Source organism: Niallia sp. M35 (assembly GCF_050971705.1).
Taxonomy (GTDB): Bacteria; Bacillota; Bacilli; order Bacillales; family Cytobacillaceae; genus Niallia; species Niallia circulans_A.
Map to the genome: position 1 here is coordinate 57,672 of NZ_JBPCEP010000018.1, position 50,462 is coordinate 108,133.

Genomic DNA, 50,462 nt, shown 5'->3' on the forward strand with positions numbered 1-50,462 from the left:
ATCAATAGCTAGATTGCGAGTTCTTGTATAGTAAAGTGATTTTAATCCAATTTCATTTGCATAAATATAATAACGAGCTAATTCTTTCGTAGAAACATCTGAGTTTACGTAAAGAATCGTTGATATCCCTTGGTCGACATGTTCTTGAGCTGCAGCGATTAAGTCCATTACCTTGAATTGGTTCATATCAAACGCTGATTTATAATACCAGAAGTTTGTTTCATCCATATATGGCATCGGATAATAAGTCGTAGAGTTAGCATAAGTGCGAGACTCAATTTGGTTAACAACCGGCATTACCGATGCTGTCGCATTTTGGATATACCCTATTGATTGGGTTGGTGCAACAGCCAAGCGATACGCATTATACATCCCATGTTTTTGCACTTGTGCAGCTAATTCTGCCCAATCTTCACAAGTAGGAATATAGATGCCTGCAAATAGTTCTTTTACTTTGTCTGTTTTCGGAGCAAAGCTTACTTGTTTATATTTTTCAAAATAAGTTCCTTTAGCATACTCCGATTTTTCGAACTCTTTAAATGTTTCTTCTCTTTCTTTAGCAATTAGCATGCTCTTCTCAATTGAATAGAAGTTCATCATCATAAAGAAAGTCGCCGTAAAGTCTTTTGCTTCTTCTGATTCATAGCTAATCTTGTTTTTTGCTAAATAGCCATGAAGATTCATCGCCCCTAAACCGACTGCATGAAGTTCTTCATTAGCTTTTTTGACAGATGGAGCATTTTGAATGTCTGAAATATTTGATACAGTAGTTAATGCTTCAATACCAACATGAACAGAATCTCTGAATACTTCGCCTGGCTTCATCACATTAGGGATGTTTAAAGAGCCTAAGTTACAGTTAATATCACGGCGAATAATATCTTCTTGTCCATAATCCGTAATTTCTGATGTCTCTTGAAGCTGGAAAATCTCTGTACATAAATTACTCATTTTAATTTGTCCAATATCCTTAAGAGCATGTCCATTATTGGCATTTGATTTATTCATAAAATATGGATAACCAGACTCCAATTGGATTTGCGCAATTTTTGTCAGCATTTCACGTGCAGACATAATGACACGCTTTTTCACGTTCGGATTAGCAACAAGCTCCTCATACATTTCATCCATTCTCATGTCATCCATATGAATGCCATATTCCTTGTACACACTGAATGGTGCGAATACGTATAGGTCTTTGTTTTCTTTCGCTAATTGGAAAAATTTATTTTCCACAATTAAGCCGATTGAAAGTGTTTGAATCCGTGACTTCTCGTCCGCATTGATTTTCTTTGTATCCAAGTATTCCACAATGTCCCAATGGAAGATATTTAAGTAGACGGCACCTGCGCCTTTTCTCTGTCCCAATTGGTTTGCATAAGAAAAAGTATCTTCTAGAAGCTTCATGACAGGCACTACACCTGATGCAGCATTATCAATTCCTTTTATTTGCTCATTGCGGGCACGAAGCTTCGAAAGGTTAAGCGCTACGCCCCCTCCTATTTTCGATAGCTGTCCAGATGTATTAATATTATGGAAAATCGAATTTAAAGAGTCGTCCATTTCTAATAAGAAGCACGAAACCATCTCACCACGGCGACTTCTACCTGCATTCAAGAAAGTAGGTGTAGCAGGCTGGTAACGCTGTTCAATCATCGCAATTGCATTTTTCTTTGCTTTTTCGAAATCACCTTGTCCTAAGAATAGAGCGACAATAATAATTCGATCCTCATACGTTTCAAGGTATTGCTTCTTGTCATTTGTTTTTAAGGCATAATCTTTATAAAATTTGGATATAGCCATATAAGATTGAAACTTAAATTCATATGCATATACAAGCTTTGTAATTTCCTCAATTTCCGAAATCTTGTATTGTTCTAAAACCTGTGGATAATAGAAGTCCTCTTCCACCATATATTTAAATCTTTGTTCAATAGAGTCAAAACGAATCAATTTTGGATTGATTTCAGATTCTAGAAATTCAGCAACAGCTTCTTTATCTTTTTCGAGGCGGAAAAACCCCTTTTCATTAAGCTGTGTCACTTCGTTGTTTAGTTCTATATGTCTCATAGCTAATACTTTGCACCCTTTCTCTAACTATCTCTACATCTTCAGGCATACCACTCATTTCAAATTTATGTAAGATTGGTACTCCGTACATGGTTGATATTTTATTAGCACTTAAAGCAAAATTCTGGCCCCAGTTTTTATTTCCACTGGCAACTACAGCATGAAGGTTTGGATGATTTATTTTAAGGAAGTCTAAAGTTGTTTGAGGAACTTGTCCCATCCCGGTTGTGTAAGTTAATAGTATATATGGTTCATGAACTTTTAACCCAGCGCTTATCTCGATTCCTTTATTTGCTGGAAGTCCTAATTTATTAAAAAATCTTCGTACATTTCCCGTCTTACTGTCATAAACAATAAGCACAAATTCTCCCTCCTTACAAAGACTTGAATAAAAAAAAGAAAAAAAGCTATATTTTAAGCAATACGCTCCATTTCTTACAAAGTCTACTAAATATAGATAGATGTCGATATTCCGTTTCAATATATTGTGTCTAAGACTATATAATCCTTTTTTGAGGTAAGAGTCAATAACGTACTTTTATATTTTTTTGTCAACAATTATCGCTTAAATTTGATAGATTTTTATATTTCCTTGTCGAATGATTTTGAATGAATTTAACTAACATTTGATACAGACTGTTTTCATTAGAATTTTCATTTAAAAAGAAGGCTCTTCATTTTTTATCATCCTAAAAAATATTCGCCTTTAGACAAACGCTAAAAAATTTTTATTACTCTTTTGCATAAGGTCATCTTATTAAAATTTTATTTTTCCATTTAAATTCAAAAGTTTATTATAAGGTTGCAGCCAATTTTTTTCCATACATTTTTTTGCTTTTTTCTTTCCCTTCTCTTAAAAAGATTACACCTTTTTCTCTAAAAATATCTGTTTGTACTTTTATCCATAAAGAAAGAAGGCAACAATGTGCTGCCTTCCTTTATCTCACTTAATATTTCATTTTTGTCAGTCCTACCATTTTTTATCAGGACAGCTTTTTTTGTCTAAGCTAGCACGGAAGCGGACAAAACATCCGCATTTTCCACAGGTATGTTGATTTAGGTGCTCACACTGGACACATATGCTCAATCGTAGATCTCTTATTTCCTCTCGCGCTAAATCTACTTCGAAGGAAAGCTGTTCTTGAACAAGTGCATCAACATCTAATTGACTAACTTGTTCCTTTAGCTCGCAGCCTACACAAGCCATCTCAGTTTTCCTTTGTTACGATGCTTGCAACACTCATAGGTGGTAAAGTAACCTTTAATGTTCCTTTCTCAACTATATAGCTAGTAAACTCTTTTTTTGCTACAGCCTCTGGTTCTTCAAATGTATTATGAGCATTCATTGCATCTGCCGTAATATATTCTGCTTCCACTATTTCAAACTCCCCTTCTTCTCTGGAAAGGGTAATTTCTCTCGTTTCCGTTAAATCATAGTTACATAGAGAAACCGTTAATTTTCCATCCTTTTTAGAAGCTGTATATGTTACATGATTACTTTCATCCCCATAGGAATCAACTAACTCTGCATCCTGATGATGTTTATACAAATCAAAAACATGATAAGTAGGGGTTTTGATCATTTTCTCCCCTTCTGTTAATAGCATTGCTTGCAAAACGTTCACCATCTGTGCAATATTCGCCATATGAACTCGGTCTGCATGCTTATGGAAAATATTTAATGTAATTGCCGCAAGCATAGCATCACGAATAGTGTTTTGCTGATATAAGAAGCCAGGATTTGTTCCAGGTTCTACGTTATACCAAGCTCCCCACTCGTCTACAATTAAACCAACACGTTTTTCTGGATCATATTTATCCATTATTGTACTGTGTTTGGTAATCAATTCGTCCATGTACTGAGCATGCTCTAATACAGAATACCACTGTTCTTCTGGGAAATTTATAGCATCGCCTTTATCCTCCCATACTCTTGTTGGAATGGAGTAATGGTGGAGGCTAATTCCATCCATAAACCTTGCTGCATTTTTCATTAATACTTCTGTCCAATTATAGTCATCTACACTTGCTCCACAGGCAATTTTGTAGATATTATGCTCTCCATATTTCCGAACATAGGTCTGATATCTCCGGTAAAGGTCCGCATAATATTCTGGACGCATATTTCCGCCACAGCCCCAAGATTCATTACCAACACCAAAAAATTCTACTTTCCATGCTTCCTCCTGGCCATTTTGCCGGCGGAGATTTGCCATTGGAGATTCGCCATTCATGGTCATATATTCTACCCATTCTTGCATTTCTTGGACTGTACCGCTTCCTACATTTCCATTAATATACGCTTCACAATCTAATTGGCGGATCAATTCAAAGAATTCATGGGTACCAAAGTGATTATTTTCGGTTACTCCGCCCCAATGTGTATTCACTATTGTACTTCTATTCTCTATTGGTCCAATCCCGTCTTTCCAATGATATTCATCAGCAAAACAACCACCTGGCCACCGAACTACAGGAATTTGAATCTCTTTTAATGCATTTACAACATCTTTACGAATTCCATTTTCATTTGGAATATCAGAGTCGGTACCAACCCAAACACCTTCATAAATGCACCGTCCTAGATGTTCTGCAAATTGTCCATAAATATATTTACTTATTGTTGGTCCTTGTTTATCTACTAATAATTTCACTTGCATGTTGTGATTCCTCCATTTTTAATTTTTGGAAAAACAATAACAAATTACTAAGTTGTTCACAATTCTATGTATGATATCCTCCTTTCTACTATTGCTAGTTACATAGTTAAAAAGATAAACTCATGACTAAAATATAATACAATAAGAAAGCGTTGTCAATAACTTACCGGTATACTATTATGATAATATCATTATTTTTAATTAACTAATTAGTTATATATGATATTTGATTTTGCTATTAACTTATTCTTGTAGTAATATAATAGTAATAAAGGGGGTACCAAAGATGCAATTAGATATATCGGAAAATTCTATCCCTGTGTACGAGGTTCTATCCAGCCCTACACGAATAAACATTATTAAATTATTATCCAAGAAAAAAATGAATATTGGCGAGCTCGCAAAAGAATTGAATATAAGCAGTGCCATAGTCAGTAGACATATTACAAAAATGAGTGATGCAGGTTTAGTAAAAACCGAAACAATCCCTGGCAAATCTGGTCTGCAAAAAATTGCTATCTTAAAAGTAGATCGAATCGAAATACAATTTCCTCAAAAGATTTACTCTGCTTTTGAAACCTATAAACAGGCAATTCCAGTTGGTCACTATTTTAATTTTGAAGTTTACCCAACCTGCGGCCTGGCGACTACCGCTAAAGCTATTGGCGAATACGATGATCCTAAATACTTTATGGATCCAGAAAAAAATCAGGCAGCTATCCTGTGGTTCACGAAAGGATTTATTGAATATCGCATTCCTTCTATTCTGAAAGAAAAAGATAGACTAGAGATGATTGATATTGTCTTGGAAGCTTCTTCTGAATTTCCTTATTCGAATAATGTCTGGCCTTCTGATATTACATTTTCTTTAAATGGTAAAGAACTGTGTACGTGGACTAGTCCAGGAGACTTCTCTGACACAAGAGGCCGTTTTACCCCCGATTGGTGGCCAAATGAAACCAACCAATACGGTATCTTGCTTACTATTCGCATCACCAAGCACGGGGTTTATGCTGATGGCAAAAAATTATCCGATACTACTATTGATCAGTTTCGCGAAGAACAAAGTGGAATGTGGGATTTAAAAGTAGCAGTAAAAGAAGATGCAGAAAATCTTGGCGGCGTTACTTTATTCGGAAAAGGGTTTGGAAATTACGATCAAGATATAAATTTCATTACGTATTATAGTAATCTCGTGTAGTCGATCTGATAAAAGTCGTACAAATTAATAGAAGAAAACTTTACGTCTAAAGAAAAGGTGTTTGAAGAAAAGCACCTTTTCTTTTTGTTTTAAATCTTCTTTTAATGAACACCATTTTTTAGTTTAGTCCTGAGATTGTTGGTGTTCATTTGCTTGATGAACGCCTCTTTTCCCTCAGCCTCCCTGGATTGTGGTTTTCATCCTCTCCATGAACACCATTTTTTCCTCAGCTCCCCGGATTATGGCTTTCATCCTCTTCATGAACACCTCTTTTCTCTCTTCCTTCCTAAATTTCGGCTTTCATCCTCTTCATGAACACCTCTTTTCCCTCTTCCTTCCTAAATTTCGGCTTTCATCCTCTCCATGAACACCTCTTTTCCCTCGATCTTTCTGGATTGTGGTTTTCATCCACTTGATGAACGCCATTTTTTCCTCAGCCTCCCTGGATTGTGGCTTTCATCCTCTTCATGAACACCATTTTTCCCTCAGCCTCCCCGGATTATGGCTTTCATCCTCTTCATGAACACCTCTTTTCTCTCTTCCTTCCTAAATTTCGGCTTTCATCCTCTCCATGAACGCCTCTTTTCCCTCGCTCTTCCTGGATTGTGGTTTTCATCCTCTTCATGAACACCATTTTTTCCTCAGCCTCCCTGGATTGTGGCTTTCATCCTCTTCATGAACACCTCTTTTCTCTCGGTCTTCCTGGATTGTGGTGTTCATTCCCTTGATGAACGCCTCTTTTACTCAGCCTCCCCGGATTATGGCTTTCATCCTCTTGATGAACACCATTTTTTCCTCAGCCTCCCCGGATTGTGGCTTTCACTCTCTTCATGAACACCTCTTTTCTCTCTTCCTTCCTAAATTTCGGCTTTCATCCTCTCCATGAACGCCTCTTTTCCCTTCTCTCTCACAAATTGTGATTTTCATCCCATCCATCAACATCATCTCGCCCGCCCCTTCATCTAGCAGCAAATCTCATCCGCCTTCCTCCATACTCCCAAATAAAAAAGCTACATCGACTTATTCGATGTAGCCAAACTCCACGTAATTTTTATTTCAATATAAGTACATCAAATTGCTTTAATTCCACAGCTTCCTTCACCACTTCTCCAGTTAGTAGATTAACCTTACCAACCAGCTCTTCCGGTAATTGCTGCTTGTTTACCTGTTGGTTAATGACAAAATAAAACGAAGCTTTGTCTGTATCTCTTTTCGTAATTTCTAAACCCTCTCCATTTGAACAAATTGGCTTTGCCTCTGTTCCCTCTATCACTTGGTTCAATAAATGAGTAAGACCAGTCTGTTCTACTTGTGTACCAACATACCAAACAGTCCCTTTTCCATAAGTGTTTTTTGTAATAGCCGGTGTATTTCCGTAAAAATCTTTTTTATAAGCAGCGACGGTCTCTGCTCCTTCTAGATGAATAATGTCACATAGCAGCTGACAGGTATAGATATTTCCATCCGCAAATTCAACCCCGTTTTTTTGTTCTGGGGCTAATGCGTCAATTTCCTCGACCCAGATTCCTGCTATTTCTCTTAATGGTCCTGGGTACCCGCCAAGGTAGACATTATCTGATTCATTAACAATTCCGCTCATAAAAGTAGTAACAAAATGTCCGCCATTTTCCACAAATGCAGTGATTCGCTCTGCCAGTCCTGCTTTCATCATATAAAGAACTGGGGCAACGACCATGTCATACTTAGAGAGGTCACTATCAACCGAGATCATATCAACTGGAATATTCTTTGTATAAAAATATTGATAGTATTGATGAATTTGATCAACATATTTTAAATCTTTATTTGGTCCACTCGTATACTCGAGCGCCCAATAGTTTTCCCAGTCAAAAATGATGCCAACCTTACTATCAATGGTAGAGCCTAAAAATTCATCCCCTAAATTCTGCAATTCATTCCCAAGTTCTCTTACCTCTCGAAACACTCTTGTATTTTCATGCCCGACATGCTCAATAACAGCACCATGAAATTTCTCGCATGCTCCGACGGAACGGCGCAGCTGGAAAAATTGAATCGTATCTGCTCCATGTGCTATCGTTTGGTAACTTTGTGCCCGCATTTTCCCAGGTCGCTTTAAGGAATTATAAGGCTGCCAGTTTTGCTGGCTAGGAGTTTGTTCCATTAACATAAACGGCTGCCCATCTTTAAGTCCGCGCATTAAATCATGACACATCGCTGTGTAGCTCAATGGTGTATTATAGCTTGGATAATTATCCCATGAAACGAGATCCATTTCTTTTGCCCATTTAAAGTAATCTAAATTTTTATAAGTGCCCATTAAATTTGTGGTGATAGGCGTATCGGCGTCATATCTTCGTATAGCATCCCGTTCCATCTTGTAATTTTCCAGCATACTATCGGAATTAAAGCGGCGGTAATCGATAGATATTCCTGCAAATGCGGTTTTATCACTGCCAATCCCTTCACTTAATGCATTCGGAAGAACGATTTCATCCCACTCATAGATGGTATGACCCCAAAATTCCAAATTCCATGCTTGGTTCAATGCTTCAATCGTTTGATATCGTTTTTTCAGCCACACTCGAAATGCCTTTTCACAGTTTTCACAGTAACACTCGCCGCCATATTCATTGTTAATATGCCAACAAGTAACATATGGATTATTTCCGTATCTTTCTGCTAATTTCCCCGCTAGTTTACTTGCATACTTTTGGTAAACGAGACTGTTTGGGCAGGCATTATGTCTCTGTCCAAATTTATGGTGTCTGCCCTCATAATCAGTTCGTGCTACTTCTGGATATTTTTTTACCATCCATGCTGGTAACGAAGCTGTTGACGTGGCCAGGATGATATCATACTTATCCCGGCTTAGCATTTCAACTATGTCATCTAGCTCCTCAAAGTAGTATTCATCTTCAGAAGGTTGAATTTTTGCCCATGAAAAAACATTAATCGTCGCTGAATTAATCCCCGCCTTTTTAAATATCCGCATATCCTCTTCCCAAATCTCTTTTGGCCATTGATTCGGATTATAATCTCCTCCATATAAAATACGATTAAAGAATTTTTTCGCCATCTTCATCCCTCCACTTTTTTTATACATTCATTATAGATAGGCAAATAAAGAAAAAGTATAATAAGAGTAACTAGTTTATATAAAAATATGAAACTAATGTAAGGGGATACATAAATGGAAGTACATTTTAATTTATTAGATGGTTCTAATCCCTTTTCCATCGAAAGCATCGGCTATCAGTGGGAGCAAGAAATGATTATGCGAGCGGATGGCTATCCGTATTACCATTGGTTACAAACGGAAGAGGGGTTAGGGGAGGTCACCATTGAAAATGAAAAGATCCGCTTAAGACCTTCGGAAGGAATTCTGATTACACCATTTGTTTCACATTACTATCAGGCCATTTCGGCCAAGGGCTGGCAAACAAATTTTTTAACGATTAACGGTACTTTTTCTCCAAATATAGCAGATATCCTTGGAACTGCTCCATACTATCTTGCCAACGATTGCCAAGATTTCTCTTACAGTAATTGGACGAGAAAAATGTTGTCCCATATAAAAAACGAAAACCAAAATAGACAGCAGCAGCTTTCCATTGATGTGTATACCTTTTTATTAAATATACGAGACCATGGCTTACATAGAACCGTCCATACTAATGATTTATATCAGCAATATATTTGGCCGAGTATCCAATGGATTGAAACAAACTATGTAGAGAAATGTGATATTGGCGATATCGCAAAGAGACTCTATATCTCCCCACAATACTTGAATAAGCTTTTTAGACGATTTGTCGGTGTTTCTATCTATCAATATATCCTTGCATACAGAATAAAAAAGGCAAAAGAAATCTTAGTTACCAATAGAGAAATAAAAATCAAGGACATTACGTTCTTAACTGGCTTCAATGACACCAGTCATTTTGTTGCCACCTTTAAAAAGGAAACAGGCTTCACACCAAAAGAGTTTCGAGCATTTTATTAAAGAAGCTCCTCCCTATCATAAGGAGGAGCTGTACATTATCAAAAGAATTTCTTTTTCCAAAAGACTAGAGCTGTTATTCCTGATAATAGGAAGGAAATCATAATCGCAATGGTGAAAGAATAGGACATATCCTGAAATGGAATATGCACATTCATGCCGTAAAAGCTCGCAACCATTGTTGGTAAGGATAAAATAATCGTGAAGGATGTGAGAAACTTCATGACCATATTAACATTATTGGAAATAACTGAAGCAAAGGCATCCATCATTCCACTTAAAATCGACATATGGGTTTCGGCCATCTCAATTGCTTGCTGATTCTCAATGATAACATCCTCTAACAATTCTTGATCATCTTCATACATTTTCAAATAATTACTTTTAAGCATTTTTTGCATAACAATATTATTCGATTTTAAAGAAGTCGTAAAGTACACTAAACTTTTTTCGATGTTAAGCAAAGAGAAAAGCTCTTTATTTTTCATGGACTGCTGCAGCTCTTTTTCAATGCTATCTGTCTTCTTGCTGATTTGCTTTAAATATTTTAAATAAGCTGTCGCCATACTATACAGTATTTGCAAGGAAAAACGAGTTTTTTTGTACGTAAAAAAGCTCTTCATTCTTCCTTCAGAAAATTGTTGAAAAATAGGATTATCCTTTAAGCAAACAGTAATAAAGCAATTCTTGGCAATAATCATTCCTAATGGAATGGTGTCATAAATTTGTGTCTTTTTTTCATCAAACGAAACGAGCGGAAGATTGACAATGATCAATATATTCTCCCCATCTTTTTCAATTCTTGAACGCTCTTCTTCATCCAATGGATCTTTCATAAACGCTAATGGAATATCTAAACCTGTTGCAATTTCTGTTATCTCCTGCTCTGTTGGTGCTATTAAATTGATCCAGCAGCCATTGACTACTTTATCTGTTTCCTGCAACATTCCATCTTCATTTGAAATATAAATTTTTCTCATGCTTTTACCTCCTCTTGTTGTAGAGGAAGTCAACATTCTCTGCCAAATAAAGTTGAATCTTTATCAGTATTCAAACTTCTAAAGGAAGGGCTATATATGACTTCCTCTTTCATGGCCGTGGGTTCTGGTTCAGGTTCCATACACTTTCGAGTACTCATAAAAATTCAACTCCTTGCTTGTAATCTTTAAACCTCTTACATACTACTTTATAATTTATTGATTGTAAACCGAAAAAGACTAAATTTCTCTCGTTCCCCTTATAGCTTACATAAATAGACACTATCTCTGCAATATTGCTGAGACTAGAGGAATTAGTGTTTCTTCTCCTATTACAGCAATATTGCATTTTTGTTTTCCTAAGCAAGAATCCATTATTTTGGCGTATTATTCTCCTTGCAGCAACTCTTCCACAGAAGGACTATTTAATTTATTTCTTAATACATATAATATAGCTGCGGCTACTATGAATGTAATACTATCTGCTATAAACAGGGACCAAACGACACCATGAAAACCAAAAGTGAAATTAGCAAAAAACAAAATAGGAATTAACACCAATCCTTGCACAAAGGCCATAACAAAGGCAGCAGTACCCTGACCAGTCGCCTGAAACATGCCAATAATTAAGAATGTAAAACCAGATAAAAACATAGATAAGAACGTTACTTTTAAGATATAGCTTCCTACTGTAATTAATTCGATATCATTAGTAAATAAACCGATAAGGTTGCTGGATGTAAAAAAGATAATTAATCCAAAAAGAACGGCCATTCCTAGTATAAGCTTACTCGTAAACGCCAAAACTTTTTTCATCCGCTTTCTATCTGCTGTAAAGGAATAAGCTATTAACGGCACTACCCCCTCACAAACTCCCATGATGAAAAACTCAGGAAACTGTTGTAATCTTGAGGAAATTCCATAACCAGCAACTGCTTTATCTCCATATATCATCATAAAGTGATTAAAGAATAGGGCTGTAACTCCCATAAACACATTCATCAAAAATACGGGAACCCCAATCGTTAAAATATGCTTAAAGATAGTTTTTTCGAATGAAAATTCTCGAAAAGATAAGGTAAGGAATTTGCTCTTTTTTCCCATATAATAACTAAAATAAATACAAGCCATAATATTTGAGAGAATGGTTGCTGCTGCGACCCCCATAATTCCTAGCTTTAAAACAAAAATAAACAATAAATCAAGCACAATATTTATGGCAACACTAAGTATCATTCCAATCATAGAAACATTTGCCGCACCTTCTGATCGAACTAATTGTTCCATAGTAAAAAATAAAATGATAAACGGTGAACCAATAATTAACATCAATACGTATTGTTTTGTATAATCGAAGGAATGGAGGCTACTACCCAATAATGAAACAATCGAATCTATCAATGGAACTGTAATTATAATGATTAATAAACCTAATAATATAGAACTGTAAATAGAAATCGAAGATACTTGTTTTACTCTATAATATTTTTTTTCACCAAGAAGCCTTGATATATAGGTACCCCCTCCCATTCCTATTAAATTTCCAAAAGCCATGATTAGAGCAAAGACGGGAAGTGCTAGTGTAATAGCTGTAAGCATCGCAGTGTCCTGTAAAAAGCCAATAAAATAAGCATTTAAAATCGAATAAACTACTGTCATTGACATACCAAGCATCATTGGGATAGCAAAATGGGCAACCGCTTTAGCAATTGGTGCTTTTTCAAAATAATAAAGATTTTCTTTTTCCATATTCCCACTACTTTCTTTTTTATTTAGTTAGAAATCTAACTATTTATTTGTAATAAACAGACCTCATTCGTTGAACCGTACTTAATCTAAATGTATTGAAAAGGAAAAACAATTTAGTTTTTTATTTACTTAGAACTCTAACTATATACGGTGATATCCCCTGTAAGATATCACTTTGCTAAAGTTGTTTGTCTACATTTACATTCATTCGTTCTAAAAAATGAAATAGCTGTTTTTTCTCTTCTTCACTAAAACCCTCTACCAGCATATTCTCAGCATTTGCAAAAAAAGCTTCAAAATCACCTACGATTTTTTTCCCTTTCTCTGAAAGAGACAATAACTTTCTACGCTCATCCTTTGGATCAATTGTACGTTTTATAAAATCTTTTTTTTCCAAATTATGAATGATACTACTGATGGAGGAACCCTTTCGATTAAACCTTGATTCTAAATCCTTATGCGTAATCCCCTGTTCCTCATGCGCATCAATGAAACCCATAGTACGAGCCTGTTCTAATGTAATCCCATGCGCTTCCAACCTTTTATCACCACTTAGCTTAATTTTATGATTAATGGTGCGAATAAGATATTGAAAATTTACTTCAAACTCCCTCTCCTTCATGTTCATTCCTTCCTTTTTAATTACTTAGAATACTAACTAATTTACCTCACCTTCTATATAATGTCAATAAAATGCTTTTTGTGTTTGTAAAATAACAACCTATAAACCCAAAAACAAAACGGTTTCCCTCTATGGAAAACCGTTTTGCGTCTCTTTTATACTAATTTATGGCCACAATTGGAGCAGAAATTGCCTTCCCCTGTTTTCGTTCCACAGTTCGGACAAAAATTGGGCCGTTTTTTCTCTTGATTCTGGGATGCTGCTTCTGGTGTTGGTTGTTGAGCCAGCGCTTGCTGCTGATTTTGCCCCTGGCTTTGATTTTGCTTATTCATTTTATCCATCATTTGATTAGCCATATTCATTCCCATCATCATGCCAGCCATATCAGACGCTGCACCCCCGCCTGACATTTTCCCATTAGCCATGCCATCAATCATCGAGATTTGCTGGTACTTATCTATATTGCCAACCATTCCGTGTGAGGCATTTTTATTAATCATTTCCTGTACTTCTTGCGGATAGCTGAAGCTCATAATCTGGAAGCCTGTTATCGCAAGCCCGCTTTCCATCATCTGGCTATTTAAATCTTCTTGAATGCCTTTGGCAATTTCAAAGGAGTTTGCTTGGAGATTGAACATATCCTTGCCTGCTGTGACTATCCACTTCATTAATAATTGATCCAGCACAGAGATAATGCGAATTTTTACATCTTCTACTAAATATTGATTTTTAATCCCAGCAATTTTATCGATCAGCGCGATATAGTCCTTTACTTTAAATTGAAAGGTTCCGTTTGCTCTTATTGGCATTCCACCAGGAAGCCCAGCAGCTGGTATATTTATTGCATTTTTCGTGCCCCATTTAACTGTAAATTCCTTAGTATTGACGAATAGTACTTCAACTCGCATTCCACTATTGAATCCGAACTTAAAGCCTTTTAAAGTGGACAGAAATGGAACAATTTGCGATTCAATATCATACTCACCCTCCTCTTGAAAAGCTCCTTCTATATTGCCATTATTTAAGAAGATAGCATCCTGTCCTGGGCGAATAATTAATTTACTTCCCTTTTTAATTTCACGATTTTTCCATTTATAAAAAATCATATCTTCACGAAATTCTTCCCATTCCACTACATTGGCAAATTGATTACGAAAAAATGACATCCTTTTTTAACCCCTTTCAATAAGTAAATATTTGTTTAGAATTTTCCTCTGCTTCCACTATGGGAGTGACCACCGCCAGTGATCCCGCCACCGCCACCTGAGTTGTTTTGTGGCTTTCTTTGTTTTGTTACTGTTTTTCGAATAAAGCGATCATGTCTATTTATAATCTTCGAGTTATCCATATACGTATTGCCATTCACGGTTACTTTTCCTCCAGATTGGAAAACCATTATACTCACGATGATCCCTGCAATCACGAGCGAGGCAATTAGCTGAAAGCCCCAATGGAAGAAAAATGCTGGCATTCCACTTGCATTATTTTCCTCGTTATATTCATTTCGAGCCTCATCTATGCCGCTATAATCATAATCATCTTCTAAATTAGCCGGATCATCCACTAAATAATAAGCCGATTCATGCATAAAAGTGGAGAAAGCTTCAAAATATTCACCATCTGATAAAGCTGGTGTTATCTCTTCACGGATATAATCGATTGTCGCATTATCCAATGCATCTTCCGCTTTTTTAAAACCTGCTAAATAAATATCTCTTTCTTCCATATCAATGGCTAAAATAGCTGTATTTCCATGAGGCTGGTCATAGCCAGGGGCTTCTTCGTCATAATAATCCTGAACATATCTTTTGATTTTTTTTCCATCTGTACCATCTAGCGTAAGAATCAATAAGGCAGTTTCGGTTTCTTCGCCTAATTCCTCTGCTAAGCTTTCCAGTTCTGTTTTTTCAGAATCTGTTAAAAGCTGGGCATCGTCAAAGATATATTCCGTTTGATTTTCTGAAGCTGCACTTACAGCACTGCCTGAAAACAGAGTAAATATTGCCAAGGCAATAAATAGTAAACTACTATAGTTCCTTAAAATTTTTCTCAAAAGAAACCACCACCCATTAAGACGGAGATACCTTTTAATGCAAGGAATGTGCCGCAAGCAATTCCGCTATACCATAGCGCTACCTTGCCTTTACTAATCGGCGGTTTCCCGACTACTTTTCCTGTCTGCCCATTCATCGCAAAAATATGCTCTTGGCTTTCGTAATCGTAACTGACCATCCATACAGGTAGCAAGACATAATCACTCCGGACCGCTTTTGTATCAATATTTCTATCCCGATAATTTATCGTATGATACCCAATAAAAGTAGAGTGTACAAAGGAATCAATGTAATCACTCACTTTATCTTTGGCTCGCGGCAATAATTCGGCATCCGTATAATTATATTTTTCAGAAATAAAGCCAGCTAGATAAGGTGTTTTAAAATCTTTTAACTGTTCATATGGAAAAGGTTCCAATTTATCCATTAATTCATCTTTCATTTTTTCAGAAGCATCAACTGGAATTTTCGTATAATCTAAATTTATCTTTCGATATGCTTCATAATACTTCGTTTCCGTATAGATATAATCACCGCTTGTATACGTCCGGACCTTTGTGCAAAGGGCAGTTACATCAACATCACTGTTTAAATCATAAAGCCAGAATGGTACATACATACCAGTAATACTTTTTATCCTGTCTGCATTCATAAATCCCTTTGGAGTTAATAGTCCCTTTCTACACCATTTTTGAAAAGCCGTCATAGCTTCTTCTTTACTGATTGTAAAAGGGATCACTTTCTTAGGAGCAAGCGCTCCTGCCAAGCGGTCAGCAATAACAACGCCTGCACCGCAAAAGCTACAATTTGTTGCCGTTGTGTCTGCTTCTGTTAGTAATACTGCCCCGCAGTTGTCACAATGGTATTCCTTCACCTCATTCTCTTCAAAAGAAGCGGTCATTAAATTTTCTGGATAGCTCTCAATATTCTCTTCATTTCCACAGCTAGGGCAAGATAAACTGCCTGTATCTGCATTAAAGCTCATATCTCCCCCACAATTTGGGCATTTATAATGAAGGATCAAGTAAATCACCTCAATTTTTATCTCTTCTTATACTAATCATACCTTATTTATCCACTCGCTGCTCTGCTGCCGTGAAAAATTTCCGTTATATACATATACTGATTGAACGTTTAAAAAGTTTCATTTTCACACTTTGTTTATAGATGACAGAGATGTAAACATTTACTCGAAAATAATAAAAAAAGTTCCTCGTTTCTAAAAAGAAACAAGGAACCTTCGATTGTTATCTATGCCCTATTAAAATCATCATGTTCCGCAATACGTTTTATAAGCAGGGTTAATCTTCACTGGAGCTATGCCGTACTCCATTTGTGCTTGTGTATATGCATACGGGTTAGATAGCATTTGTAATAATTCCTCCATTACACTTAAATCTCCGCCTTCTGCAGCATCAAGTGCTGCTTCGACACGATGATTGCGAGGGATTACGACCGGATTATGTTTTTTCATTCGTTCACGAGCAGCCACTTCTCCCCCTTCTTGTCCTGCAATTCTTTCCTTCCAAGCTTTATGCCATTCGCTAAATGCTTGATTTTTATTTAGTTCTATTCGTTCTACTTCCCCTATCGTTAAAGCACGGAAAGTATCTGTATAGTCCGCCCGATTATTTTGCATAATGCCAAGGAGCTTCTCTATTAGCTTAGCATCTTTTTCTTCTTCCGCTGCCACTAATCCTAATTTTCCTCTCATTCCATCAAGCCAATGCTGCTGATATAAAGGATTAAATTGATCTAATTGTGCTTGCGCAAGTTCCACTGCTTTTTCCGTATCATCATGGAATAATGGCAACAGGCTTTCTGCAAACCTAGCCAGATTCCACCCCGCTATTTTCGGCTGATTTCCATAGGCATACCGACCTTGAACATCAATCGAGCTAAAAACAGTATCTAAATGGAAGCTATCCATAAACGCACATGGTCCATAGTCAATCGTCTCGCCACTAATCGTCATATTATCTGTGTTCATAACACCATGGATAAAACCAACTAATTGCCATTTAGCAATTAATGCAGCCTGCCGCTTCATTACTTCTCTAAACATTTCAACATACGGATTCCCATCTTTCTTAATTGTTGGGAAATGCCGTTCCATAGCATAATCCGCAAGTGCTTTAAGTTCCTGCTTTGACTCAAGAGCAGCTGCATATTGAAATGTTCCTACGCGAAGATGGCTTGCTGCCACTCTTGTTAAAATCGCTCCTGGCAAACTCGTTTCCCGGACAATCTTCTCACCTGTATCAACAACCGCTAAGCTTCTAGTAGTCGGAATCCCTAGTCCATGCATCGCTTCACTAATGATATACTCCCTTAGCATCGGCTTAAGCGCTGCTCTTCCGTCGCCACCGCGCGAATAGGGAGTTCGGCCAGAGCCTTTTAATTGGATATCGAATCGTTCGCCTGATGGGGTAATCTGCTCTCCGATTAACATCGCCCTTCCATCGCCTAGCATGGTCGGGTGGCCAAATTGATGGCCTGCATATGCTTGCGCAAGAGGAAAGCCTCCTTCTGGAACCTCATTCCCGCTTAATACTTGTATTATCTCAGGGCGCTGCAATTGCTCCCCATTTAATCCAAGTGTCTTAGCCAAATCCTCATTAAGCTTCACTAAACTTGGGGAACTGACTGGATTTACTGTCATCTTAGAATAAAATGTTTCGGGAAGACGAGCATAACTATTATCAAAATTCCAGCCAACATCTGTTTTTGTCTCTTTATTACTCATATTAGCTCCCTTCCATTCCTTTTTGATATTTCTATTATACCCTTTTCACCGTGAAGAACATGCAATAACACTTTGCAAAAAACAATTCTATATAAAGAAAACAGCTTCCTTTAGTTGAAAGCTGTCTTCCCTGTGCTGCAAAACAAGTTATTCTGCCAATACTTTATTTTGATTTTTCTTTTTCTTCTGAACTTTATTTTGATACATATGATTATCTGCTTCTGTAAATAAGGCTGTCATTCTTCCAAGAGAGCTTTGACCAAATGCGTAGCCAATCGACATTCTCACCATGTTTTCTTCTACGCATTTTCCCTTATCGCTTAATCCCATCGTCATCCTCTTATATAACTCTTCTATTTCTTCTTGCTGCATTCCTTGAATTAACAAGACAAATTCATCCCCGCCGATTCTCGAGACCGTAATATAAGGAGAAGAAAAAGTATTTAATAATTTTCCAGCTGCTTTAATTAAATCATCGCCTTGTTTATGACCGTACTTATCATTAACTTGTTTTAGTTCATCTAAATCACATAGGATAATGGCAATTACTTCATCTATTTTCGTATCAAATTCTTCCATCTTTTGTTCAAAGTAAAAGCGATTATATACTTCTGTCAATGCATCATGGATCAGCTGATGCTCTAAATTCTCTCGTAGTCTTACTTTCTCGTCGATATTACGAATGATTCCATGAATCGCTACAAGCTCTCCATGCTCATAAATAGGCGTCGCATATTCCTCAAACCATTTATAAGAACCGTCTGAACATCTCATTCGTTGAACCAATGGCTGACTATAATCAATTGCACCATGAAGTTTTTTGTACATAATGTGATAATCATCGGGATAAATCATTTCTAAAGGGGCATACGGATTCCGATAAAATTCCTTGACCATGCCATCTCCTAATACAGCATCGGCGGAAGGACTAATATACGAATGTCTCATTTGCGGTTTCACTTCATATCGATAAACGATGTCCTTTGAGCTTTCCACTAGTCGAAACATAATGTCTTCTTTTTCTACTTTCGCTTTCCACTTATTATATTTACGCTTATCATTTTTTTTCCAAAAGAAAATACCTATCATTACTCCGCAGCAAAAATATAATATCCCCATTTTTCTCCTCACCTTACCATTAGTGAGACTATCATCGACATATTACAGCTATCCAAATAATAGAAAAAAGCTAATCTTCGACCGATTAGCCCTTCTTTATCAAGATAAATCGGTAACTGGCTGACTTAATCTCCACGATCTTAGTCCCTATAGCTTTGCGTCTTCACCTTTCGATGAATTTGCCTTTATCATTTTATTATATTTAAATAATGAAATACTCTATTTCCTTTTTCTAGTTTCTATTACAAATTTTATAGGAAAATAGACAGATACACAAGAGAAAGAAAGGACTTTTCTCACAATTTTTACCAAACTTCTGAAAAATGAAAAAGAAATCGATTAAATAAAAAAATTCACAAAATCTCCATTTTTCTTTCATGATTTTTTGCTCTTTTTTGTTATCTTTATACATAAGCAGTCAAACTTGAAAGGGAGAATGCGATTAATATGAAAAAAACTAAACTTATCATTCCGATATTTATTACCATACTATTTGCTGTAACGATTCTTTTAATTATTACCCAAAATAACCGCTATGAAAAAATGGACGATAGCGATATCAAACAACTTGTTCAAGATTTTAGTTCCGGGAAGAAGTCAGCAGCTGCCGCTTCCATTACCTCTGATACATTAACGGTGAATACTCTCGACAACGAAGAGCATCTCTATCGCTTGCCCAAGGAGGAATTTTTTGTTTCTGTTGCTCCTTACTTAGTAGATACTCACCCTTGTGCTATCCATAATTTAGCAGGGTGCCGCGGGGAATTGGCAAATAAGGAATTTGCGGTACTTATTGAAGATGACGTGGGGAATGTTTATGTAGATGAACTTATAACTTCTCAGCAAAACGGGTTTATCGATTTATGGCTTCCACGCAATAAAGATTTAAAATTAACCATCTCCTATAATGGCAAAACAGCCAAATCGGATCTCGCTACTTTTAAGGATGATAATACATGTATTACTGCTCTTCCTTTGATATAAGGATAGAAGGTATCTTAATGACTACATTTAGATACCTTCTGTCAAAAGAGTTATTTATATTCATAATACTCCTGAGAATGATAGCTTCGAAATCCACAAGACTCATAAAGTTTAAGCGCTCGAGCATTTTTTGCTTCTACTTCTAAAAAGATAGAAAGGCCTTTTTCCTTTTCCATTTTTACCACTTTGGATAATGCCCTTCTGCCAATTCCTTTTCCGCGAAGCTCTGGAACAACAACGAACCCGTAAATCCATGCTTCTCCATCGGTTTCAGAAACTCTGATTTTCCCCGCTGTTTTTCCATCTACCTCAATAATCATGCGTTTATCACCAGCCTGCTCCGTTATGGTGTTAACGTAATCTCGAGCATCCTCCTCAGCTATACCAAAGCCTAAAACATCAAGCTCTATTTCTATTTCTATTTCTTTATCCTGATCATAATCATATGGTCTTAAAGAAATCGCAGCATCCTCTATTAAATCTTCCTTATGCCATTTCATTTGATGTTCCGAAAAGGCATAGGAACATGGTAGCTTCTCTAGAAATACTTTTGCACTCTGCGATGCAGCAGGAGCATTCAATAATATACTCGTAGCTTCTCTCTGTCTTGCTGTTTCTAAGCCTTCTTCCAGCAAAGCTGTAAAAATCCCGTTCCGGCGAAAATGTGGATGAACCATACCACACAACTCAACTTTTTTGCCAAAATAGTAGCTCCCTAAAAAGCCAGCTAGTTTGCCGTCTACATAATGAAAAAAGTCCTCTTTCTTTTCTCCATTTCGATTTTCGAGCATATCAAAGTTAAGCTTTAACTCAAAACCTTCTTCTTTCTCACAAATATCCTTAAGCTCTCTAATTTCAGCAATTTGTTCTTTTGACAGCATATTGATTTCTCCTCTATTTTAGGATGTCACTGCATTTTTATCTGTATTTCCTGAAAAATTTCTTATTAATGAAAGGGAATGATTTTCCTGAGATTGTTTTCCAAATTACCACATTCTCTATTTCCCTGCCATTCGCCCTCTATGACAACATACTGACAATTGCCGCTGTTTAAATAGTTGTAAATAATATAAGCTTCGTCTATTTCTGCTTTATCTAAAGTGCCAATAAACAGATTCTTTCTTGAAAGATATGTGCAAATCTGCCTCTTCACCACTTGCATATCAAAATGATTTGCTTCATATATTTGCCGGTATAAAATTTGATTTCGTCTAATCAGAAATAGCTTTATCCGGCCATTATCTAAGTACTCGACTGCTAGAAAAAGACGAGTATCTACCATAAAATTTATTACTGTTTCTGTTTGCAGAATCGTCTTTATTTTGGCAATGGTATCTCTTATTTCCGCTGCTTTCTCAAACTCAAAATTACTAGAAGCTTCATTCATTTCAGCGGACATCTCTTCTAGTATTCTAGTATCCTGTTTTTTAAATAAAGAGATAAGACGATGGATAATTTGTTGATACGTTTCTTCAGCTATTGGATTGAAGCAAATCCCTATACACTTTCCGATTGTATAATTGAGACAGGGACTAGTACTGTTTGTCGTATTGGAACAATCTATTTTATAAAATGATTTGATTCCTTTTATCGCATTTTCTACTGTTCTTTTACTAGTGAAAGGACCAAAATAATAATGAATATCTTCCTTCTCCAATTCATTTACAATCTCCAAACGGTAGCTGCCCTTCTGGTATCGGAATATGATGTAGTTGTATGCCTTTGTCGCTTTCATCATCCGATTGTACATGGGCTGGATCTCTTTTATTAACTTACATTCCAGCATTAATGCCTCAAACTCCGTGTCTGTGACAATAAAGTCAAAATCCTTTATATGCTTCACTAATTTTTCTATTTTACCAATCCGATTTTTCGAATGCTGAAAATAAGAAGAAACTCTATTTTTTAATCTTTTGGATTTGCCAACGTAAATGATTTGTCCAGAGGAATCCTTCATCAAATATACCCCTGGAGATGCGGGCAGATTTTTTATCTTTTCTTTAAGCTCCAAGTCTATTCCTCCACTGAACCATTTAAAAAGTAGTCATTTTAATTCCATAGTTCTTTGTATCAATCTCTACTTCTCCCCCAATGGGAAAAGTAAAGAATGGTTGGATATGACCAAAATCCACATCATATAATACAGGGATTTGCTGCAAAAGAGGATGTTTATCTAAAATAAACAAAAGCTGCTCTTCTGTCATTTTCGAAGCTCGCTGAAATCTCCCAATTACTAATGCTTTAATTATTCCTGCTGTCTGCAACAAAGAGGTTAAATCTCTTGCGAATGTTTCTGGAATGGTTAATTCATCATCTTCTACAAATAGAATGCCATCTTTAAGATTAGGCATATATTCTGTTCCCTGCAGTAAATTTAAGGTACATAGATTACCACCAAACAATTGCCCTTTTGCACTTCCCTCTTGGTATACCCTCCAGCCTCCAGGTTCATATTGGCGATTTTCTTGATCCAAATACCACGGATCATCTGTCCACACATCAGAAGGCTCTATGATAAACGCACTAGTTTCCATCACGCATTTCCGGAAATATTCTGTTTGGTATTCCTGTAGCTTTTCCATTTGGAAGCTAGAAAAGTGTGGACCAGAATAGGTAATAAAATCAGCCTTGGTTGTAATCGCAGTTGCTAAAGCGGTTATATCACTATACCCACAAAGCATCTTAGGGTTAGCTTTTATTAAATCAAAATCTAAATAAGGCAACAGCTCATTGCTGTTAAATCCGCCAATGACCGTTAATATTCCTTTTACATTTTGATCCCGAAAAGCATCATGAATATCCTCCACCCGATGCTCAATCGTGGAGGAGAATTGTAAGTCAGATTCAAAAATATGCTTCCCAAACGTCACAACAAAGCCAAGATTCTCTAATCTTTTCTTTGCTTGCTCTATTCCCTCTTCTGATAAAATTGCTGCACTTCGACTAGGGGCAATCACTCTAATTTCATCGCCCCTTTGTAGCTTAGCAGGTATTCTCATGTCTGTTCCTCCTCTTTCTTCTTATTAAAGCATAAATAATCTTATATTTCTGTAACTTTCAAGTTGGATCAAACGTATATTTTAAACAAGAAAATTACTTCTTGTTTAAAAAGGAGGAATATCTATGTTTGTGTTTTTTTTCATCATCGGTATCATCTCGATCTTCATCGCGGTGACAATGATCGGAGCGTGGCCAGATGGCAGGCAGCACAGAAACCACCATATCACAGAAACAAAAGAAGATCGCGCATTAAACATAAAAATATCCATGATAGCCTTTCTAATTGGTGTAGTCTCATTAGCAATAGCTGGAATAATTAATTATTTTACAAATTAAAAGGGGAATAACCCCCTATAGCTCCTTCATTTGCTTCGTTAATTCCAGAAACTTTCTATCTAATTCCGCATATTCCTTATCCTTTGGTGTCATAAAGCTTAATTTTCCTAACACTTCTTGTCTTTCTGTCTCCAGTTTTAGCCGTAATTCTTCTTTATTATCTCTATCCCGTTTTGGAGACTCTGTCCATTGCCTTTGAACCGTTCCATTACCTATGATTAGCTTACTTGACGTTGTTTGCTCTAGGAAATAACGGTCATGGGAAACAATAATAAGTGTTCCATTATACTGGGATAGCGTTTTTTCTAATTGCTCTCGGGAAGGTAAATCAAGATGGTTGGTTGGTTCATCGAGTATGAGCACATCTTTTTCTTCTAAAATATAAGCCATTAATTTGCATTTTACCCGTTCTCCCATGCTCATACTTTTTATTGGTTCCTTCCATTGAGACGCTATAAACCCTAAATGTTTCATCAGTGTTTGTACTTTTCCTCTTTCTTTAAATGTTTCTTTAAAGAATAGCTGTTCTGGTGTTTCCTCTAAAGGAAGATCGAATACTTCCTGTGTTAGATAGCCGATAGTGGCTGTCGGTGAAATCCAGACTTCTCCATTGGCCTTTTCTTTTCCTAAAATAATGTTTAATAAAGTTGTTTTTCCACTTCCGTTAGGTCCCATAATCGCAACCTTTTCCCCATGCTGAATCGTTATATTTACCTTTTCAAACAACATTTTAGAGTCAAATGCTTTGGATAAATCTTTAATTTCCAAAAAGCGTTTCCCCTTCTTTTTATTCGCTTCAATCGAAAAAGCTACCGTATACTCTTCGTCTAAACGTTCCACTTTATTTTTTTCCAGCTCTTTTTCTAAACGTTTTTGCTTTGATTTGACTTGAGCATCCATTCGTTTGGCCTTTGTGCGATAATATTCTTTTGGGAATTCTTGTTTTGTTGATTGGGCATGTGCTTTCTGAGACCAAGAGGTGAGCTCCTTCATTTGTCCTTCCACTTGTTTAATCTTCTTCTGCTGTTTATCATACTCCCGCTGCTGGGTTAATCTCTTTTGCTCGCGTGCCTCCATATAGCTTGTATAATTCCCTTTATGTTCGATAAGCTGTTTATTTTCAAGCGACCAGATTTTCGTCGTAACTTTATCCAAGAAATAGCGGTCATGAGAAACGATAATAATGGTTCCTTTATATGCTGTTATTAGTTCATGAAGCAGTGCCATACTTTGTTCATCTAAGTGGTTGGTTGGTTCGTCTAATAGCAATAAATCAGCATCATGGGCAAAGCCTTTAACAAGACGTGCTTTTAATTTTTCCCCGCCACTCATTACTCGGAAGTCCTTTGTCGGCACCTGCCATTTCTCTAATAGCTTCGATTCCAAAAAAGTGTCTTTCTCTAAGTCATAATTTTCGGTCTCCTGTTCAACCATTTTAACCGATAAGTCTTCCTTTACCCACTTGATATGTCCATCTGTAGGGACAATTTCTTTATTTATTAACTGCAGTAAAGTCGATTTGCCTGCACCATTTTTGCCAATAATCCCAATAACTTCTCCTTGCTGTACACTTGCATTTATATTTGTAAAAATAGTTGTATCGAGCACTTCATATCCGATATTGATTAACTTTAAAAGTTCTTTCATATTATCAATCCCTTTCAGAAGGGAGAAAAAAAATCCTCCCAAATTTTCTCTGGAAGGATTAGCCGTACCTAATTATTTGCTCATTCACACCATACATAACCGATATACAAAAAGCGTGCATATCGACCAATCATTGTGCACATACCATTAGAGATATGCTTGAAAAAGCGATTTATGGAAATGGGCAGACTAATCCTATTTTTTGTTCCATTTGAAATGTATTTCATTCAAATTTTGGAAAAATAAGATTAGTTCTTCATCGTTCACCCATCATCCCTTTCGTTATAAGTAACTGTAGTATAACATACTTGCCCTTAAGGAATCCAGCGTCTTAAAAATAATTGGTAAATTTTCTCTTAATATTCCTATCTGTACAAGATCAAAATTGTTTAGTATTATTTTAATTATGTTTTGTTAGGTAATCTAACATGTTATACCAGAACTTTATAACCTTAAGAAAAACGAAAAGGAGTTGCACGAATGAAAGAAAAGAAAAGGATGTCTAAATTAGTTTTATTCTTCGTAGTTATCTTAACTATGCTGAATATTATTTCTCCTATATCAAAAGCAGAAGCAAAGGAGAAAGTATATCAGATTGCAACAGATATTACATTTGCACCATTTGAATTTCAGGATGTAAATGGCGACTTCGTCGGAATCGATATGGATTTAATGGCTGCTATTGCGAAAGATCAAGGTTTCAAATATGAAATGAAGCCACTTGGATTTAACGCAGCTGTTCAAGCACTTGAATCAAAACAAGTGGATGCTGTTATTGCCGGGATGAGCATAACAGAAGAACGACAAATGAAATTTGATTTCTCGGAACCCTATTTTGATTCTGGTATCATTATGGCCGTCGACAGCGATAATGATAAAGTCTCCTCCTATAAAGACTTGAAAGGTCAAAAGGTTGCTGTTAAAACAGGAACAGAGGGTGCAAGCTTTGCAGAAAGCATCAAAGACAAATATGGTTTTTCCATCGTAACATTCGATGATTCTGCTAATATGTACGAGGAAGTAAGAACTGGAAATTCCGTGGCTGTATTTGATGATTATCCAGTATTAGCATATGGAATCAAGCAAGGAAATGGCTTAAAAAGTGTAACAGATAAAGAAGCAGGAGCCTCTTATGGATTCGCTGTTTCCAAAGGACAAAATACAGAGCTTCTTGAAATGTTCAACACTGGATTAGCCAATCTAAAGGCATCTGGAGAATATCAAGAAATATTAGATAAATACTTAGAAACTGGATCAGATGAAGAAGCTAAGAGTGGCTTTTTTGGTTTATTAAAAGAGAGCTTCCCAAGCTTATTATCTGGTTTAAAAATGACACTTATCTTAACAGTCGTTTCTCTATTAATTGCAACTGTACTAGGAATTATCTTTGGACTATTACGTATTGCAAAAAGTAAAGTTTTACGAACAATTGCTGGTATATACATTGATATTTTCCGAGGAACACCATTAATTGTCCAAGCATTCTTTATTTACTTCGGAATTCCAGCAGCTCTTGACTTCCGAATTACAGCAGTTGCTGCCGGTCTTATTACATTAAGTTTAAACGCTGGTGCTTATATGGCTGAAATTGTTCGCGGAGGAATTCAATCCGTTGATAAAGGGCAGATGGAGGCTGCGCGCAGTTTAGGACTTCCTTATGGAAAAGCAATGAGAAAGGTAGTGCTTCCACAGGCTATCCAATTAATGATTCCAGCATTTATTAACCAATTTGTTATTACACTAAAAGATACGTCTATTCTTTCCATTATCGGTATTAACGAATTGACACAAAGCGGAAAAATTATTATTGCAAGAAACTTAGAATCATTCCAAATGTGGCTGATCGTCGGAATTATGTACTTTATCGTCATTATGATTCTAACAAAAGTATCAAATCGATTAGAAAGAAGGATTAAAAATGGCCAAGCTTAATGTGACGAATCTGAAAAAATCATATGGTAATCTTGAAGTTTTAAAATCGATTGATTTACAGGTAACAGAGGGCGAAGTTGTTTGTTTAATCGGTCCTTCTGGCTCCGGAAAAAGTACCCTTCTTCGCTGTTTAAATATGTTAGAAGAAGTTACAAGTGGCGAAGTTGTTGTAAATGACTTTAAATTAACGGATAAAAAAAATGATATTAACAAAATCAGAGAAAATATCGGAATGGTGTTTCAGCATTTCAATCTTTTCCCACATCTAACGGTTTTGGAAAATATCACCCTTGCTCCAGTTGATTTGAAAAAAGCAACGCCACAGCAAGCAAAGGAAAAAGCCTTACAACTATTAGACCGTGTCGGCTTAAAGGATAAAGCTAATGAAAATCCTTCTAAATTGTCTGGCGGTCAAAAGCAAAGGGTTGCCATTGCACGCGCCCTTGCGATGAACCCTGATATTATGCTGTTCGATGAGCCAACAAGTGCACTTGATCCTGAAATGGTCGGAGAAGTATTAAACGTTATTAAGCAATTAGCTCAAGAAGGAATGACGATGGTAATTGTTACACATGAGATGGGCTTCGCTAGAGAAGTAGCAGACCGCGTAATCTTCATGGATAATGGCTATATCGTGGAAGAGGGCACACCACAAGAGATTTTTGGAAACCCACAAAATGAGCGTACAAAAGATTTCTTGAATAAAGTATTGTAAAGCTAATGGGGACAATTATTTGTCCCCATTTTTATTCCTTAAAATGCTTTTTCCCCCACTCTCCCATTAAATCAAGAATAGGAATAAAGCTAACTCCCTTTTCTGTTAAGGAATATTCCACTTTGGGAGGCACTTCTTTATAAACTTCTCTGTGCACCATTTGATCTGCTTCTAATTCTCTTAACTGCCTTGTTAAAATCCCTTTTGATATGCCAGGCAATAGTCTTTGCAATTCATTAAACCGTTTTGTCCCCTGACTTAAATGCCATAAGATAATAATCTTCCATCTTCCCGCCGTTAAATTTTGTGTATAAGTTACAGGACAAAAACCCTCCTCATCGATTGAGACAGATTCATTTTGAACAAAAAAACGTGCCATTTTCTCTCTCCTTCCAATGGTACTATTTATGTGACTATGTTATAAAAAAATAACTACTTTCATTTTTTTTACTATGAATATACTATATACCTATATTGGATATCCAACAACACATCTTGTTAAAGTCGTTGGGTTATAATGAAAGAAAAACATTAATTGGAGGGAATTTCAAATGAAACTATTAGTAACAGGCGCTACTGGTAAACTTGGATCTAAAATCGTAAATGTTTTATTAGCAAAAGTACCTGCTGATCAGCTTGCTGTCAGTGTACGCAATCCAGAAAAAGCAGAGGATTTACGCGCAAAAGGCGTAGATGTTCGCCATGGAGATTTCGATCAGCCAGAAACTTTAGCAGCAGCCTTCAAAGGAATCGATCGCCTATTAATTATTTCAGCAGATGGAGATACAGAAACTAGAATTCGCCAACACAATAATGCTGTCAATGCTGCTAAAAACGCTGGTGTTTCCTTTATCGCATATACAAGTATTGCGAATGCACAGAAAAGCACTAACTTCCTTGCTGAAGTTCATAAAGCAACAGAGATTGCTATTCAAAAAACAGGTATCCCTTATTCCTTCTTACGTAATAACTGGTACCTAGAGAATGAGCTTTCTACTATTCAAGGAGTTCAAGGTGGAGCACCGTGGGTTACCTCTGCTGGCAGCGGAAAGGTCGGCTGGGCTCTACAGCAGGACTATGCAGAAGCTGCAGCAGAAGTGCTAGCCGGTGAAGGACATGAAAATACGATTTATGAACTTTCTGGCAAACCTTTATCACAAGAAGAGATCGCTGCTGCTGTTAGCCAGGTGATTGGAAAAGAAGTACCTGTCCAACATGTAGATGACAGTAAATATGCAGAAATAATGACACAAGCTGGCATACCAGATTTTGTTGTTCCTATGCTTGTAGCAATTCAAAAGGATATTCGCGAAGGTACTTTAGACATTGAAAGCAATGATTTTGAAAAATTGCTGGGCCGTTCGGAAACACCTGTAGTGGATGGAGTTAGAAAGCTTATTTCTAATTCTTAATAAACAGGAAAGGGGACACAAAAATCGACTGTGTCCCTTCTTTCATTTCATCAAATGCTTAATCTTCTCCTCCGTCCCTGTTCCATCAACAGGCGTATAAATACTACATCTTAAATCATTTGCGCCATGAACTTGTAAGGAGGTTAAATTATAAATCATTTTTCCTGCCTTGGAATGGCGAAATTCAATTAATACCTCAGGAGCAGAACTTACTTCACTTTCATTCCACATCCTATTAAAGTCTGGATAGTTCTTTTTCATGTCTTCGATAAATTCTTGATACCACTCATCGGCCATATATTGTCCTAAATAAGTGCGAAAGATGGAAATAAATCCTTTTACAAAGTCCTCCCAATTGACTGCCAATGCTCTTAGTTCTTTTCTGGAAAAAAGCAATTCGATGAGATTTCTTTTTTCCGATGGGATTTTTTCAAAGTCTAGGAATACTTGCTTGGCGGCTTCATTCCAGCCGACGATAAAAGAACGGCGATCCGTTATAATAGTTGGACAGTAGCGAAGTTCCTTTAAAATTCTTTCTAAGGCTGGAGTCATCATGTCTTCTTCCGCCTCTTTAGGAAAAAAAGAATTTCCCTCCTCAAACGCTAATCCATATACATATTTTCGCTCATCCGAATTTAATTGCAGCGCATCTGCTACTGCTTCGAGAACAGAGATAGACACTTTAATATCTCTACCTTGCTCTAGCCAGGTATACCAGGTAGTGCTTACTCCAGCTAATTGTGCCACTTCCTCACGGCGGAGTCCTGCTGTTCTTCTTCTCGTTCCAGCTGGGAGTCCAACCATTTGCGGCTGTATCTTAGAGCGCTTTGTTTTCAAAAATTCCGAGAGTGCTTCTAGCCTTATATCTCTATTCATATCCATTCTCCTTTTTAAGCTAGTACTATTTATACTAGTATAAACTACAACTTGTAATAGGATAAGAAAAGGATACAATAAAGAAAAAAGGAATGGGGGAAAAATCGTGAAAAGAGTTGTTGTCACTGGAATGGGAATTATTTCACCGTTAGGAAATAACGTGGATGAATATTGGCAGAACCTCTTAAAGGGTGAATCGGGAATCCTTTCTATCGACCATTTAGATGTATCTAATTCCAAAACAAGAATAGCTGGAGTAGTAACTGACTTTCATCCAGATGAAAGATGGGGAGCAAAAGAAGCAAAAAAATTGGACCGATTTAGCCAGTTTGCGTTAGCTGCTGCAGAAGAAGCCTTAACAAATTCACAGTTAGACTTAGATTCAATAGATAAAGAGCGAATGGGTGTTTATGTAGGATCAGGAATCGGCGGTTTGACCACCCTTATCGATAATGTAAATACATTGAATCAAAGAGGTCCTAATCGAGTCAGTCCTAACTTAGTACCGATGATGATTTCCAATGCAGCTGCAGCGCAAATTAGTATTAAATTCGGAGCTCAAGGTCCTTCCCTCTCTCCGGTAACAGCTTGTTCCATTGGAAATACATCGATTGGGGAAGCCTTTCATACGATTCGAAATGGTGATGCAGATGTGATGGTTGCGGGCGGAGCGGAGGCTGCAATTACGAATCTTTCCTTAGCAAGCTTCGGGAATGCCAGAGCATTATCGACAAGAAATGACGAACCTGCTTCAGCAAGTAGACCTTTTGATAAAAATCGAGATGGATTCGTGATGAGTGAAGGGGCAGCTATTTTAGTAGTGGAAGACTTGGAACATGCTATAAAGCGTAATGCTCCCATTTTAGCTGAAATCATTGGATATGGTGCAAGCTCAGATGCCCATCATATGGTGGCTACCCATCCAGAAGGAAGAGGAGCATATCTTGCTATGAAGCGGGCATTAACTAAAGCAAATATTTCTCCTTCTGATGTAGATGTGATTAGCGCCCATGCAACCAGTACGCCTGTCGGCGATCTCTCGGAAACATTAGCGATTAAGAAATTATTTGAAGAAGACGCCTATAAAATTCCTGTAACGGCGAATAAGTCCATGCTTGGTCATATGCTTGGTGCTGCTGGTGGAGCGGAAGCAATTGCTTTAATACAGAGCTTGAGAGAAGGGATTATCCCGCCAACTACTAATTTGGAAACTCCAGACCCAGACTGTGATTTAGACTATGTTCCAGAGGGAGCAAGAAAAGCCGACATATCCATTGGTCTCTCTAATTCCTTTGGCTTTGGCGGTCATAACTCAGCAATTTTGTTAAAGAAATATTAATAGAAAAGACTAGGAAAAAGGAACTCCATTTCCTAGTCTTTCTTAATTAATTAAGCAGCCAGCTTGTTTTTATTGATGCTTTCTTTATCCAAAAAGGCAAAGTAAGGAATCAATAGCCCCACTAAAGATACAGTAGTAATTGTTGCTCCAATTAAAATGTATAAAGGCCGGATTCCCCATAATTCACTTAATGCTCCGCCTACTAGTACACCAAGCGGCATCATCGCTCGAATGATAAAGGATCGGACCGAGATAATTTTGCCCATTAAATGATTGGGAACGGTTTGCTGACAAAGTGTAATATTATGTATGCTGAAAAATGCCATAGTGATGCCAGCAACTATTTCCGTTGCGATGGCTGAAATGAGTGAGCTTGTTATTCCTAAATTAATGTATGTCACTCCCCCTATTAATAGTGCTCCTAGCATCAAGCGTCTCCGTGATTGGAATTTGATTTTACCAACAAGTAAGGTTCCAAACATATATCCTAAAGGAAAACCCGCCATAAAATAACCATACATGGCATTATTTCCATTTAGCACTGTTTTAATATAGGGAATATTAATCACCATTGTGACCCCTACCCCAAATTGAACAAATGCTAAAAAAATCCCTAACCACACAATCGTTTTTTGTTGAAAGAAGTAGCGAACCCCCTCCATAAATTCCACTGCCCACGTTTTTCTTTCTACTTTCTCTTCTCTTACTTCCATAATACCTAGCAAAAGACATCCACTAAGCATCAGCGCCGTACAAATAAACAATAAAGTACTGCCAATTCCGATATATTCAATGACAATCCCTGCAAAAACTGGCGCTGTGAACGTCATTAATCTGGCCATTCCTTCTACATAGGCATTAGCACTACTTAATTGCTCTTTGGAAACAAGATTAGGCAGTATGGCTTGATTAGCAGGAGAATAAATCGGAGTTATTAATCCAATGATGATTTGAACAATATAAACATGCCACGGTACTAAGGTGTCTGATACAAACCCAATGAGAGGAAAAAGAAATATTATGCCTCTACTCCAGAGAGCAAAAATCATCATCCATTTTCTACTCCAACGATCAAGGTATGGACCAATAAAAAGCTGAAGGATGAGAGAAGGCAGAAAATATAATAGCCACATACTGCCTAAAGCCCAAGTTGAACCAGTAATTTCATAGATTAATAACGAGTTGCAAAAGGTCCCAAAGGCTCCCGCTAACTCCGATATCCCATTTCCAATCCACATAAACGTGAATGATTTATTGCGAAAAATATTCAAATGAACACCACTTTCTTTGGTTTGGTCGGTTGATTGGTGATTTGGCATCTTATCTTAGATGCTTTGGCCGATTTTCCTCCACTTTGGCTGATATTTTCCTTGTTTGGCCGATTTCCCTCCACTTTGGCTGATATTTTCCTAGTTTGGCTGATTCCCTCCTCCCTTTGGCTGATATTTTCCCAGTTTGGCTGATTCCCTTCTCCCTTTGGCTGATATTTCTCCAGTTTGGCTGATTCCCTCCCCGCTTTGGCTGATATTTCTCCAGTTTGGCTGATTTCCCCCTCCCTTTGGCTGATATTTCTCCAGTTTGGCTGATTCTCTCCTCCCTTTGGCTGATATTTTCCCAGTTTGGCTGATTTCCCCCTCCCTTTGGCTGATATTTTCCCAGTTTGGCTGATTCCCTCCTCCCTTTGGCTGATATTTCTCCAGTTTGGCTGATTCTCTCCCCGCTTTGGCTGATATTTCTCCAGTTTGGCTGATATACCCTCTAGTTTGGCTGATTTTCCCCTCCCTTTGGCTGATTCTCTCCTCCCTTTGGCTGATATTTTCCTTGTTTGGCTGATTCCCTTCTCCTTTTGGCTGATATACACCTCTTTAAGCTGATTCTCCTCCCTAATCTAGATTAGATATCCCTCCTTTCACTCTTTAATCTCCTTCAAATCGTTTATTGCTGAATATATTGTTCTAATTCTTTTGCCAGCGAGGTAATTGCACTACTTTTTAATACATATTTTCCATCTTCTATTCCTACTAGCTGTGCTGATCTCAATATTTTTAAATGATGATGGATCGTGGATTTTCCCATTTCTAATTTTTCTGTTATGTCTTGGAGTGTTCGACTTTGTTCAAATAATAGTTTTACCATTCTTAGTCGAACTTCATCGCCCAATGCCTTGTGCTTTAAAACTAAAAAGTTACTTGGCATATATTTATCGTTCGGCGAAATACTTTCATTGGAAACCGGGTAGTAATAGACTGTTGTTCCTTCTATATCTGCTTTAATATTCCACGGACGATAGATGTATTGAGGAATGAGTAATACCTTATGAACACTCGGCTCGGGTGTATATCGTATTCCTCCTGTGGCCCATTCTACAAATTCTTCTGGATCCATTTTCTGTCTCATTTTTTCTTTTATGGAGATATCTGTTTGTAAAATGGATGTGAGTTTTTCTCTATCTGGTTCTATAACTGCTTCATACCATTCACTCATCACAGTGATAAGATGCTGTTTTAATTGCTGAGAATCAACTTGGCAGATAAAAGAAATATAGGTTGGAAAAAAAGGATTATCTTTTGTAGCTTCTTTTAACTTTTCTATCGCTTCTCTGTTACCATCAGCTGCATGCTCCCTAATAGGTTGATAGCTTTCACTTAAAAACGGAATGCATTGATAGATTAATTGTCTCTCCGTTAGTTTATTTATATATTCCGTAAATACGTCAAGACTCAAAAAATCCTGTTGATGCAGTAATTGTAGCAATGCTTTCCATGTATTATTCGCTTCTACGTAGTCTAGTTGTGCTTGTAAATTCTGAGAAAGGTTTGTTCGAACATTTTCCCAATAACTCTTCGGCTGATCTAATGAATCTAGTAAACGTTCATTGGTAATCGCAGCAATCCCCAAAGCACATTCCCATAATAAAGAATATTTCATTTCAACTTGATATGTTTCTTGTTTCCGACCTGTTGTGCTAAATACTTTCATTCGAAAAGCACCTCCATCTATTTTCTTTTATTCTAAATTATCCGAATTATAAATTCAATATTTTTAGAATCAACCATTCAAAAAACTCGACCTATTGGTTAAGGTCGAGTTTCCAGTAAATGACTTTTATTCTTTTTCTAAATGGCTTTGAATACGAAATAAAGATTTATTTTTATATATAATCATACTGACCAATGCAAGGAGAACACCTGAGAAAAGGAAGACTATCCTTACCCCTAATAAATCTGCCAGTAACCCCATCAATAAGGAGCCTATCCCGAAAATTCCTGTACCAATTGCTCCAAGAGAAGTATACACGGTTGATAGCTGCTCTTTGGGGACGCTTGTTTGAATAACAGTTTGCTGTGGTATATTTTTTATTTGTGTAACAATACCAACACCGAATGATAGAACTAATGCAAGCATAGGAATACTGTTTAAACTAAATAAAATCGTTAGCAGAAAGCTTATAAAAGATCCCGCAACTAAAAACACGCCTAATTTTCTTTCCACAAAAGAAGAATAGTTCATGCAATAGAGACTTCCCAAAATTAATCCTAAAAAGAATGTTCCATTCATAAAGCCCCACCACTGTTGGTCCACCTTTAACGCATCCTGAATAAACACATATAAAACAGCTGCAATCCATACCGTTGCAGCGAGACTTTCTAAACATTCCACTAAAGCCATTTTTCTTAACACCGGTGTATGAAATAGTGTTTTCCAGCCCGCTTTTATTTGTTCTAGTTTACCCGCTGACTCTATTGTTTTCCCATCTACATTTTCTAAAAGGCATAATAAACAACTCGAGATAAAAAATAAACAGCCAACAAACCAAATAAGATTTTGCGGACTTAAAAAAAGAAGAAACATGCTTCCTACAAACCACATTCCGGCCTGAATCAGCTGTGTCACTGTTTCTACCATCCCGTTTGCTTTCATTAATTTTTCCGGTCTAACATAGTATGGAATTAAAGTTCTTGTGATTGGATTGGCACAGCCATCAAGAAATGCAATAAGCCCTATAACTATAAAAATGATAAAATAATTCGCTTCTGTTATTCCTGGCAAGATAAACCCCAATAGTAAGAGTAATCCGGTCTTCCCTATTTGGGATCCTGCCAATAACCGATTCAATCGAATTTTCCTCACGAAAAGTGGTGTTAAAACACTTGAGACAAACATACTAGTTGTAATCGTAAACGGCACAAATGATGCCGCTGTTGCTGATCCCTTTACGGTATAGATCAAATTAATAATACTCACCATATAGAGGACATCCCCTATATTGGCAAAAGACTGCCCATTCAATAATAATGTAAAGTTCTTATTTAATTTCATGCTTTATCCCCCGCTAATTAAAAAATAATTAAGTTATTCATTCATTAACGGAGATTATTAAATTGGACAGTTCATTCTGATACATACTCCTTCTAAGTAGATAAGCCAAGGGGATAAGGCGTATTCTAAAATTTTGTTACATCCATCTTATCATAAAGGTATAACTCTTGCTTTTGTTTTTAAAGTAATTAAGCTTTTTGATTAATCAAACGTTTGATTCTAATAATCCACCGTTTCTTGTTATTAAATCGTCCATTTAATTAATAATCCAGCATGTGCTAGACCACCGCCGAAGCCATATAGTAATACATGATCCCCTTGTTTTAATTTCCCTTCTTTCACTCCGATATCCAATGACAATGGGATCGTACCAGAAGAGGTATTTCCGTAGTTAACTAAACTATATAAAGTTTGTTCGATTGGAAAATTACTTTTCTCGCAAATTGATTCTAGCATTCTTAAATTCGCACTATGGGGGACAAACCAATCTATCTCATTTAAAGTCCTATTTCCTCTTTCAGCAACAATTTTCATCCCATTAGTAACTGTTTTAACAGCCCATTTATAGACTTCTCTACCATTTTGAACAATACAGCCATTTCCCTGTAAGTCAACACCATTCATTTGAGTAGCTAGACTGGTGCAATATAAATGCTGTCCCCCTTCTCCTTCTGATCCGATATGAGAAGAAAGAAAGCTTGGTTTTGTTTCATCATACTCTACCATTACTGCCCCTGCTCCATCTCCAAAAAGAATACATGTTGTACGATCAGTGAAGTCTGTAATTTTAGATAATGTTTCCGCCCCTACAACCAAAACTTTTTTATTTAGTCCTGATGTAACCAGTCCATTTGCTACATATAATCCATAAGTAAATCCTGCACAGGCTGCATTTAAATCCATTGCTCCTGTATTCTTTATTCCTAGTTTAGCCTGCAGGCTGGAAGCCACACTCGGTGTTTTATATTCAGGAGTCATCGTACAAACAATGATTAAATCAACATCATCAACTGTTTTATCGTATCGTTCCATTAAATCAAGGACTGCTTTATAGCTAAGATCGCTTGTAAATTCCTGCTCATCCGCAATTCTTCTTTCCTTAATACCTGTTCGCTTTACAATCCACTCATCATTTGTTTCCACCATTTTTTCTAAATCATTATTTGTTAAAATACGTTCGGGAACGTATGAACCAATCGCTGTAATACGTGCTTTGGAAGTTGACATTCACATCACCTCATTATTCATTTACTTTTATTTTAACACCAATTACTATTACCTGGTACTAATTTTATGCAATTTTATTCTCTACTTTAAAAATATTCGCTCATCTCTCTTTAGAATATGTTTTTTTCTTTGTATTTGCTTTACCTATTTTCACCATAAAAAATCCTCACCTTTTTACAAGGTAAGGACTCTTCTACTCATTAAGCTAGCCTATTATTTACTTCTTACTTGATATATCAATCCAAACGGCAACAATTAAAATAAGTCCTTTTACTATATATTGCCAGAAGGTTTGGATATTCATCATACTCATTCCATTGTCGATACTAGCCATAATTAAAGCACCAATTAGTGCTCCAACAATTTTTCCTTTTCCTCCTATCAGACTAGTTCCACCGATAACACATGCAGCAATCGCATCAAGCTCATACATATTCCCCGCACTTACGGTTGCTGCATTTAATCTACTTGTTAACAGAACACCCGCCACACCAGCAAGCCCTCCCATCGTAATAAACACCCACAGCGTATTCCATTTTATATTAATCCCTGACAATGCCGCTGCCTCTTGGTTTCCCCCAATTGCATAGACATATCGGCCGAATGGTGTTTTATTTGAAATAAAGATAAAGATTGCAGCTATTGCTAAAACGATTAAGATTGGAATTGGAATACCTAAATACCGATTCAACATATAGGTTGCTAGCAGGATAAAAAAGGAATAAGCTACAGTCTTACCATAGTCTATCTTAGCAGCAGGGATCATTAAGCCCATATTTTTTCGTTTTGTACGATGTTTGGTCGTCCAAAGGAATAGCAAAGCGATACTAACTAATGCAAGAATATATCCAGGAATGTATGGAAAATAACTAGTTCCAATTTTTTTAAAACTATCACTCATTGGTGCGACTGTTTGTCCCTTACTTATACCAATGAGTATACCTCGGAAGATAAGCATTCCTCCAAGTGTAACAATAAAGGCAGGAACAGCTCGGTAAGCAACCCACCATCCTTGCCATAATCCTAAAAGCGCTCCCACAATTACTGCACAAAGGACTACTAAAAAAGTATCCCAATCATACCAGACTTGCAAAATTGCCGCGATTCCTCCTGTTAATCCTACTAATGCTCCAACTGATAAATCAATATGACCTGCAACAATTATTAGCGTCATACCAATAGCAAGGACGGAAATAACGGACATTTGCGTAAATAAATTAGAGATATTTCGGGAAGAAAGAAATTCACCTCCAGTGAAAAAACCAAATATTAATGCAATTAATAGTAAAGCGATAATAAGTGTATAAGATTGCATATCAACTTTAAAGCTTATTTCTCTTTTCTTGCTCTCTTCAACTGTTTGATGTTGAATATTCATTTTTCTTCCCTCCTGTGGCGCATGTCATAATTTTTTCTTGGGTAGCTTCTTCTCGTAAAAATTCGCCAGAAATTTCACCCTCAGCCATAACTAGCACTCTATCTGACATTCCTAATACTTCAGGCAGTTCAGATGAAATAATAACAATTCCGACCCCCTGTTGGACAAGTTCATTAATAATCTTATAGATTTCATATTTCGCTCCAACGTCAATTCCTCTTGTCGGTTCATCAAGAACTAATATTTTCGGGTTATTTAACAGCCACTTACTTAGAACTACTTTTTGTTGGTTTCCACCACTTAGTTGTCCAACTCTTGCTTCTAAGCTCGGTGCTTTCAACTTCATTTTTTCCGTTATATCTGTTGCACTTTTCACTTCTAATGCCTGATCAATAACATTTAGCTTAACAACTTTATTTAACGCCGCTAACGTCGTATTTTTTGTTATATCCATTCCTAACACAAGACCGTAGCGCTTACGGTCCTCTGAAACATACGCTAATCCTTCTTTAATTGCATCAGCCGGTTTTTGGATATTTGTTTCTTTTCCATCTATGATGACCTTTCCTTCTTTTTTTCCTTTGAATCCACCGAAGAGACTAATAAATAATTCTGATCGTCCAGCTCCCATTAATCCTGAAAATCCTAAGATTTCTCCCTTTTTAAGTAAAAAGGAAACTTGATTAATGATTTTATTTCCTTGCTCATCATAGACAGTATAGTCTTTCACTTCTAAAATATTTTCTTTACTAATAGCATGCTCCTCATATGGGAACAGTTCTGTTAATTCTCTTCCAACCATCTTTGTGACTATTTTATCCTCTGATAATTCCTCAATGGAATTAGTGCTTATCGTCTGGCCATCTCTTAATATGGTGACCGAATCAGCAAGTGACATAACTTCTCCTAATTTATGAGAAATATAGATGCAGGTAACTCCTTGTGAACGTAGATCTTGCAATAAATGGATTAAGATTTCTACATCACTTTCTGTTAAAGCAGCAGTTGGTTCATCCAAAATGAGTATGCTTGTTTTTTTCGTTAAAGCTTTTGCTATTTCTACCAGTTGCTGTTTCCCGACTGTTAAATCGGCAACTTTTGTTTGCGGATCAATATTTAACCCAATATGATCGAGCCACTTTTGGGCCTCTACATAAATTTCATTCCAATTGATTATTCTTTTTCTCATTAACTCATGACCAAGAAAAAGATTCTCGGCTACTGACATTTCCCCTACAAGCGCAAGCTCTTGATAGATAATACCAATTCCTGCCTCCTGCGATTCTTTAATAGATTTAAACTGAACTGTTTGACCATTAATGATGATGTCACCTTCATAGGTTCCATGTGGATAAACGCCACTTAAGATTTTCATTAATGTTGATTTTCCCGCACCATTTTCTCCGCAAAGGGCATGAATCTCCCCCCTCTTTACGGAAAAAGTAACATTATCTAAAGCCTTAACACCCGGAAATTCTTTCACAATCCCTTCCATTTGAAGCGCATATGTGTCCATTATTCATTCACCACCTATTAGTCAGGGAAAGCATTAGCTGCTCCCCCTTTAATTAAATATTTTGAGACTTACGGACGTTCTGGTCGTTCATTTTCTGGAACATTTTTATAGATATCATCATAAGAATGGAATCCATCTTTAACAACAGTGTCAACAATGTTCTCTTTACCTACTTTAATTGGATCCAATTTTATAAATGGCACATCTATCTTTCCATTATTAACAGTTGAATCAGATGACACTTTTTCTCCTTTTCCTAGTTGAACAGCTACTTCAGCGCTCTTTGTTGCAATTGCCTTAATTGGTTTATAAACGGTCATTGTTTGAACACCTTCTGCAATACGCTGCACTCCTGCTAAGTCTGCATCTTGGCCAGAGATAACTACTTTTCCAGCTAAATCCTGTGCTTCTAGTGCTTGAATTGCTCCCCCGGCAGTACTATCATTAGATGCCACTACTGCATCAATATCATTCTTATTGGCAGTTAAAGCGTTCTCCATAATTTTTAATGCTTCATTTGCATCCCAATCTTTTGCCCATTGATCACCGACAATTTCAATATCACCTTTATCAACTAGCGGCTGAATAATATTCATCTGTCCTTCTCTAAACATCTTGGCATTATTATCAGTTGGTGATCCTCCCATTAAGAAATACTTTCCTGAGGGTACTTTTTCAACAAGATACTCTGCTTGCATTTCCCCAACCCGTACATTATCGAATGAAACGTAGGCGTCAATATCCGTGCCATTAATTAATCGGTCATATGCTAACACAGGAATCCCTTCGGCCTTAGCTTGATCTACTACCGTTGACAGGGCATCTGAATTGATAGCAATAATAACTAGTGCATCGATACCTTGTGAAAGCATATTTTGTATTTGCGATAATTGTTTTGCCTCATCACCATTTGCTGATTGTACTAACACATTTGCTCCTAGCTCTTCTGCTTTTTCAACAAAAAAATCACGATCATGTTGCCAACGCTCTAATGTTAAATCAGAGACGGAAAGACCAATTGTAATCTTCTCTTTTTCTGTTCCCCCTTCATCCTTATTTCCTTTCTCATTTGCTGGTGTGCCATTTGCATCCTGTCCACACGCAGCCATGATAAACATTAGAGATAGAATAAGTACAAGCGAAAGAAAACTGTTACGTTTTTTCATAAAAATACCCCCCTAATTTTTAAGTAATTGATAAGATTGAATTCCTTTTCTATTAGTAAGACATAAGTTGATTGCCGAATATGAAGTCGGCCCTCGGTACGTATAGGCGAGTAGAAATGACTTCGTTTCTTCCCTCCTCCAAACCATTTGTAAACCGCTTTCATACAAAGAATATATTTTTTCCTCCCTATTGGAAATGGAATATTTTTTATAATCCTTTAATATTTTTCGAAGTTCCTATTTTCTTCTTCAGTAAAGAAAACTTAGATCTGCTGAAGTTTTACTGCTATTAAAAGTGGAATAAAAAAAACACTCATCATGGATGAATGTTTTTTGCATAGTGTTTCACTACAATTTTTTTGCTGTTAATCCTCCCCACTATTTTACTCATTCCGATACTGGGTAGGATTAACTCCTGTTACTTTTTTAAATACGGAGCTAAAGTAATAAGCATCTCTATACCCTATTTGTGCGGCAATTTCTTTAATACGTAAATCTGTATTCTTGAGCAGCTCTTTGCCCTTTCGGATACGTAAATTTGTTAAATATTCACTAAAATGTTGGGAAGTGATGTCTCGAAATAATATGCTTAAATAGCTGGGACTTATATTAAATTTACGGGATAGGCTCGTTAGGGAAATATTCTCGGCAAAGTTTTCATTCATGTACTCCTTCATTTCCGCAATAAGCCTGTCTATTCGATTACCGCGTTTTGATTCGATGAAGGAATGAATAGCGGAATAAAAGGAATATAAGCAATCCTCTATTTCTTTATAAGTAAAATTATTCTCTTGATTAAAGATAGGTAGTCCCGTTTCTCCGAATATTTCGTTCACATCGTACCCTTGTTCATTTATTGTCTTACAGGACATAAATACGATATTATTAATGGCTGTTGCCACTGCTTCATATGGAATACTTTCATTCTTAAGTTCTGCAAGCAATTCCGCTACGTCCTTTTTTACTTCTTCAAAGTCACCTGATTTTAAATCCTGATAAATTTTATGATTTACTATTTTGTGTAATTGCTTGCTGTAATAAGTATGGTTGCTGATAATATTATGATAGAAATACATATCGCCAGAACCATGAATTCGACTTAATGCAGCTGCAGAACAAGCTTCTTCATAGGATAAATGTAAATCAAGTAATTGATTATACTTATCTCCTATCCCAATTATTAAAGTGAAGCCTTTTTCCTGATCTTCTTTCTGAATAACCTTTCTTAGTTGATGTCTAATACCAATATCTTCGAAGACAATTAACACAATTTGATCCATTTTATAATTTAAGATATAGCCCTTTTCTATCTGTCCACGTTCAGAGAACTGCCCCCATTCTTTTTCCAGCAGACGAGAAAGTCGCTTATAGATCGATACATTAAATAAATACTTATCATTTTCCTCCATTTCACTTCGATCTGTTTGAAGTTGTTCAATATTTAGGACGGCTACAAAAAAGGAAGCATTCTTAAGATGTTCCATTTCCATATATTTCAGGTTATTATCTAGATCTCCCACAAAACTATTGGTCAGGAGATTCTGGATTAGTTTTTCTCGTAAAGAATGCTTATTTTCTTGCAATTGTCTCTTCATTTTTTCTATATTTTCTTGTTCTCCCTTATCCCGAAGCAAATCATTCTTTACATTTAATACGAGTTTTAATAGATTCTTAGATTGAAAAGGCTTTAGCATATAATCACAAACCTTTAAAGTAATTGACTTTCTTGCAAAGTCAAAGTCTGCATGACCTGAAATAATGATTACTTTTATTTCTGGATAAAACTCTTTTACATGTTTTGTTAGTTGGATGCCATCCATTTCTGGCATTTTGATATCGGTAATCAGAATATCAATATGGTTTTCAGCTAATATTTTTACTGCTCCTGAACCATTTTCCGCTTCAAATACTTGTTGGAAACCATGACTTAACCAATTCGTATTATTGATTATTTTGTGACGAATCATATCTTCATCTTCTACAACCAATAAATTAAACATAGGATTCCTCCTCATATTTTTACAATAGGTAAAATGACTGTTACAGTTGTTCCCGCATTTGGTTTACTTTTAAAATAAATCCCATACTCCATTCCATAGGTTAATTTTATTCGCTCATTCACATTTCGAATGCCAAAATATTCATTTTCATCCTCTATTTTTTCTATTCCTGTTAATACATTATTAATGTGATTCACCTTTTCAGCTGTCATTCCCACCCCATTATCAATGACTTCCAGAACCACTGCTCCCTCCTTTTCTTTGCCTTTAATTTCAATTAGTCCCCTTGTTTTCATCCGTCGTACACCATGATAAATCGCATTCTCTACTAATGGCTGCAAAATAAGCTTGACCGTCTCAAAATTTAATATCTCTTCGTCTACTTCTACTTTCGTATCAAATTTATTAAAAAAGCGAAATTCCTGAATCGTAAAATAGTTACGAATATGCTCGATTTCTGCACCAATAAGAATGACATCCTTTCCATGGCTTAACGATGTTCGAAAAAACATGCCAAGTGCTTCTATTAAGTCTAGCGCTTCTTCAATTCGCTCTTGCTCTAATAATCCAATAATCGAGTCTAATGTATTATAAACAAAATGAGGTTTTATTAATTCTTGTAGTGCTTTCATCTCTATTTTGCGAATTTTCACTTGATCATCCATCGTTTTTTGAACGAGCCATTGAATTCGATTCATTAATTCATTAAAACTGCTTGCTAGTTGCCCTATTTCATCGTTCGTTTTGACTTGTGCTCGAATGGCTAAATTATCATCTGCAAACCGTTTAATTGTTCTGCGCAAATCACGAATTGGATTTGTTAAGATATTCGTTAAATAAATACTTATGAGCACAACGACCAGAAGGCTGCCCACAGCAATTACAAGGGTTATCTGCCGGATTTTATTTATGTCTTCATTAAGTTCATCTGCATAAGTGACCCCAATAATATTCCAACCTGTAATCTCAGATTGTTTAAAGTTAACAAGATAATGTTTTCCCTTTACCGCTTCTTCAAATGATCCTTTATCTGAATTTAACAATCTATCATTGTTCATTAGTTCCTTTATAAACATAGGATGACTAGTATCTGCCGGAAAAAATTCTACCTCCCCTGTTCTATCTGTAAAATAGACATACCCTTTCTCTCCTAATTTGATATCGTTTACAATTCGATTCAATAGATTTACATCAATATCAATAATCAAATAAGCTGGTTCACTTAAACTAGGAGATAAAATTTTCTTTCCAATAGAAAAAACATTGCGATTAAACATATCCATATAAGGTGATTTTACTGCAAATTGCGCTTCATCTATTTTTCGCATATTCGTAAAAAAAGGATCATTCATATCGCTCCAATATACGCCTTGAGCGCTTATTGTCTCTCCTGTATGAGAAATGATTCTTATATCCACTAAATCGGATTTCATATTCCTAATTAGTTCTATCGTTTCCCATAAACGAACAGTATATTTCTGTATCCCATCTATATCTCCTGCCTCATTCAACCTTAAGTACTGAATTGTGTAATAATCATCATAGATATCTAGAATATTCTCGATATCTAAAATGTATGTTTCGATATTTTTATCCACACGCTCAATTACTTCATTGGTATAAACATTGATACTATTTTGGAGATCATTGATGTAATATTGATAGGAAAGATAACCAAGAATTAATAACGGGATAAGACTAAGTGCCAAGAAGCAGACAATCATTTTTGTTCGGATACTATAAAGATCGATCCATTTCAGCCATTTCTTCATTTATTTTATCTCCCACGGCTTTTTTCTTTTTAACAGTTCTTCATAATTATCTGCATTGCCGTATTCCAATCCCGTATATATCATCGTTTCTTTAACTTTGTCCCCATTAATGAATTTATACATGTTTTCAACACTTAGACGTCCCATTTCCTGAAAGTCTTGTCCAACTAGCGCATCTGCTAATCCTTTATTGGCAGCAAATACTATTGGATAAAATGTATCAACAATCACAGCTATACCGCCAGTTTCTTTCCACCTTTTATATGAAATCATCCCTTCAGGAGGAGAAAATAACGGCCATGCTCCAGCACTAAAAAACAAATCAAAATGAGGATTCTTTTTCACATAATTCTCTAGAAGCTCTGAAGCGCGATTTATGTCATCATAGGATTCTACCATATCAACAAACTCTAAATCTAATTCTTCCGTTGCATCTTTAAATCCTTCGATTCTCTCTTGCATATTGACACTTTCCTTCACCCCAGTCATAATCAAAACTCTGAGATGACGCTGATGCAATTTTTTTTCTTTTACTATTTTCACCAAAGATTTTCCACTTTCTTGTCCAAGTTCATAATTATTCGTTCCAACATAAAATGCCCGATTGCTAGCCGGTGCATCGGAATCAAAAGTAGCCACCTTTATCCCTTGTGATACTGCTTTATTGATAAGCGGAGTCATTTTCTTGGTATCCAAGACACTGATAACAATGCCATCTACCTTTCTTTCAATTAAGCTCTCTACTATTTTTGCTTGCTCCTGACTATCGACTACCATCGGGGCCAACCATTCCATTTTCACCCCTAACTGAGAGCTTACTCGTTCTGCTTCTTCCTTTGCTTCTATGAAAACTGGATTATCAAGAGACTTTGTAACAAAGGAAATTATCTTTTCCTTATCTTGATTAAGCAATGGCTCTTTATAGATCGCTTGTTCATGGGGGTTATTTTTGATACGAATGCTAGTTGCCTGTTTATTTTCACATGCACTAACGAATATAAGCAGAATTACAAACAAGATATAGCCTTTGTTTTTCATACTTTCTTCCCCTAACCTACTCATTGATTGGTCTAGCTCATATAAAATTAAAGAAAGGTTACTCTATAAGCATCCTAAATGAAACCGCTACCAAAATTATAGTTAGTAAATAAAAAAGAAGACACCAATTTAGTTGAATTAAAATGAATTGTTTTTAAGAAATTTTTTACAGATGACGAAATACATTATTGCTAACAATATTTTCTATTTATAATGATGTGTTTGTCAACATTAAAGTCACCAATTCTTTTGAACTGGTGACTTTAATGTTAGAATATGAACTCAATCGATTAAGGGATAGAGGTCTATACTTTTCAAATTGCTTTTCTCTTAGGAATTAAAATCATAAATCTTTCCTTTAATCAAATATCCTGTGCTTTCCGCCATATTGGTTATATGGTCAGCTGTTCTTTCCAAATAACGGTTGATAAATAATAATTGAACAAGCTGATTTGTTTCTTCGGGATGTTCACTTAAATAGGCTGTCAATTTTTTATAGGTTTCTAAATAATAATCATCCACTTTATCTTCTAACTTACTTACTTCCTTTGCAAGGACAATATCTTCCTCTATAAAGGATTTTACTGCTTTTTGCAGCATTTCGATTGATAGTTCCTTCATTTTCTCTAAATGGGTTAAATCCAGAAGAGAAGTTGCTTTTCCTATCTTAATTGTTGCTTTAGCAATGTTTACAGCAAAATCAGCTACTCGCTCAATTTCGGATGAAATTTTGATAACACCAATTACAACACGTAAGTCTCTTGCAACAGGCTGTTCCTTCGCCATTAACCAAATTGCAAAATGATTAATTTCAGATTCTAGATTATCAATGTCATTATCTTCTTCCATTACATTTAAAGCAATTTCTACATCTTGCGCTTTTAATGCATCAAAAGCCTCTTCTAACTGAGTAATGGACATTTCACCCATTTCACTAATTTTTTGTTTTAACTCGCCTAGCTTCTTCTCAAAGTTTTCTCGAATGACCATTAGTTCCTCCTATTATCCAAATCGACCTGTGACATAATCTTCTGTCCGCTGATCTTTAGGTGTGGAAAAAATCTTATTTGTTTCATCGTATTCAACTACTTCTCCGTTTAAGAAAAAGGCTGTTTTATCGGAGATTCTTGCTGCTTGCTGCATATTGTGTGTAACAATAACAATTGTATAATCCTTTTTCATTTTTGTAATCAGCTCTTCTACCTTCAATGTAGAAATCGGATCTAAAGCAGAAGTAGGCTCATCCATTAAAATAATATCTGGTTTCATTGCAATTGCACGAGCTATACAGACACGCTGCTGCTGTCCACCCGATAAGCCAAGTGCAGATGTCTTTAAGCGGTCTTTTACTTCATCCCAAATCGCAGCCCCACGTAAGCTCTCTTCGACAATTTTATTTAATTCTTTTTTGTTTTTAATGCCTTGCATTCTTGGACCATAAGCCACATTGTCATAAATACTCATCGGGAATAAATTCGGCTTTTGAAAAACCATGCCGACTCTTGTACGAAGCTTAATAACATCATTGGAAGAATAGATATTTTCTCCATCAATAATAATATCTCCTGCAATTTTTACGCCATCGATTAAATCATTCATTCGATTCAATGTTCTTAGGAAAGTTGATTTTCCACAGCCAGAAGGTCCAATTAAAGCTGTTACTTTCTTTTCTTCAATATCTAGGGTTACTCCAAACAAAGCCTGTTTTTCACCGTAAAATAAATTTAGGTCACTTACACTAATTTTTGATGCACCCGTTGTATCTTCTTGACCAACCTTTAAGAATGCTTTCCCTGTTTTCTTTTGACTTTTTTCTGTTACTGTTGTAGTCATAAACATACCCCTTTAAAAATTAGTAGTCTGCTTTGTTTAGCTTTTTCGATATAAATGTTGCGATAAGGTTTATAGCAAGAATAATAACGATTAGCACAATACCAACTGCTGCCGCTAATTCAATATCTCCAGACTCTTGTGTTACTAAGAAGGAATGAACCGTTAGCGTACGAGCGGAGGACAACAGGCCCTCTGGCATGGCAGCAACTGTTCCTGCCGTTAAGAAAATAGCTGCTGACTCCCCAACTATTCTTCCGATAGATAAGATAATTCCTGATAAAATTCCTGGCATCGCACTTGGTAAAATAACTTTATACAATGTTTGCAATCTTGTTGTACCAAGGGCTAATGATCCTTCACGATAAGTAGGAGGAACTGTCTTTAAAGATTCCTCGGTTGTTCGGATAATAACTGGCAGTACGATAATCGTTAATGTCAAAGATGCCGCTAAAATAGACATTCCTAATTTTAAGGTGGTTACAAAGAATACTGCCCCAAATAAACCATAAATAATTGAGGGAATACCTGTTAAACTTTCTGTTGCAAAGCGAATGATTTTTACCAATCGACCTTGTTTCGCATACTCTTGTAAATAAACAGCTGCTAATATTCCAATTGGTGTAGCAATCAGCAAGGAAATGACAATCGTATAAATTGTTGTGACAATCATCGGCCAAATTCCACCGCCGCCACTTGGAGAATAGTCACCAAAAATAAAATCGAAGCTGAGCAAGTGAGCTCCTTTATAAAAGATATAGCCAACAATCATAACGAGAACAGCAACAGATAAGAAAGCAGAAAACCAAAGAAGGCCGCGTAACAAGTTATCTTTCATTTTTCTCATCTTATTTGCCACCCTTCGCACTAATTTTCGCTAAAACAAAATTCAAGATTAAAATAAACGAGAATAATACAATCCCAGTTGCAAATAACATTTCTTGATGCGTTCCTGCTGCATAGCCCATTTCCAATGCAATGTTTGTTGTCAGTGGGCGTATACTATCTGTTAAGCTTGTTGGCACAATCAAACTGTTACCAGCAACGAGAATAACCGCCATTGTCTCACCAATCGCTCGACCTAAGCCCAATACAATGGCTGTCATAATACCTGACTTCGCTGCGGGGACAACAACCTTAAAGATTGTTCCAATTTCCGATACACCAAGCGCAAGGGAACCTTCCCGGTATGTTTTTGGTACAGCGCGAATCGCTGTCTCTGCGACTGTTACAATCGTTGGCAGCATCATAATTGCTAATACTAAAATAACCGCTAATAAACTTTGTCCTTTTACTAATCCTAAAGTATTTTGTAAAAAAGGTACGATAATTGCTAGTCCAAAAACACCATATAAAACAGATGGAATACCAGCTAAAAGCTGAATGGCTGGTGAAACAATTTTGGCTATTGGCTTTGATGCGATTTCCGCCAAGAAGATAGCTGTGAATAATCCAATGGGAACTCCAATAATAAGTGCTCCTATAGTTGCATACAGAGATGCGACAATCATGGGCCAAATCCCAAATTCTCCTTCACTAGGCACCCAGTCGACTCCAAAGAGAAAATCAAAAAAACTAAATCCTTCTGCAATAAAAGGATGGGCCCCTTTATAGAAAACAAATCCAATAATTAATACTAAGCTGATTACGGAAAGAAGGGCACAAAACAAGAAAACTCTTGCCGAAACCTTCTCAAACATATATTTCCTCTTATTTGCTTTGCCCATTGCTGAGGCTTGCTTTTCGGTTGTTTGAATAGACACTCTATTTTCCTCCAAGATTACTTCTAAAGATTTTGGTATTACTTAATAGGAATTGCTCCTGCCTCTGCTGCAATTTTTTGCCCTTCATCACTTAGAATAAAATCGATGAACTTCTGCCCATTTGCAGTTAAATTCCCATCTTTATAGACAAATAAAAATGGTCTTGATAACTTATATTTTTGCTCTAATACATTTTCGGCAGTAGCAGCAACGCCATCAATATCGATAGTCGAAATAGCATCATCAATATATTCAAAAGAAATGAAGCCTACGGCATGTTTATTATTTGCAACTGTCGTTTTAATATTTCCATTTCCGCTGGCAATGATAGAGTTTCTAATTAATTCACCAGAGCTATAGCCTACAATTTCTTGAAAAGCATCACGTGAACCAGATCCATCTTCACGAGAAACAACAACAATCTCCATATCATCGCCGCCAAGCTGACTCCAGTTTGTCACTTTCCCAGTGAATATTTGCTTTACTTGTTCTAATGTCAATTCTTTCACTTTATTGCTAGGATGTGTGACAACTACTATTCCATCGTAAGCAATAACTACTTCTTTTAATTTTCCTTTCTCTTCATCTTTTAAATCTCGTGAAGACATTCCAATTTCGGAAACGCCACTCATCGCATTTGTAATTCCTGCGGAAGATCCAATTTGATTTATTTCAATTTTAGTTTGATCGTGTTCATGATATTTTGCTGCTAATTTCTCAGCAAGTGGTCCAACGGAAGTAGATCCTGAAATCGATATGGGTTTACTGTCATTTGTTGATTGTTCCGTTTCTTCATTACTTGAACATGCTGATAATAAAAGGAGTATAGACAGTAACGAGAGTACTATTTTTAGTTTTTTTATAATGACCATGATTTACCTCCAAAAAGAATAGCAACTATTTATGTCATTTCTTGTCTAATAGTATGATAAATCTCCACTGTAAATATTCTATTGACTGAATGTAAAGGTTTTGTAAATAACGTTAAAAGCAATCTACCTAATGTTATTTTTTGTAAATATCCAAAAAAA

At 36.4% G+C, this 50,462-nt stretch carries 43 protein-coding genes and 1 riboswitch (1 of these 44 only partly in view); of the genes, 8 read left to right on the forward strand and 35 right to left on the reverse strand.

The window, feature by feature from the left end:
- The 4 genes from nrdE to NiCM35_RS22275 all read right to left on the reverse strand — a co-directional run.
- A protein-coding gene (gene nrdE / locus NiCM35_RS22260; RefSeq protein WP_095330915.1) for a class 1b ribonucleoside-diphosphate reductase subunit alpha crosses the window boundary here: on the reverse strand, positions 1-2,070 show its 5' portion. The gene continues 24 nt to the left of window position 1, outside the view; the window shows 2,070 of its 2,094 coding nt (coding positions 1-2,070); the start codon lies at positions 2,068-2,070; the stop codon falls past the left edge of the window.
- Positions 2,030-2,431, reverse strand: a complete 402-nt coding sequence (gene nrdI / locus NiCM35_RS22265; protein ID WP_047945020.1) for a class Ib ribonucleoside-diphosphate reductase assembly flavoprotein NrdI — start codon at positions 2,429-2,431, stop codon at positions 2,030-2,032. Before nrdI ends, nrdE begins: the two co-directional genes overlap by 41 nt.
- Before the next feature lie 609 nt (positions 2,432-3,040).
- Entirely contained in the window at positions 3,041-3,277 is a 237-nt protein-coding gene (locus tag NiCM35_RS22270) for a DUF6171 family protein (RefSeq protein WP_095330913.1), read from the reverse strand.
- A 1-nt stretch (position 3,278) separates the two neighbouring features.
- Positions 3,279-4,730, reverse strand: coding sequence for an alpha-N-arabinofuranosidase (locus NiCM35_RS22275; protein WP_172859409.1), 1,452 nt, complete (start codon positions 4,728-4,730; stop codon positions 3,279-3,281).
- A gap of 286 nt (positions 4,731-5,016) precedes the next feature.
- On the opposite strand from NiCM35_RS22275, the gene NiCM35_RS22280 reads away from it, so the two are divergent.
- On the forward strand, positions 5,017-5,931 hold the full coding sequence (locus NiCM35_RS22280; protein WP_163187955.1) for an ArsR/SmtB family transcription factor: 915 nt from the start codon (positions 5,017-5,019) through the stop codon (positions 5,929-5,931).
- Between the two features lie 1,051 nt (positions 5,932-6,982).
- Here NiCM35_RS22280 and NiCM35_RS22285 read toward each other — a convergent pair.
- Positions 6,983-8,989, reverse strand: a complete 2,007-nt coding sequence (locus tag NiCM35_RS22285; protein WP_123258939.1) for a beta-galactosidase — start codon at positions 8,987-8,989, stop codon at positions 6,983-6,985.
- Positions 8,990-9,103: 114 nt separating this feature from the next.
- Between NiCM35_RS22285 and NiCM35_RS22290 the strand changes: the two genes are divergently transcribed.
- On the forward strand, positions 9,104-9,916 hold the full coding sequence (locus tag NiCM35_RS22290; protein ID WP_123258938.1) for an AraC family transcriptional regulator: 813 nt from the start codon (positions 9,104-9,106) through the stop codon (positions 9,914-9,916).
- 38 nt (positions 9,917-9,954) lie between these two features.
- Here NiCM35_RS22290 and NiCM35_RS22295 read toward each other — a convergent pair whose 3' ends face one another.
- The 8 genes from NiCM35_RS22295 to NiCM35_RS22330 form a co-directional block, all read right to left on the reverse strand.
- On the reverse strand, positions 9,955-10,893 hold the full coding sequence (locus NiCM35_RS22295; RefSeq protein WP_095330903.1) for a magnesium transporter CorA family protein: 939 nt from the start codon (positions 10,891-10,893) through the stop codon (positions 9,955-9,957).
- A gap of 384 nt (positions 10,894-11,277) precedes the next feature.
- Positions 11,278-12,639 carry an MATE family efflux transporter gene (locus tag NiCM35_RS22300; protein WP_095330901.1) on the reverse strand — a complete coding sequence of 454 codons (1,362 nt, stop codon included), beginning with the start codon at positions 12,637-12,639 and terminating at the stop codon, positions 11,278-11,280.
- Between the two features lie 178 nt (positions 12,640-12,817).
- Positions 12,818-13,261, reverse strand: coding sequence for a MarR family winged helix-turn-helix transcriptional regulator (locus NiCM35_RS22305; protein WP_047941643.1), 444 nt, complete (start codon positions 13,259-13,261; stop codon positions 12,818-12,820).
- 155 nt (positions 13,262-13,416) lie between these two features.
- A complete protein-coding gene (locus tag NiCM35_RS22310; protein WP_433780775.1) occupies positions 13,417-14,427 on the reverse strand; it encodes an SPFH domain-containing protein in 1,011 nt (336 codons plus the stop codon).
- A 35-nt stretch (positions 14,428-14,462) separates the two neighbouring features.
- On the reverse strand, positions 14,463-15,314 hold the full coding sequence (locus NiCM35_RS22315; RefSeq protein ID WP_433780776.1) for a TPM domain-containing protein: 852 nt from the start codon (positions 15,312-15,314) through the stop codon (positions 14,463-14,465).
- The gene (locus tag NiCM35_RS22320; RefSeq protein ID WP_433780777.1) at positions 15,311-16,339 is read right to left on the reverse strand and encodes a TFIIB-type zinc ribbon-containing protein; all 1,029 of its coding nucleotides are present in this window, start codon (positions 16,337-16,339) and stop codon (positions 15,311-15,313) included. The genes NiCM35_RS22315 and NiCM35_RS22320 overlap by 4 nt, the downstream gene beginning before the upstream one ends.
- Positions 16,340-16,585: 246 nt before the next feature.
- Entirely contained in the window at positions 16,586-18,061 is a 1,476-nt protein-coding gene (locus NiCM35_RS22325) for a protein adenylyltransferase SelO (RefSeq protein ID WP_123258936.1), read from the reverse strand.
- A gap of 147 nt (positions 18,062-18,208) precedes the next feature.
- Positions 18,209-19,180, reverse strand: a complete 972-nt coding sequence (locus NiCM35_RS22330) for a sensor domain-containing diguanylate cyclase (RefSeq protein WP_053215639.1) — start codon at positions 19,178-19,180, stop codon at positions 18,209-18,211.
- A gap of 108 nt (positions 19,181-19,288) precedes the next feature.
- Positions 19,289-19,374: riboswitch (cyclic di-GMP riboswitch) on the reverse strand.
- A gap of 253 nt (positions 19,375-19,627) precedes the next feature.
- Here NiCM35_RS22330 and NiCM35_RS22335 point away from each other — a divergent pair.
- The gene (locus tag NiCM35_RS22335; protein ID WP_123259968.1) at positions 19,628-20,164 is read left to right on the forward strand and encodes a CueP family metal-binding protein; all 537 of its coding nucleotides are present in this window, start codon (positions 19,628-19,630) and stop codon (positions 20,162-20,164) included.
- A gap of 50 nt (positions 20,165-20,214) precedes the next feature.
- Here NiCM35_RS22335 and NiCM35_RS22340 read toward each other — a convergent pair whose 3' ends face one another.
- From NiCM35_RS22340 to NiCM35_RS22350, 3 genes are all read right to left on the reverse strand, one after another.
- On the reverse strand, positions 20,215-21,045 hold the full coding sequence (locus tag NiCM35_RS22340; RefSeq protein WP_303981426.1) for a GNAT family N-acetyltransferase: 831 nt from the start codon (positions 21,043-21,045) through the stop codon (positions 20,215-20,217).
- Between the two features lie 65 nt (positions 21,046-21,110).
- On the reverse strand, positions 21,111-22,175 hold the full coding sequence (locus NiCM35_RS22345; RefSeq protein WP_433780778.1) for a UvrB/UvrC motif-containing protein: 1,065 nt from the start codon (positions 22,173-22,175) through the stop codon (positions 21,111-21,113).
- Positions 22,176-22,197: 22 nt separating this feature from the next.
- Positions 22,198-23,163 carry a S66 family peptidase gene (locus NiCM35_RS22350; protein WP_433780779.1) on the reverse strand — a complete coding sequence of 322 codons (966 nt, stop codon included), beginning with the start codon at positions 23,161-23,163 and terminating at the stop codon, positions 22,198-22,200.
- 124 nt (positions 23,164-23,287) lie between these two features.
- Between NiCM35_RS22350 and NiCM35_RS22355 the strand changes: the two genes are divergently transcribed.
- Positions 23,288-23,500 carry a DUF5316 family protein gene (locus NiCM35_RS22355; protein ID WP_123259971.1) on the forward strand — a complete coding sequence of 71 codons (213 nt, stop codon included), beginning with the start codon at positions 23,288-23,290 and terminating at the stop codon, positions 23,498-23,500.
- Between the two features lie 15 nt (positions 23,501-23,515).
- Here the strand turns inward: NiCM35_RS22355 and abc-f are convergent, their stop codons facing one another.
- Positions 23,516-25,147 (reverse strand): ribosomal protection-like ABC-F family protein, encoded by a 1,632-nt coding sequence (gene abc-f / locus NiCM35_RS22360; RefSeq protein WP_433780780.1) that lies wholly within the window; start codon positions 25,145-25,147, stop codon positions 23,516-23,518.
- Positions 25,148-25,684: 537 nt separating this feature from the next.
- Between abc-f and NiCM35_RS22365 the strand changes: the two genes are divergently transcribed.
- The gene (locus NiCM35_RS22365) at positions 25,685-27,079 is read left to right on the forward strand and encodes an amino acid ABC transporter substrate-binding protein/permease (RefSeq protein WP_235850288.1); all 1,395 of its coding nucleotides are present in this window, start codon (positions 25,685-25,687) and stop codon (positions 27,077-27,079) included.
- Positions 27,066-27,794, forward strand: a complete 729-nt coding sequence (locus NiCM35_RS22370; protein ID WP_095330890.1) for an amino acid ABC transporter ATP-binding protein — start codon at positions 27,066-27,068, stop codon at positions 27,792-27,794. The genes NiCM35_RS22365 and NiCM35_RS22370 overlap by 14 nt, the downstream gene beginning before the upstream one ends.
- 31 nt (positions 27,795-27,825) lie before the next feature.
- Here the strand turns inward: NiCM35_RS22370 and NiCM35_RS22375 are convergent, their stop codons facing one another.
- The gene (locus NiCM35_RS22375) at positions 27,826-28,173 is read right to left on the reverse strand and encodes a winged helix-turn-helix transcriptional regulator (RefSeq protein ID WP_047941655.1); all 348 of its coding nucleotides are present in this window, start codon (positions 28,171-28,173) and stop codon (positions 27,826-27,828) included.
- A gap of 172 nt (positions 28,174-28,345) precedes the next feature.
- Between NiCM35_RS22375 and NiCM35_RS22380 the strand changes: the two genes are divergently transcribed.
- The gene (locus tag NiCM35_RS22380; protein ID WP_433780781.1) at positions 28,346-29,206 is read left to right on the forward strand and encodes an SDR family oxidoreductase; all 861 of its coding nucleotides are present in this window, start codon (positions 28,346-28,348) and stop codon (positions 29,204-29,206) included.
- A gap of 42 nt (positions 29,207-29,248) precedes the next feature.
- On the opposite strand, the gene NiCM35_RS22385 is transcribed toward NiCM35_RS22380, so the two are convergent.
- Positions 29,249-30,082, reverse strand: coding sequence for a helix-turn-helix transcriptional regulator (locus NiCM35_RS22385; protein WP_095330886.1), 834 nt, complete (start codon positions 30,080-30,082; stop codon positions 29,249-29,251).
- Between the two features lie 106 nt (positions 30,083-30,188).
- Between NiCM35_RS22385 and fabF the strand changes: the two genes are divergently transcribed.
- A complete protein-coding gene (gene fabF, locus NiCM35_RS22390; RefSeq protein ID WP_095330884.1) occupies positions 30,189-31,421 on the forward strand; it encodes a beta-ketoacyl-ACP synthase II in 1,233 nt (410 codons plus the stop codon).
- Between the two features lie 50 nt (positions 31,422-31,471).
- Here fabF and NiCM35_RS22395 read toward each other — a convergent pair whose 3' ends face one another.
- The 16 genes from NiCM35_RS22395 to NiCM35_RS22470 form a co-directional block, all read right to left on the reverse strand.
- Positions 31,472-32,692 carry an MFS transporter gene (locus NiCM35_RS22395; RefSeq protein ID WP_433780782.1) on the reverse strand — a complete coding sequence of 407 codons (1,221 nt, stop codon included), beginning with the start codon at positions 32,690-32,692 and terminating at the stop codon, positions 31,472-31,474.
- Positions 32,689-33,282 carry a hypothetical protein gene (locus NiCM35_RS22400; RefSeq protein ID WP_433780783.1) on the reverse strand — a complete coding sequence of 198 codons (594 nt, stop codon included), beginning with the start codon at positions 33,280-33,282 and terminating at the stop codon, positions 32,689-32,691. Before NiCM35_RS22400 ends, NiCM35_RS22395 begins: the two co-directional genes overlap by 4 nt.
- A gap of 74 nt (positions 33,283-33,356) precedes the next feature.
- A complete protein-coding gene (locus tag NiCM35_RS22405) occupies positions 33,357-34,400 on the reverse strand; it encodes an ArsR/SmtB family transcription factor (RefSeq protein WP_433780784.1) in 1,044 nt (347 codons plus the stop codon).
- A gap of 126 nt (positions 34,401-34,526) precedes the next feature.
- Positions 34,527-35,741, reverse strand: a complete 1,215-nt coding sequence (locus NiCM35_RS22410; RefSeq protein ID WP_123258929.1) for an MFS transporter — start codon at positions 35,739-35,741, stop codon at positions 34,527-34,529.
- A 243-nt stretch (positions 35,742-35,984) separates the two neighbouring features.
- Entirely contained in the window at positions 35,985-36,968 is a 984-nt protein-coding gene (locus NiCM35_RS22415; protein ID WP_095330874.1) for a ketoacyl-ACP synthase III, read from the reverse strand.
- A 217-nt stretch (positions 36,969-37,185) separates the two neighbouring features.
- Complete coding sequence (locus NiCM35_RS22420) at positions 37,186-38,346, reverse strand: sugar ABC transporter permease (RefSeq protein WP_095330873.1); 1,161 nt, start codon at positions 38,344-38,346, stop codon at positions 37,186-37,188.
- Entirely contained in the window at positions 38,321-39,862 is a 1,542-nt protein-coding gene (locus NiCM35_RS22425) for a xylose ABC transporter ATP-binding protein (protein WP_163187939.1), read from the reverse strand. Before NiCM35_RS22425 ends, NiCM35_RS22420 begins: the two co-directional genes overlap by 26 nt.
- A 68-nt stretch (positions 39,863-39,930) precedes the next feature.
- Positions 39,931-41,028, reverse strand: a complete 1,098-nt coding sequence (xylF, locus tag NiCM35_RS22430; protein ID WP_123258926.1) for a D-xylose ABC transporter substrate-binding protein — start codon at positions 41,026-41,028, stop codon at positions 39,931-39,933.
- A 383-nt stretch (positions 41,029-41,411) separates the two neighbouring features.
- The gene (locus NiCM35_RS22435; RefSeq protein ID WP_433780785.1) at positions 41,412-43,028 is read right to left on the reverse strand and encodes a response regulator; all 1,617 of its coding nucleotides are present in this window, start codon (positions 43,026-43,028) and stop codon (positions 41,412-41,414) included.
- Between the two features lie 11 nt (positions 43,029-43,039).
- Positions 43,040-44,800 carry a sensor histidine kinase gene (locus NiCM35_RS22440; RefSeq protein WP_433780786.1) on the reverse strand — a complete coding sequence of 587 codons (1,761 nt, stop codon included), beginning with the start codon at positions 44,798-44,800 and terminating at the stop codon, positions 43,040-43,042.
- Positions 44,801-45,838 (reverse strand): substrate-binding domain-containing protein, encoded by a 1,038-nt coding sequence (locus NiCM35_RS22445; protein WP_433780787.1) that lies wholly within the window; start codon positions 45,836-45,838, stop codon positions 44,801-44,803.
- A 330-nt stretch (positions 45,839-46,168) separates the two neighbouring features.
- On the reverse strand, positions 46,169-46,828 hold the full coding sequence (gene phoU, locus NiCM35_RS22450; RefSeq protein WP_123258922.1) for a phosphate signaling complex protein PhoU: 660 nt from the start codon (positions 46,826-46,828) through the stop codon (positions 46,169-46,171).
- Positions 46,829-46,840: 12 nt separating this feature from the next.
- The gene (gene pstB, locus NiCM35_RS22455) at positions 46,841-47,671 is read right to left on the reverse strand and encodes a phosphate ABC transporter ATP-binding protein PstB (RefSeq protein ID WP_303981471.1); all 831 of its coding nucleotides are present in this window, start codon (positions 47,669-47,671) and stop codon (positions 46,841-46,843) included.
- A gap of 19 nt (positions 47,672-47,690) precedes the next feature.
- Positions 47,691-48,515 (reverse strand): phosphate ABC transporter permease PstA, encoded by an 825-nt coding sequence (gene pstA, locus NiCM35_RS22460; protein ID WP_095330857.1) that lies wholly within the window; start codon positions 48,513-48,515, stop codon positions 47,691-47,693.
- Between the two features lies 1 nt (position 48,516).
- On the reverse strand, positions 48,517-49,431 hold the full coding sequence (pstC, locus tag NiCM35_RS22465; protein WP_235850287.1) for a phosphate ABC transporter permease subunit PstC: 915 nt from the start codon (positions 49,429-49,431) through the stop codon (positions 48,517-48,519).
- 38 nt (positions 49,432-49,469) lie between these two features.
- Positions 49,470-50,303 carry a phosphate ABC transporter substrate-binding protein gene (locus tag NiCM35_RS22470; RefSeq protein WP_095330855.1) on the reverse strand — a complete coding sequence of 278 codons (834 nt, stop codon included), beginning with the start codon at positions 50,301-50,303 and terminating at the stop codon, positions 49,470-49,472.
- Positions 50,304-50,462 lie beyond the last annotated feature (159 nt).

What these genes read in the sequence shown, in the direction of transcription:
- NiCM35_RS22270 (WP_095330913.1), bottom strand. Translation starts at nt 3,277, where the DNA reads ATGGCTTGTGTAGGCTGCGAGCTAAAGGAACAAGTTAGTCAATTAGAT.
- NiCM35_RS22275 (WP_172859409.1), bottom strand. Translation starts at nt 4,730, where the DNA reads ATGCAAGTGAAATTATTAGTAGATAAACAAGGACCAACAATAAGTAAA.
- NiCM35_RS22280 (WP_163187955.1), top strand. Translation starts at nt 5,017, where the DNA reads ATGCAATTAGATATATCGGAAAATTCTATCCCTGTGTACGAGGTTCTA.
- NiCM35_RS22285 (WP_123258939.1), bottom strand. Translation starts at nt 8,989, where the DNA reads ATGGCGAAAAAATTCTTTAATCGTATTTTATATGGAGGAGATTATAAT.
- NiCM35_RS22290 (WP_123258938.1), top strand. Translation starts at nt 9,104, where the DNA reads ATGGAAGTACATTTTAATTTATTAGATGGTTCTAATCCCTTTTCCATC.
- NiCM35_RS22295 (WP_095330903.1), bottom strand. Translation starts at nt 10,893, where the DNA reads ATGAGAAAAATTTATATTTCAAATGAAGATGGAATGTTGCAGGAAACA.
- NiCM35_RS22300 (WP_095330901.1), bottom strand. Translation starts at nt 12,639, where the DNA reads ATGGAAAAAGAAAATCTTTATTATTTTGAAAAAGCACCAATTGCTAAA.
- NiCM35_RS22305 (WP_047941643.1), bottom strand. Translation starts at nt 13,261, where the DNA reads ATGAAGGAGAGGGAGTTTGAAGTAAATTTTCAATATCTTATTCGCACC.
- NiCM35_RS22310 (WP_433780775.1), bottom strand. Translation starts at nt 14,427, where the DNA reads ATGTCATTTTTTCGTAATCAATTTGCCAATGTAGTGGAATGGGAAGAA.
- NiCM35_RS22325 (WP_123258936.1), bottom strand. Translation starts at nt 18,061, where the DNA reads ATGAGTAATAAAGAGACAAAAACAGATGTTGGCTGGAATTTTGATAAT.
- NiCM35_RS22330 (WP_053215639.1), bottom strand. Translation starts at nt 19,180, where the DNA reads ATGGGGATATTATATTTTTGCTGCGGAGTAATGATAGGTATTTTCTTT.
- NiCM35_RS22335 (WP_123259968.1), top strand. Translation starts at nt 19,628, where the DNA reads ATGAAAAAAACTAAACTTATCATTCCGATATTTATTACCATACTATTT.
- NiCM35_RS22340 (WP_303981426.1), bottom strand. Translation starts at nt 21,045, where the DNA reads ATGCTGTCAAAAGAACAAATTGCTGAAATTAGAGAGCTTAAGGATATT.
- NiCM35_RS22350 (WP_433780779.1), bottom strand. Translation starts at nt 23,163, where the DNA reads ATGAGAATACCTGCTAAGCTACAAAGGGGCGATGAAATTAGAGTGATT.
- NiCM35_RS22355 (WP_123259971.1), top strand. Translation starts at nt 23,288, where the DNA reads ATGTTTGTGTTTTTTTTCATCATCGGTATCATCTCGATCTTCATCGCG.
- abc-f (WP_433780780.1), bottom strand. Translation starts at nt 25,147, where the DNA reads ATGAAAGAACTTTTAAAGTTAATCAATATCGGATATGAAGTGCTCGAT.
- NiCM35_RS22365 (WP_235850288.1), top strand. Translation starts at nt 25,685, where the DNA reads ATGCTGAATATTATTTCTCCTATATCAAAAGCAGAAGCAAAGGAGAAA.
- NiCM35_RS22370 (WP_095330890.1), top strand. Translation starts at nt 27,066, where the DNA reads ATGGCCAAGCTTAATGTGACGAATCTGAAAAAATCATATGGTAATCTT.
- NiCM35_RS22375 (WP_047941655.1), bottom strand. Translation starts at nt 28,173, where the DNA reads ATGGCACGTTTTTTTGTTCAAAATGAATCTGTCTCAATCGATGAGGAG.
- NiCM35_RS22380 (WP_433780781.1), top strand. Translation starts at nt 28,346, where the DNA reads ATGAAACTATTAGTAACAGGCGCTACTGGTAAACTTGGATCTAAAATC.
- NiCM35_RS22385 (WP_095330886.1), bottom strand. Translation starts at nt 30,082, where the DNA reads ATGAATAGAGATATAAGGCTAGAAGCACTCTCGGAATTTTTGAAAACA.
- NiCM35_RS22405 (WP_433780784.1), bottom strand. Translation starts at nt 34,400, where the DNA reads ATGAAAGTATTTAGCACAACAGGTCGGAAACAAGAAACATATCAAGTT.
- NiCM35_RS22410 (WP_123258929.1), bottom strand. Translation starts at nt 35,741, where the DNA reads ATGAAATTAAATAAGAACTTTACATTATTATTGAATGGGCAGTCTTTT.
- NiCM35_RS22415 (WP_095330874.1), bottom strand. Translation starts at nt 36,968, where the DNA reads ATGTCAACTTCCAAAGCACGTATTACAGCGATTGGTTCATACGTTCCC.
- NiCM35_RS22420 (WP_095330873.1), bottom strand. Translation starts at nt 38,346, where the DNA reads ATGAATATTCAACATCAAACAGTTGAAGAGAGCAAGAAAAGAGAAATA.
- NiCM35_RS22425 (WP_163187939.1), bottom strand. Translation starts at nt 39,862, where the DNA reads ATGGACACATATGCGCTTCAAATGGAAGGGATTGTGAAAGAATTTCCG.
- xylF (WP_123258926.1), bottom strand. Translation starts at nt 41,028, where the DNA reads ATGAAAAAACGTAACAGTTTTCTTTCGCTTGTACTTATTCTATCTCTA.
- NiCM35_RS22435 (WP_433780785.1), bottom strand. Translation starts at nt 43,028, where the DNA reads ATGTTTAATTTATTGGTTGTAGAAGATGAAGATATGATTCGTCACAAA.
- NiCM35_RS22440 (WP_433780786.1), bottom strand. Translation starts at nt 44,800, where the DNA reads ATGAAGAAATGGCTGAAATGGATCGATCTTTATAGTATCCGAACAAAA.
- NiCM35_RS22445 (WP_433780787.1), bottom strand. Translation starts at nt 45,838, where the DNA reads ATGAAAAACAAAGGCTATATCTTGTTTGTAATTCTGCTTATATTCGTT.
- phoU (WP_123258922.1), bottom strand. Translation starts at nt 46,828, where the DNA reads ATGGTCATTCGAGAAAACTTTGAGAAGAAGCTAGGCGAGTTAAAACAA.
- pstB (WP_303981471.1), bottom strand. Translation starts at nt 47,671, where the DNA reads ATGACTACAACAGTAACAGAAAAAAGTCAAAAGAAAACAGGGAAAGCA.
- pstA (WP_095330857.1), bottom strand. Translation starts at nt 48,515, where the DNA reads ATGAGAAAAATGAAAGATAACTTGTTACGCGGCCTTCTTTGGTTTTCT.
- NiCM35_RS22470 (WP_095330855.1), bottom strand. Translation starts at nt 50,303, where the DNA reads ATGGTCATTATAAAAAAACTAAAAATAGTACTCTCGTTACTGTCTATA.